This is a genomic window from Nonomuraea longicatena (genome assembly GCF_039525605.1).
GTDB lineage: Bacteria > Actinomycetota > Actinomycetes > Streptosporangiales > Streptosporangiaceae > Nonomuraea > Nonomuraea longicatena.
This window is the reverse complement of sequence record NZ_BAAAHQ010000001.1, coordinates 626,926-683,698: the sequence shown is the minus strand read 5'-3', so window position 1 is coordinate 683,698 and position 56,773 is coordinate 626,926. Positions and strand designations below refer to the sequence as shown.

Here is a 56,773-nt window from a genome sequence, read left to right as displayed (position 1 = left end):
GGAGTCGTGACGGCGGTTCGGCCGGGCGAGAGAAGCGTGCCCCTGGAAGAACTAACCCCGTTTCGGGGCTAGTTTCCGGGGATGACACAGGGCCTTGATCAAGAGGCTGATCTGTGTCCTGAGCTGGGAAAACTCACCTGATCTCACGCTGGCTGGGGCAGCCAGTCTCATCCCGGCAAGCGAGGCATGCATATGGGCCTCCGTCGCCGTGTGACGGAGGCCCATTCATACCCACTGTCTAGGGGTTGCCGAACTCCCCGTCCATAACTCCCCCGATGAAAGCCGACCACTCACCTGGCGTGAAGATGAGAGCAGGGCCACCGGGGTTCTTACTGTCACGAACTGCGACGATGCCGGGAAGGTTGGTTGCGACCTCAACGCACTGCCCGCCGTTGCTGCCACTGCGGGAACTCTTCTTCCATGCGGCGCGGGAGAGATCAGCGATGGTTACGTTTTGTGCATCCATTGGCCTATGGCTTCCTTGATCATCTTGAGCGTTTCGCCCGGACGATACGCTTCTGAGCGCAGTTTGTCATACCGAATCCAGCTCCGCGACACGAGATCTGGGTCCGCCGACACCTCGGCCTTGGCTGCGGAATCAACGGACACGACGGCTGGCCCATCCGGAAGTTCGGCGATGGTGAAGGCGCTCATGAGCCCACCTGTACACGGGCTGTCTACGGGGACAAGTTGGATTGTGACGTTTCGTCGCTCTGCGAACTCTACTAGGTGTTCTAGCTGGTCTGCCATAATCTGATTGCTACCGATTGGGCGGCGAACAACCCATTCGTCGAGAAGGAACCATGCCTCTAGCTCGCCGCGATCAAGGATCATCTTTCGTTGCATTCGGGCCTGCACATGCTCTTCGATCTCTTGGTTCGGCGCGGATAGGTCGCCTTGGAAGATCGCTCGGGCGTATGACTCTGTTTGGAGGAGACCCGGAATCAGCATCGGGTCCCAGCTTCTGAGCACCTTGGCGTTTGGTTCGATCTCGTCAACCCACTGGATATACCACCCTGGGCCTACAGGTGAGTCGATGGCTCGACAGAGGCGTGCGAATCGATCGCCGGAGCCGAAGACGTCGTCGCAACGTGCCGCGAGGTCGGGCTTGGGGTTCCGGTCGCCGATCTCGATGTGACCGACGAGCGAACCCGAGACGCCCAGCTTGGCCGCGAGACGCTTTTGGGAGAGCCCTGCATCGCGACGGACACGGGCAAGCTCTCGGCCGAAGCGCTGTTGTGCAGTAGGGCTGGAACTTCCACCAGTCACGATCCACCTCACACGGCTGTAGCGGTCGATTACAGAAGATGACAAGGCAACTACATCTATGTGAGCCATTGTCATTCGACTGTCGCTCTCTTTGTCTACATGTTGAGCATGATGTAGAGCACTCTAGTTGTCATCAGGCGCAAGGTGGAGGCGCGCGACACAAAGCGACAGTCTTCTATCTGCCGTGGAGTTTCTGTGACAAGAAAGCGGACCCGCCAAGCTCGTTTGGGGCGGCGCTTGGACGGGTCCTCGATCGCACAACTGGAGGTGCGCGACCTGTGGCACAGCATAAAGCCTCGCTCATGCCGTGGCAGCACGGTTCGATCGAGGCGCTTAGGCACAACCCGGACACTCATCGGTTCATTCACCTGCTGCGGCTGGCGTGGGATCTGTGTGATCTGGGCGTCATGGTCACGGTCGAGATGCCCGTTGGCCGTGAGATGTTCATCCGTCTTCCGACTCTGAGCGCGGCCGGGTCAAAGATCGTTCGCGCGATGGTGCATAGCGGAGAGTGGTGGTTTTCGTGGAGCCACTGTCCGGCCGACTGGGTGAAGGCTCTGAACCCACAGGCACCCATGATCGTGCTTGAGGGGCTCGGGCGGTGACGGGGCGGGCGGGGCTGGCGTCGGGGCTGGCGATGGACCTCACGCTGCCGGGCACCGAACTGTCGGTGCGGGTGGTTCGGCAGTGCGCGGGGCTCACCCTTCCGGGTGTGGGCTGTCTCCCGAGCCTGGTCGAGGACGCGGCGGCTGTGCTGGGGGAACTGGCCGGGAACGCGGTTCGTCACACGGCGTCGGGGCGTCCCGGCGGGGTCTTCACGGTGGAGGTCTGGCGAGAGACGACCGACGTGGGGCGGGCGGTGGTGTCCGTGGCCGTGCACGATGCGGGCTCGGCGGCGTACCCCGTGCTGCGGCCGGTGTCTGAGTCGGCCGAGGGCGGGCGGGGGCTACTGCTGGTGGCCGGTCTGGCCAGTCGCTGGGGGGTCATGGAGACGGGCGCGATGGGGGGTGGTCGGGTGGTTTGGGCCGAGTTGGACGCCGGTACAGCGCCGCCGATGCCCGTCTCCCTGGTGGTTCCGCGCCCGCGAAGGAGGCGGCCCGTCCGGGGCTGCCGGGCGTAAGCCTCGTGTGGTCGCTCTGTCCTGGTCGGTCCCGCGCCAACGGGGCCGACCGGGTTCCCTTCCGTCATTTCGATCAACCAACGTTAGGAGTCTCTGATGCTCAAAATCACACGGTTCTCGCAGGATCGGGTGTGGACGGTGATCCGTCTCACGGCGTACTCGCTGTTCGGCGCTGCGCTGGCAGGGATCGGGATATGGGGGCCGTCCGTGGTGCGGGTGCCGGGCATGTGGTTCCTCGGCCTTTGGGCGGTCTACCTGGTTCAGGCCGTGGCCGAGACGATACACACGGCGGGGTCGCGGTCTGGGGTGTCCGGCCGGTGACGGATGGCCGGGGGCCGGACGGCGACACGGCGGGGCGTCGGGGGCGGGCCGTGAAGCCGGGCGACTGGGTGGTGGTCGTGGACGTCGAGGACGGTGACACGGCGGCGACGGCGGGCGAGTGGGCGGCGAACCTGGTCGGCATGCATGGGGTGGTGCTCTTGGTCCGTGGTGACTCGTGGGCTCGGGTGCGCCTGGACGAAGAGGTGGACCGACGCAAGGTCTGGCGGTTCTCGCTCCTGGATCTGGAACGGTGGGAACCGCCGCCGGTGTTCGTCCCGTATGCGGAGGTCCTGTGCTGCGGGGTGGCGGGAGATCGCGGGCGGGTGCTGCACGCGCTCGCGGATGTGCCGCGTGTGGTGGAGCAGCCTCTTCCGACGTTGTGCGGGTTGAAGGCCCGTGCTGCGTGGCGGGGGCGTCATCCCATGCGCTGGTCGGCGGCGCTTCCGCGTACCTGTGTGCAGTGCGCGTGGCTGGCGCCGCTGGCGCGGGCCCGCGGGCCTGATCTGGAGGTGTGATCCGGCCCGTTTGTGAATGTCCGGTGCCATGACGGGGTCGCGGGTGCGACGGCGGGCGGGGTGAGATGGCGGGTCGGCGCTCGCAAGCGCACCGTGGAAGTGATCGAGGATCTCAAGTTCCAGCACATCCACGCGCATCGCGCGCAGATGTACCGGCCCGTGTGGCAGCGTGCCGTACGGCCGCTCTGAGCCGTGACGTCAGCGATCGACGAAGGACTTCTCGACCATCACACGGACGCCGTTGGGCACCACGCGCAGCCGGATCGGGGTGCGCAGGCGCACCTCCCCGTCCACGTCGGCCGCCATCGGCGGCTCGGTCTCCAGCAGCATCTCGCGGCCCATCACGAACGGCCCGCCCGCCAGGCTCCGCCACCGTCCCGTCGTCGCCCGCACCAGCGTCTCGCCCAGCAGGCGCAGCTTCTTGCCCGACCCGAGCTGGTATGCCACGAGCAGCCCGTTGTCGATGCTGATGTCCTTGGCCACCTGCCAGCCGCCGTGGAAGCGCCCGTTGGCGATGTTCAGCTGGTGGGTGAGCAGTTCGTGGCGCTGGCCGTCCACGGTGATGACCGCGCGGAAGGGCCGGTGCCCCGGCAGGATCGTGAGGGCGGTGAGCGGGTAGGCGGGCCGGCCGATGAGCCGCTTGAGCCACGGCTTGACGGTGCCCGCGACCTCGACGGACACCCCGAAGCTGGCCAGGTTGGCGAAGGGCCGGTCGTCGGCCATGCCGAGGTCGATGTCGGCGACCTTGCCGCTGTCGAAGACGCGGATCGCCCCGGCCAGGTCGAGCGGGAGGCCGAGGCTGCGGGCGAAGTTGTTGGTGGTGCCCAGCGGCAGCACGCCCAGCGCGACGTCGCGGTGGGCGATGTGCCGGACGGCGGACGACAGCGTGCCGTCGCCGCCGCCGACGATCAGCAGGTCGGGCTTGGTCGCGAGCGCCCGGTCGAGGCGGTCGCGCAGCCGCTTGGGGTTGACGACGGAGTACTCCGCCAGTGGTTCGAAGCCCTGCGCGTGGATGAGGTCGAGCGCCTCGAAGTAGTGGCGGCGGCCGCGGCGCGAGCGCGTGTTGATCACCACGGCCACCCGGCGGTCGCGCCGGATGGCCTCGGTGTGCTCTGCCTTGGTCCTAACGTCGCTCATGGTCTCTCATCGTAGGGCCGCCGGGGCGGCCCCCACGATCACTTCTTCGGCGGGACGACCTGGACTATCGCTCCCAGGTTAGCCGGAAGGGGTGAGACCAGCTTGAACTGCACGCCCAGCGCCTTGCCCTCGTCGCCGGGGTTGCCGGTGCCGAGCTTGTGGCCGTTGCCCATGTCGGTGCCGTACAGCTCCGGCGCGGGGGTGCCGTCGAAGTTGACGACCCTGGTGCTGTACTGCTGGTCGCCCTTGGCGGGGACGACCACCGAGCTGTCGAAGTCGCGGTAGAACAGCGACCCGTTGTGCAACTCCAGGCCCGGGTACCAGGTCTTGGCGTCGGTGAAGTTCGGCACGCCCTTCAGCGGGGCCACGTCGGTGCAGTACTCGCTGAACGGCTCGTTCGGCGCCTCCAGGCACTCCTTGAACGGGTGGGTCCGGTTGAAGGAGAAGGCGGCGTTGGAGCTCTGCGAGCGGCCCTCCATGTTCTTGTGCCGCGACGGGTCCTTCGCCGCCGCGGCGCCGGAGCGGCGCAGCGGGTCGAAGTGGGAGTCCACGATGAGCAGGCTGCCCTTGGTGCCGATGCTCGGCGGCAGGTTCAGGTTGGGCGCGAGCACGTTGTTGGTGTACGACGAGTCGCGCAGCCACACGAGCAGGCCGGGCGCGTTGTACTTGACCTTCTCCACCTTCCAGGCGCCGTCGCGCGAGTAGGTGGTGTCGTAGGCGTACTGCAGGCCCTTGTCGAAGCCGTCGAAGTTGCGCCACTCGGCCAGGTAGAAGCGCGAGATCTCCCGCTGGCCGTTGTTGATCGTGAAGCCCTGGCCACTGGTGTTGGTGAAGGTGCCGCCCTGGGCGCGCCAGCCGTTCTCGCCGCCCTCGACGTCGTCGCTCCACACGACCGTGCCGCCGGCGGTGAGCCGGAAGTCGTCGGCGTGCCAGCCGCGCGGGGTGGAGGCGGCGTCGGTGTTGTACGCCAGGCGGAGCTTGACCGCCTGTCCCGCGAACGGGGTCAGGTCGACGTAGTCGTGCCGCCAGCCGTTGGTGTCGCCGGTGAGGCCGTACTTCTTGTTGCCGAAGGTCTTGAGGTTCTTGTTGGGGTCCGGGTAGTCGTCGGGGGTGCTGACCTCGGCGCCCGCCTCGTTGAAGACCTTCTGCTGGGCCCAGGTGGTGCCGCCGTCGGTGGAGACCTCGACGAAGCCGTAGTCCCAGTCGGCCTCGATCTCGTAGTTGTTCCACATCCAGAACCGGAGGTCGGTGCCGGACGGCACCTGCACGTCGCGGGTGACCTTGACGTTGGCCCACTCCTGGTCCATGCCGGACCACCACATCTTGGTGCCGCCGTGCGGGGAGATCATCTGCAGCGGCTGGCCGGCCAGGTTGACGCGGATGCCGTCCTCGGTGCCCTTCGGCGTGCGCGAGGCCTGGCCGACGGCGACGAGCTTGCTCGCGTCACCCGGGTTGAGCACCTTGGGGTCGGCCCAGCCGAGCACCCACTTGCCCCACAGGCCCATGTGCGTCGGCATCGACTGGAAGATCGGGCCGGAGTGGCTGCCGCTGGACATCAGGTCCCAGAAGTCCACCGAGGAGTTGGCCTGGCCGCTGGTGTCGTACAGGTCGGGCAGGCCGAGGTCGTGGCCGTACTCGTGGGCGAAGACGCCGACGCCGGAGTCCTCCGGCTGCACGATGTAGTTGGAGATCTTCTTGTCGGTGCCCGGCACCTGGTAGCCGCCGGCGACGGCGCTGGAGTGCGCCCAGATGGCGTAGGTGCCCTCGGCTCCGCCGTCGGCGGACTTGTCCTTGCCGGCGTGGACGAGCACCAGGTGGTCGATCACGCCGTCGGGCTCGGCGAAGTTGCCGTCGCCGTCCGCGTCGGAGGTGTCCTCGATGTCGTAGTCGGCCCAGGGGAAGTTCGGCTGGGTCTTGGCGAGGACGTCGACGGCGTCGATGGCGAGCTGGCCGGCCCCGAGGGGGTTGTCCGGGTGGCCGGACATGTCCTGCGGGGCGCCGCCGCAGGCCGCGGCGCCGTACCAGGCCTCGGAGTGGGGGGCCTTGATCCAGCCGACGGCCGAGCCGTCGACCGAGTAGGCGCCCTTGGACATCTCCTCGTACATCTTCTTCAGCGTGTGGCCGGAGATGTCGATGCCGGGCTTGCCGTCGCGCGGGTCCTTCAGGTCGGTGCGGACGCGCTCGGTGATGCCCGTGTCGGAGTAGAGCATCTTGTTGAAGTGCTCGGGGCTGAAGTCCTTGACCCAGAAGGAGTTGTTGTCCTTCTGGGCGTGCTTGCCCGGGTCCGGGATGCGGTTGTGGAGCGGTCCGTTCAGCTTGGTGCCCGGCGGCTCCACGACGCAGTCGGTGGGCTCGCTGTCGGGGGTGCGCAGACGGTTGAAGCCGGAGAAGTCGTCGTTCGCGTTCTCGTTGAACTCGACGAGCAGCGTCAGCAGCTTGGCGGTCTTGGTCTGCTTCGACTTCTTGAACAGCCATTCGGCGGGGTTGCGCCCGGTCTTGATGGCCTCGTTCTCCCTGGCGGCGAGGACCCGCCCGGCGACCGGGTTGCCGCTGCGGAACTTCTGGTCGAAGCGCTGCGCCGGTGACAGGGTGCGGGCCTGCGGGGAGCCCGGGGCCGGCGGCTCCTCCGGGGTCTTCTCGACCCGGGGAGGCGCGTAGTTGATGTAGTAGTCGGCCGCGCCGGGCTCGTACCTCGCGATCGAGGCGTCGGCAGGGGCTGCGGCGAGTCCGGCGGCGAGGAGGGTGATCGCCGGGACTGTGGCTAAGTAGCGTCTGCTTGGCACAAAGCGGACGGTAAGCCCCCAGTAAAGGGGACGTAAAGCCCTTTGTTGAAACGTGATTTTCCCGACAAGGCGGTAAGGTCCCTCGCGGAAGATCACCTGCTGGGCGGAGGTTTCGATGTTGACGGCGTTGGTCGTGACGGCCGGACTGCTGAGCGGTGCGCCCGGCATCCCCAAGGACTTCTTGCTGCACGAGAAGCAGGCGCGGGCGGCGAGCGCCACCTGGACCGTCCTCGACAACCCCGAGCACGAGGACGTCTGGAACGCCCAGTGCACCAGGGCCGGGCTCAAGGGCTGGTCCGCCCGACGGGACCTGACCTACGACCGCGACATCGGCGGCGGCGAGGAGACCAACGCCATGCGGGGCGAGCAGGTTTTCGTCTTCTCCAAGGCGAGCGGCGCCCGGACCATGATGGCCCGGATGCGGACGCTGATGAAGGGCTGCAAGGACATCACTCCCGCCCGCCCGAAGATCGGCGACGAGGCCGTCGCCGGGATCCTGAGGCTCAAGGGCGAACTGCCGCAGACACAGAAGTTCGTCGCGGTACGGCGCGGCTCGGCGATCGCCCTCTACTGGGACCTCGCCAACCGGGCCAAGCCGCTGCGCACGATGGCCGCCCACCTGAAGGACGCCGAGAAGATGTCCGCCAGGCTCTGCCGGATCGGCGGGTGCTGAACCCCGGCGCCCCCGCGTCTTCTATCCTTCGTATCGACCCGATCGGAGGAGACCACGTGAACGTGCAGCGCGACTACGAAGCCCTGGTCCAGCAGGGGCTCAAGCTCGACCTGACGAGGGGCAAGCCGTCGCCGCGCCAACTCGACCTGTCCGAGGACCTGCTCCGGCTGCCGACCGGCCACACGGCCGCCGACGGCACCGACGGCCGCAACTACGGCAACCTGCAGGGTCTGGCCGAGACGCGTGAGCTGTTCGGCCCGCTGCTCCAGGTGCCCGCCGCGCAGCTCGTGGTCGGCGGCAACTCCAGCCTGACGCTGATGCACGACACGGTGGTGCACGCCCTGCTCACCGAGGTTCCGGGCGCGGCGCGGCGGTGGATCGAGGCGGGCGAGATCACGTTCCTGTGCCCGGTGCCCGGCTACGACCGGCATTTCACGATCTGCGAGCGGTTCGGGATCAAGATGGTGGCCGTCCCGATGACCGCCGACGGCCCCGACATGGACGTGGTCGAGCGCCTCGTGGCCGCCGACGCCGGGGTGAAGGGCATGTGGTGCGTGCCCAAGTACAGCAACCCGTCGGGCATCGTCTACAGCGAGGAGACGGTACGGCGGCTGGCCGCCATGCCCACGGCCGCCCCCGACTTCCGGATCTTCTGGGACAACGCCTACGCGGTCCACCACCTGAGCGAGCGGCCCGCCGAACTGGCCGACATCCTGGCGCTGGCCGAGCAGCACGGCAACCCCGACCGCGTCTTCGTCTACGGCTCCACCTCGAAGGTGACGCTGGCGGGCTCCGGCATCTCCTTCTTCGGGTCCTCACCGGCGAACGTCGCCTGGTTCCTGGCCAACACCGCCAAGCAGTCCATCGGCCCCGACAAGATCAACCAGCTGCGCCACGTGGAGTTCCTGCGCGACGCCGACGGCGTGGCCGCGCACATGCGCAAGCACGCCGAGCTGATCGCGCCCAAGTTCGAGATCGTCGACCGGGTCCTCACCAAGGAGCTCGGCGGCCTGGCGACCTGGACCAGCCCGCACGGCGGCTACTTCATCAGCCTGGAGGTGCCGCGCGCCCGCGAGGTCGTGGCGAAGGCCAAGGCGGCGGGCATCGCGCTCACCCCGGCCGGGGCCACGCACCCCTACGGCACCGACCCCGACGACCGGACGATCCGCATCGCCCCCACCTACCCCGACCTCGCGGAGCTGGAGCAGGCGATCTCGGGCCTGGCGGTGTGCGTGCGCCTGGTGGCCGAGCAGGGCTGAGCCCGCTCAGCGCCGGAAGCCGAAGATGTACTCACGGGTCTCGCTCGGATGGAACGAGACCCCGACCCCCGGCTCGAAGCCGACGTTGTCGCGGGCGCAGTAGTACAGGCCCTCCCACACCTCCAGGGCGCGCTCGCGGGCGGGCGCCTCGGCGGTGTCGCGTTTGCGCCTGCCGTACGCGCCCACGACCAGCAGCCCGCCGAGCACCCAGAACAGCCCGGTCAGGCAGAACGGCGCCAGCAGCACCTCCGCCCAGCCCGAGGTGCGGTTCATGGCGAGCACCAGCGAGACGACCACGTGCACCAGCCCGGCCAGCAGCAGCGCGAGATAGCCCTGGTTGCGGCTCCAGCCGGTGTAGTGACGGCTCGGGAACGACAGCCACAGCGCGAGCTGGGTCCTGCTCATCAGGTGGGTCGAGAGACCGACGCCGGGTTCGGTCGGCAGGTCGGGAACCTGCCGGAGACCCGGCAGCCGCACCCTGCCGATGCGGTAGGCGGTCCCTGCGGCGACCACACCCGGCACCGAGGCGACCCGATCACCCTGCGAACATACCGGGCACTTCACTTCCACGCGGGCAGTCTGGCTGTAAGGCACGTCGGGCGCAAACCGTATCGTTGTCTTGTGAGCCTGATTGATGCCTTGGTAGCCCGCCTCCCTCGCGGTGCCGTCGTGACCGACTCCGACGTGATCGACTCCTACGCCCGTGACCGGACCTTCGTCGAGCCGGGCAAGCCGTTGGGCGCGGTCCTCGCCACCTCGCGCGAGGACGTCGAGACGACGCTGCGGTGGGCCACGGAGAACCGGGTGCCCGTGGTGCCGCGCGGCGCGGGCACCGGCCTCGCCGGCGGCGCCACGGCGGGTGACGGCTCGATCGTGCTGTCGCTGGCGAAGATGACGGCGATCCGCGAGCTGTCGCCCGCCGACGAGATCGCGGTCGTGGAGCCCGGCGTCATCACCGCCGACCTGGACCGGGCGGCGCGCGAGCACGGCCTGATGTACGCACCCGATCCCTCCTCGTACGAGATTTCCACGATCGGCGGCAACCTCGCGACCAACGCGGGCGGGCTGCGGTGCGTGAAGTACGGCGTGACCAGGGACTCCGTGCTCGGACTTGAGGTGGTGCTGGCCGACGGGCGGGTCGTGAACACCGGCCGCCGCACCCTCAAGGGCGTGACCGGCTACGACCTGACCGGCCTGCTCGTCGGCTCCGAGGGCACGCTCGGGGTCATCACCGAGGCCACCGTACGGCTCCGGCGGGCTCCGCAACGGCCGCCCGCGACGTTCGCGGCCGAGTTCGGCTCGCTGCGGGAGGCGGGGGCGGCGGTGTCGGCGATCGTGGCGGCGGGCTGCCAGCCGTCGCTCATGGAGCTGCTGGACCGCGCGACCCTGGAGGCCATCGACGACATGCGCAACATCGGCCTGGAGGCCGAGACGATGGCGATGCTCATCGGGCAGTCCGACGCCTCGGACGGCGAGGCGGCGGTGGCGCGCATGGAGGAGCTGTGCACGGCCAACGGGGCCACGTTCGTGGCGGTGTCGTCGTCGCCGCAGGAGACGGAGCAGCTGATCGGGGTGCGCCGGATGGCCTACGAGGCCAAGGAGCGGCTGGGAGCGTGCCTGGTCGAGGACGTGTGCGTGCCGCGCTCGGCGCTGGCCGACATGATCGGGGCGATCGAGGCGGCGGCGGTCAGGCACGGGGTGCGGATCTGCACGGTGGCGCACGCCGGAGACGGGAACCTGCACCCGGTGTTCGTCTTCGAGCACGGGACCGTGGAGCCGCCGCCCGAGGTGTGGGCGGCGACCGACGAGGTGTTCACGCACGCGCTGTCGCTGGGCGGCACTCTGACGGGTGAGCACGGGGTGGGCGTCCTCAAGCGGCGCTGGCTGGACATGGAGGCGGGGCCGGTGGTGCGCGACCTGCACCATTCGATCAAGGCGGCGTTCGACCCGCTGGGGATCCTCAACCCGGGCAAGGCGATCTGACCTGCGCCGTCGTCGGTGGCCGCCCGGAGTGGTCGTCACGGCCCGGCCCACGGACGCGCCGCCCGCCGTCCGTGGCCGGGCCCTGTCCAGGGGGACGCTTACCGGGCGCGGATCCCGCCCGCCGTTTCGGCGCCCCGACACAGGAGTTCACCAAGACGTGACCTCTCCGGTGAAGCGGGCGGCCACCTGCTCTGATGCGTGAACCTGCAAATCCGTCAGACGGGACGAACATGAACGATCTGCCGTGTTGGCAGACGCATCAAGTGCCGCACTGATAGTTTTTTGCCGCAAATGGCAGAAGACATACGGGGGCAAACGTGAACGAGAACCCGCCTTTGGCGGCGGACGACCCTCGACGGCTGGGCGAATACGATCTCGTCTCCCGGCTCGGTGAAGGCGGTCAAGGCATCGTCTACCTGGGGCGGGGGCCCTCGGGCGAGCAGGTCGCCGTCAAACTGCTGCACCAGGCACTCGTGGCCGACCCGCAGGCCAGGGATCGGTTCCTGCGTGAGGTCGCCGTCGCCCAGCGGGTGGCCAGATTCTGCACCGCGCCCGTGCTCCACGCCGACCTGGAGGGCAGCAGGCCGTACATCGTCAGCGAGTACGTGCCCGGCCCGTCGCTGCGGCAGCTCGTCGACCGTGAGGGGCCGCGCCGGGGGGCCGCCCTGGAGCGCCTGGCCATCAGCACCGCCACCGCGCTCGCCGCCATCCACCGGGCCGGGATCCTGCACCGCGACTTCAAGCCCGCCAACGTGCTCATGGGGCCGGAGGGTCCGGTCGTCATCGACTTCGGCATCGCCCGCGCGCTGGACGCGCCCGGTGCCACCGCGACCGGGATGGCCATGGGGACGCCGTCGTACCTGGCGCCCGAGCAGCTCAGCGGGGCACCGGTGTCCGAGGCGGCGGACGTGTTCGCCTGGGGCGTCACGATGGTGTTCGCGGCATCCGGCAAGCCGGCGTTCGGGGCGGACTCGATCCCCGTCGTCATGAACCGCATCCTCAACGCGGAGCCGGAGATCATCGGCCTGGACGGGGCCATGGCCGAGCTGGTTGCCCGGTGCCTGTCCAAGGATCCGGCCGTACGGCCCAGCGCCAACGAGATCATCGTCTTCCTGACCGGCCAGCCGGTGCCGAAGGCCGCCGTGGAGCCGACGCCCGGCTTCACGGGAGCCGTCCCCGACAGCTCGGGTATGGGTGGGGCTCAGGGCGCCGGTGCGCCCGGGCCCGGCGGATCCACGCCAGGCGCGCCCATGCTGCCGGGTGCCGCCCCCGGTGGCATGCCGTCGCAGGGTGGCGTGCCCGGCGGGTTCCCGCCTCAGCACCTGGCTGCTCAGCCGGGAGCCTCGCAGGGCGGCGCGCCTGGGCACGGCGCACCTCAGCCCGGCGTACCCCAGTCCGGTGTACCCCAGCAGGGTGTGCCGCCCCACGTGGGTCAGCCTCACGGCGGGCCGCAGGGGCCGCACGGCCCCGGTCAGCCGGGACAGTCTGGGCGGGCCGGGCAGCAGGCGCCGTTCGCGGTGCCGGGGATGCCGGGGGCGCCCGGGCAGGGCGGAGTGCCGCCGCAGAGCGGGGCTCCCGGACGGAAGGCTCAGGGAGAGAAGGACCCGGGCTCCAAGGGCAAGCGGACGCTGACGTACGCGCTGTCCGGTGTGGCGGTCGTGTCGCTGCTGGTCGTCGGCGGTGTCGTGATCGCCTCTCAGGGAGGCGAGAAGACTCCGCTCGAACTGGTCAACGCCCAGGGGTCGAGCGAGCAGAACGCCGCGAGGTCCGGTGACGGGTCGAGCGCCGTGGAGCAGCCGCCGCAGTCGGAGGTTCCCGTCGTACCGAGCCAGGAGCCGAGCGCGCTGCCCACGGTCGAGCCCGAGAAGGCGGACGTGGGCGGGGACGGCGGGGACAACCCGACGCTGGAGCCGCTGCCCGAGCCGGACGCGTCCACCCCGGCCAAGGAGCCGGTGGTGGCGAACCCTCGGCAGACGGCATCGCCGGAGCGTACCCGGCAGTCGACCCCGGCCAAGCCCGCCGAACAGGACGAGCCGACGCGGAAGCCGACCGAGAAGGCGACCCCCACGAAGACCCGCACGAAGTCCCCCAACCTGGTGGAGCCGAGCCCGGAGCCGACCGGCGGCGAGCCGGTGACCTCCGAGAACACCTCGGCGCCCGCCCGGCCGTCGAAGCCCGTCACCAAGCCCACCAGCCGCCCGACGGCGAAACCCACGCCGAAGCCGACTCCCAAGCCGACGGCCTCGACGAAGCCGAACCCGTACACGGCGCTGGGGGTGTGCGGATCCGGTTACAAGGTCGTCAACTCGCGCGCGCTGGGTGACAAGGCGACCGTCTACCTGGCCTACAACGCCGCGCAGGGCAAGAACTGCGTGGTGACGCTGTCGCGGCTGCAGTACCCGGGCAAGGTGTCGATGAACGCGACTCTGCAGGTCAAGGGCGGGAGCAGCGGCGCCAACCCGGGCTCGTTCACCGCCTACGCCGGTCCGGTCCGGCTGCCGGCCGTGAAGAAGTGCGTGATGTGGGGCGGCTCCTGGGGCAGCCTGAGCTGGAAGTCCGGCTGGAGCCACTGCGGCTGAGCCCTTCTCACGGGAAACGTCTCCCAGACGACCACGGGCCCGGCCGGCTCGACTCTCGACCGGCTGGGCCCAGCCGTTTCAGCACCCGATTCGGTCATCGCCCGACCGGGCCGAGCGCCGCCCGAGCCGGGTACGGCCGGATCCGGGAGGCGGCGGGGCTGTTCGCGGCGAGGGGACAGGCGTACAGTTCCTGACGTGATCGTCAGGTCGGTGCGGACGGAACGTGGGCGGAAGACGCGGGCGGCGCTGCTCGCAGCCGGGCGGCAGGCGTTCGAGGAGACGCCGTACGACGCCGTCCGCATCGACGACGTGTGCACCCGGGCGGGCGTGTCCCACGGGACCTTCTACACCTACTTCGATTCCAAGGAAGAGCTGTTCGGCGAGGTCGCGGCGGCGGTCGTCGGGGAGATGTTCGCGGCGAGCGTCGTCGGGCCCGGTGTCCCGGGCGATCCGCACGCCAGGATCGAGGCCGCCAACCGGCTCTACCTGCGCGCCTGGTCGGCCAACTCGCGGCTGGTGCGCATGCTGGAGCAGGCCGCGACGGCCGAGCAGAGTTTCGCGGCTCTCCTTCTCGACCTGCGCGAGGTGTTCGTCAGACGCGGCGCCGAAGGGCTACGCAGGCTCCAGGAACAGGGACTGGCCGACCCGTCGCTCGACCCCCGGCTGACCGCGATCATGCTGGGCGGCATGGTGGAGCACTTCGCCCACGTCTGGCTGGATCTCGGGGAACACACCGACGAGCAGACCGCCGTCACGCTGCTGACCAGGCTGTGGGCGGGCGCCATCGGATTGACACCACCGTCAACAACTACCCAGTCAACACCAGCGCCCTCATCGGCGGCGGCCACAGCAGCGGAGGAGGGGCCGTGATCGTGAGCAGGCTGGACGCCCAGGGCGAGGATTACCGGCTGCGCAGGGAGGCGATGCTGGCCAAGCTCGCCGACCTCGACGCCGAGCACGCCAAGGCGGTCGCGGGCGGCGGAGAGAAGTACGTCGAGCGGCATCGGAAACGCGGCAGGCTCCTCGCCCGCGAACGCGTGGAACTGCTGCTCGACCCCGACTCCCCGTTCCTGGAGCTGTCGCCGCTCGCCGCCTGGGGCAGCGACTTCCCCGTGGGCGCCAGCGTGGTCACCGGCCTCGGGGTGATCGAGGGCGTGGAGTGCGTGATCGTCGCCAGCGACCCGACCGTCAGAGGCGGCGCCTCGAACCCGTGGACGATGCGCAAGACCCTGCGCGCCTCCGACATCGCCCTGCGCAACCGGTTGCCGCTGGTCAACCTGGTCGAGTCCGGTGGCGCCGACCTGCCGACGCAGAAGGAGATCTTCATCCCGGGCGGGCAGGTCTTCCGCGACCTGACCCGGTTGAGCGCGGCCGGGATCCCGACCGTGGCACTGGTGTTCGGCAACTCGACGGCGGGCGGCGCCTACGTGCCCGGGATGAGCGACCACGTGGTGATGGTCAAGGAACGCGCCAAGGTCTTCCTGGGCGGCCCGCCGCTGGTCAAGATGGCGACGGGCGAGGAGTCTGACGACGAGTCGCTGGGCGGCGCCGAGATGCACGCGCGTACCAGCGGCCTGGCCGACCACCTGGCCTCGGACGAGTACGACGCGCTGCGCATCGGCCGGGGCATCGTCCGCTCGCTGGGCTGGCGCAAGCTCGGCGCGGCGCCGGGCCCGGTCCGCGAGCCGTTGTACCCTGCCGAGGAGTTGGCGGGGATCGTCCCCGAGGACCTGAAGATCCCGTTCGACCCGCGCGAGGTGATCGCCCGGATCGTGGACGGCAGCGACTTCACGGAGTTCAAGTCACTGTACGGCCCGTCGCTGGTGACCGGCTGGGCCCGGCTGCACGGTCACCCGTTGGGGATCCTCGCGAACGCGCAGGGCGTGTTGTTCAGCCAGGAGTCGCAGAAGGCCACCCAGTTCATCCAGCTCGCGAACCAGACCCGTACCCCGCTGCTGTTCCTGCAGAACACCACCGGCTACATGGTGGGCAAGGAGTACGAACAGGGCGGAATCATCAAGCACGGCGCCATGATGATCAACGCGGTGTCCAACTCGACGGTGCCGCATCTGACGGTCGTCATGGGGGCGTCCTACGGAGCGGGCAACTACGGCATGTGCGGACGGGCCTACGAGCCGCGCTTCCTGTTCACGTGGCCGAGCGCCAAGTCCGCGGTGATGGGCCCGGCCCAGCTCGCCGGGGTGTTGTCGATCGTGGGACGGGCCTCCGCGCAGGCGCGCGGGCTACCGTACGACGAGGAGCAGGACGCGGCGATGCGGGCGCTGGTGGAGGCCCAGATCGAGGCCGAGTCCCTGCCGTTCTTCCTGTCCGGGCGACTCTACGACGACGGTGTCATCGACCCGCGCGACACCCGCACGGTCCTGGGCCTGTGCCTGTCCGCGATCAACAGCGCGCCGGTGCCGGAGGCGCAGGGATTCGGGGTGTTCCGCCCATGACCGTTCCGTCCGAGACCACTCCACCCGAGACCACTCCACCCGAGACCGGGCCACCCATGACCGTTCCTCCCGCCACCCCGATCAGCCGCCTGCTCGTCGCCAACCGGGGCGAGATCGCCCGCCGGGTCTTCCGTACGTGCCGCGAGCTGGGCATCGACACGGTCGCGGTGTTCTCCGACCCCGACGCGGACGCGCCGCACACGGCCGAGGCCGACCTCGCCGTACGGCTGAGCGGCTCCCGCGCGGCCGACACCTATCTGGACGCCGACCGGATCCTCGAAGCGTGCAGGCTGGCCGGGGCGGACGCCGTTCATCCCGGTTACGGCTTCCTCTCGGAGAACGCGGCGTTCGCGCAGGCCGTCCTGGACGCCGGACTCGTCTGGGTCGGCCCCTCCCCCGCGGCCATCGCCGCCATGGGCTCCAAGATCGAGGCCAAGCGGCTGATGCGAGCGGCCGGGGTCCCCACGCTCCCGTCATGGCCGATCGCCGATCATCCCAAGGAGCCCGCAGACCAGCAGGTGGCCCCCGAAACCGGTCAAGCGGAGGGGTCGGCGGAAGGGCCGGTGAAAGGGCCGGTGAAAGGGCCGGCGACCGTACGGTATCCGCTGCTGGTGAAGGCGTCCGCCGGGGGCGGCGGGCGGGGGATGCGGATCGTGCGCGATGCGGCGGAGCTGCCAGGTGAGGCGGCGTCGGCGCGGCGCGAGGCGGAGGCGGCCTTCGGCGACGGCACGGTCTTCGCCGAACCCCTGCTGGAGGCGGCCCGCCACATCGAGGTCCAGATCCTGGCCGACACGCACGGCACCGTCTGGACGCTGGGCGAGCGCGAGTGCAGCATCCAGCGCCGCCATCAGAAGGTCGTCGAAGAGTGCCCCTCCCCCGCCGTCACCCCCGCCCTGCGGCACCGCCTTGAGGAGGCGGCCCGCCGGGCGGCGGAGGCGATCGGCTACGTCGGCGCGGGGACGGTCGAGTTCCTGGTCGAGGGTGACACGGTCGCCTTCCTGGAGATGAACACCCGGTTGCAGGTCGAGCACCCGGTCACCGAGCTGGTGTACGGCCTCGACCTGGTGAGGCTGCAGTTGGAGATCGCCGAGGGCGCCCGGCTGAGCGGCCCGCCGCCCCTGCCGCAGGGGCACGCGGTCGAGGTGCGGTTGTACGCCGAGGACGCCGCCCACGTCCCGCAGTCGGGGGTGCTGCACAGGTTCGACGTGCCGGACGGGGTCCGGGTGGACTCGGGGGTGGAGTCGGGTTCGACGGTCTCGGCCTTCTACGACCCGCTGCTGGCGAAGATCGTCGCGCACGGTCCGAGTCGTGCCGAGGCGGTCAGGAAGCTCGCCGCCGCCCTGCGGCGGGCGCGGGTGCACGGCCTGACCACCAACCGCGACCTGCTCCTGAGCGTCCTGCGCGCGCCGGCGTTCCTGGCCGGTGACACGCACACCGGCTTCCTCGACCGGCACGAGCCCCCGGCCCCGGCCGGGCCGACGGAGCTGGAGGCCCTGGCGGGGGGGGNCTCGGGCCGCCGCGCCGCCGCGAGGGTGCTCGCCTCGCTGCCCTCGGGGTGGCGCAACGTACGCTCGCAGCCCCGGCGGGCCGGGTTCGAGGAGGCCGAGATCGTCTACGACCCGCTTCCGGACGGGGTGCGCGTCGTGACGGCCACGCCCGAGCGGGTCGTCCTGGAAAGGGATGGATTGCGGCAGAGCTTCGCCGTCCACACCTACCCCGGCTGCGTGTACGTCGGAGAGACCCGTCTCACCCCGCTCCCCCTCCTACCGGAACCGATCGGACATCCGGTACCCGGATCGCTGCCGGCCCCGATGCCGGGTAGCGTGCTGCGCGTCGAGATCGAGCCCGGTGACCGCGTGCGCGAGGGACAGGTGGTCGTGGTGCTCGAAGCGATGAAGATGGAGCATCGCATCGCCGCACCGGCCGATGGCGTCGTCACCGACGTACTGACCGAGAAGGGGCATCAGGTCGAGGCCGGGGCGATCCTCGCGGTGATCACCGCGAGTCAGGACGGGCACGAGGGGGACGTGTGAGCAGTCTGGTCCACAAGCAACTCGAAGCGGGCATCGCCACGATCACGCTGGATTCGCCGCCGAACCGCAACGCGCTGTCGGTGCGGCTGCTCGGCGACCTGGAGGCCCGGCTCGACTGGGCGCTCGGCGAGCCGGAGGCGCGGGTGATCGTCCTCACCGGCACCGGGCCGGTGTTCTGCTCGGGCGCCGACCTGAAGGAGCAGCGCGCCGCGCCCGCGGGCGGTGCGGCGGACGCGCCCGTGACGGCCTCGTTCCCCGAGATCCTGTCGTTGATCTGGGAGAGCCCCAAACCGGTCATCTGCCGTCTGAACGGCGCCGCCCGCGCGGGCGGTCTCGGCCTGGTGGCCGCCTGCGACTTCGCCATCGCGCCCGACGACGCCTCCTTCGCCTTCAGCGAGGTACGGCTGGGCGTCGTCCCCGCCATGATCGCCGTCCCGGTGCTGCGCAGGCTGGATCAGCGGGCGGCGGCCGAGTACTTCCTGACCGGCGAGGTCTTCGACGCCGCGCGGGCGGAGCGGATCGGGCTGCTCACCCGGGCGGTCCCCCGCGAGCGGCTGGACGCCGAGGTGGCCAGGTACGCGGCGATGCTGGCCAAGGGCGGGCCGGAGGCGCTGGCGATCACCAAGCAGATGGTGCGCGAGGTGCCCGGCCATTCGTTCGAGGAGGGGATGCGGCTGATGAGCGCGCTGTCGGCGCAGCGTTTCACCTCCGAGGAGGGACAGGAGGGCATCGCCGCCTTCATGGCCAAGCGGTCTCCGTCGTGGGTGCCCGACGCATGATCCGCATCGCCAACTGCAGCGGCTTCTACGGCGACCGGCTGTCGGCGGCCCGCGAGATGGTCGAGGGCGGCCCGATCGACGTCCTGACCGGCGACTGGCTGGCCGAGCTGACGATGTTCATCCTGGCGGGCAACCGGCTGAAGGGCCGCCCCGGCTACGCTCCCACGTTCCTCCGGCAGGTGGAGGAGGTGCTCGGCACCTGTCTGGAGCGCGGCGTCAGGATCGTCTCGAACGCCGGCGGCCTCGACCCGGCCGGATGCGCGCAGGCGGTCGCCGAGCTGGCCGAACGCCTGGGCCTGCGGGCCCGGGTGGCCCACGTCACGGGCGACGACCTCACCGGCCGCGCCGGAGGGGGGCCGCTGAGCGCCGTCGGTGGCGACGGTGCGCCGCCGCTGACGGCGAACGCCTATCTGGGCGGGCGGCCCATCGCCGCCGCCCTCTCGGCGGGTGCCGACGTGGTCGTCACCGGCCGGGTGACCGACGCGGCCCTGGTGACGGGGCCGGGCATCTGGCGGTACGGCTGGCAGCCCGGCGACCTCGACGCGCTGGCCGGTTCCGTGGTCGCCGGGCATGTCATCGAGTGCGGCTGCCAGGCGACCGGCGGCAACTACGCCTTCTTCGACGAGGTGCCCGATCTGGCGCACTGTGGCTTCCCCATCGCCGAACTGCACGCCGACGGCTCCAGCGTCGTCACCAAGCATCCGGGGACGGGCGGACGGGTGTCGGTGGGCACGGTCACCGCGCAGCTCCTGTACGAGATCGCGGGCCCGCGCTATCCGGGCCCCGACGTGGTGGCCCGCTTCGACACCGTCCGGCTGGAGCAGCAGGGCGAGGACCGGGTCCGGATCTCCGGGGTGCGCGGCGAGCCCGCGCCGGACACGCTCAAGGTCGCCGTCACCCACCTGGGCGGCTACCGCAACACGATGACGCTCATGGTCACCGGCCTGGACGCGGCGGACAAGGCCAGAGTGGCGGAGGAGGCGATCTGGGCGCGAGTGCCGCGTGAGGCGTTCGACGAGGTGCACGTCGGGTTCGACCCGCCGTTGCTGCGGATCACCGTGTTCTCGGGCGATCGGCGGGTGGCGGGGCGGGCGTTCTCGTCGGCCGTGGTGGAGACGGGGCTGGCCGGGTATCCGGGCCTGTACGGGCTGACGCCGCCGGGGGACGCCTCGCCGTACGGGGTCTACAGCCCGGCTTACGTTCCTGCGGACACCGTCCGCGCTGAGGTCTTCCTGGACGGCGAACCGGTCGGAACCGACGAACCCGCGCCCGGCACGAAGGCGCTCGAACGCCTGTCCACCGACGACCCGGCGGATCCGGGCGCATCGGCGTTCGCGGAGGACGGAACCGAGGTGGCGGGCGGGCGGGCGTGGCGGGAGTTGCCGGTCGTGAGAGCGCCGATCGGCCGGATCGTGGGCGCGCGCTCGGGCGACAAGGGCGGCGACGCCAACCTCGGGGTGTGGGTGACCGCGCCGGAGCGGTACGCGTGGCTGCGTGACTTCCTGACCGCCGAACGGCTGGCCGACCTGCTGCCCGGCCTCACCGGGCACCGGATCGAGCGGTTCGAGTTGCCCAACCTGCTCGCGCTGAACTTCGTCGTCCACGGGCTGCTGGGACGGGGCGTGGCGGCCAGCCCTCGCCTCGACCCTCAGGCCAAGGCCCTGGGCGAGGAACTGCGCGCCCAGGTGGCCGAGGTGCCGGAGTTCGGCTGAGGCCGTCGTTCCATCCTGCGGACGGGCGTATTAGCGTCGGTCGTGGGGCCGTTTTCGCAGGGGCCCGACCAGGCGACATCGCAGTGAGGGGAAACCGCCATGCGCGTCGAGCTGAACCACACCATCGTGCACGCCCGCGACAAGGCCGCCTCGGCCGAGTTCCTCGCGGACATCCTGGACCTGCCCGTGGGCGAGCAGTGGGGCCCGTTCGTCCCGGTGGTGCTGTCCAACGGGGTCACCCTGGACTTCGCGGACGCCGGCGACTCGCCCATCCAGTCCGCCCACTACGCGTTCCTGATCGACGACGCGGCGTTCGACGCGGCCTTCGCCCGCATCCAGAACGCCGGGATCGCCTATTACGCCGACCCCTTCCACGACAAACCCAACGAGATCAACCGGTTGTACGGCGGGCGGGGCGTGTACTTCGACGACCCGAACGGCCACAACCTGGAGCTGATGACCGTCCCGTACGGCGAGACTCCCGGCGGCTGACCCTCAACGGGCCCGCCAGCCCTGGAGGGCGGCGCCGAGCAGGCCCGCGTCGACGCCCAGCGCGGACACCTCGACCTCCGGCGGCTCCGGCAGGGGCAGGAGGGCGGTCAGACGGGACCGGAGCGGGCCCAGTAGGTCCTCTCCGGCCAGGGACAGCCCGCCGCCGATGACGATCAGCGTGGGGTGCAGCAGCAGCGTGTACGTGGTCAGGGCGAGCGCCAGCGCCTCCACGGCCCGTGCCCAGACCCGCTCGGCCTCGGGGTCGCCCGCGCGCACGCGGGTCACCACGTCCGCCGCCGACTTCTCCCCGCAGGCGGCGGCGATGGCCGAGGCGGAGGCGTACAGGCCCAGGCAGCCGCGCTGACCGCACCCGCACGGCAGGCCGTCCGGGTGGACGGGGATGTGTCCGATCTGGCCCGCCCAGCCGGAGGCGCCGCCGTACAGGGAGCCGGACAGGACCAGCGCGCCCGCGATGCCGGTGCCGACGGGCAGGTACAGGACGTGCTCGGCCGTGCGGGCGGGGCCGTAGGCGAGTTCGGCCGCACCGGCGGCGCGCACGTCGTGGCCGAGCGCGACCGGCAGGTCCGCGCGGGTGAAGGCGCGGGCGGGCACGTCTCGCCAGCCGAAGGCGGCGGAGAAGACCGCGCGCTCGGGTGTGACCAGCCCCGGTACGGCCAGGCCGACCGCGAGCGGCGTGTGCGCGCCGGGCGCGGCCAGGTCGTCCACGAAGTCGGCGACGGCGGCGACGACCCGCTCGGCGCCCTCTCCGCGCGGGGTCGGCCGCCGCTCGTAGCGCAGCACCCGCCCGGACCGGGACACCAGCCCGCCTTTCATCGTCGTTCCGCCCACATCCACCGCGATCACGCATTCCGCCATAGCCACCATCATGGCCGCACGGCGCCGCCCTCCTGACGGCCCGACGCCCGCGCCCGGCTCGCGGCGGCCCGGCGACCGGAGGTTCGGGGCCGGAGGTTCGGAGCCGGAGGTTCGGGGCCGGAGGTTCGGGGCCGGAGGTTCGGGGCCGGAGGGACATCGCGAGGTGTGCGGGCCGGCGTCCGCCGGGCGTTCCTCGGTCACGGCCACCCGCTACGGTGGGATCTCATGACCTCCGTCCTTCAGAAGTCTCTCGCCGTCCTGGTCACCGCGACGCTCACAGGCTGTGCCGGAGCCCAGGGGGCCGCCGGAGGGGGCGCGGGCCCTTCGGCCGGTGCGGGCGCCCGGAGCGGTCCGGCGGCCGGGTCCGGCGGGGTCGCGCAGCCCCCGGCGGGCGAGGCGCCCGGCCCCGACGTACGGATCCCCAAGGACCCCGCCGAGCTGGCCGAGGCGGTCAAGCGGACGACGGCGGCGCTCAACGCCGGGATCGAGGACTGGGACAAGACCCGGGAGCCGCCCCGCGACGTGGCCCTGTACGGCCTGCACCAGCAGCGCGTCTACCGCGCGCTGGCCCGTGACGCGAGTCTGACGAAGGCGGTTCTCGCCCGGCTGCCGAAGCCGCTGGCGGCGGAGGCCCGCGACCACGTCCACGCGATCGCCAGGCTGCTGGCGATGGCGCACCCGATCACGGCCGCCCAGCGTAAAAAGCTGCGTTTCGCCGACCCGCTGCCCGCCGAGCTCCTGAGGGGCCACATGGTGGCGGCCGAGCGCAGGTTCGGCGTCGAATGGGAGGTACTGGCGGCGATCATGCTGGTGGAGACCAGGTTCGGCCGGATCCGCTCGTCCAGTTCCACGGGCGCGCAGGGCCCGATGCAGTTCATGCCGGGCACCTGGCGGCAGTACGGCATGGGCGGCGACGTCCACGACGCCAAGGACGCGATCATGGCGGCGGCCAACTACCTGAAGGCCAGCGGCGCCCCGCGCGACTACCGCAGGGCGGTGTTCGCCTACAACCGCGACGTGAGATACGTCGATGCGGTACTGACACACGCAAAGCAGATCAAACGCGACAAACGCAGCTATTACGCCTATTACAACTGGCAGATCTTCGTCCTGTCGGCGAAGGGCGACGTCCGGATGACCGGCCCCCGCTAGACCGACTTATCCTGATTTTGCGTATTTTTCCGTATTTAGATCACCAAAGTCCCCGACGCTCCTACAATTGCGAGCAATTGCGTTACTGATCGGGGAAGGATCTCCATGCGCCTGCGGTTACTCGGCTCCACCTCGGAAGCCGGGGCCTGTCCCACCCTGTACGAGACCGACCGGGGCACCATCGTGGTCCAGGGCCTCCATCTCACCGACCCGGAGGCGCTCGCGGACCTCCGCGACGTCCTCGACGGCGAGGCGGCGGTCGAGGTGCCGCGCGAGCTGCTCACAGACATCGCCAGACGGGTGCTCTGACGAGCGGATCGCTTGCCCGCGCGGGGCGGGCAAGCGCTTCCCGGGCGGCGTCGGCGAGGGGCCGCCCGAGAGCGGGCGGTACCCGGCGCCACACTCATGTCACGATTGCGTGACTGGGCCTGGCATGATCGGCGAAGGCGGGTCTAGCCTCTCCCGGTGACGTCCTTTCAGCAGGCGCGCATCGACCTCGGCGCACAACTCCGGCAGTTACGCGAAGCGGCCCATCTGTCGGGCAAGGAGCTGGCCGAGTCCCTGGGGTGGCAGCCCTCGAAGGTCTCCCGCCTGGAGAACGCCAGGCAGACCGCCACCGAGGACGACGTGGTCATGTGGGCGCAGGCCGTCCAGGCGCCGCCGCCGGTGACCGACGGGCTCATCGCCCAGTCGCTGGCACTGCTCGAACGGCACGACGGCTGGAAGCAGCGCCACCGCAGCGGACTGGCCGCCATCCAGGAGGACCTGCGCGACCTGGAGGCGCGCACGCGGACGCTGCGGGTGTTCGAGCCGGGTCTCGTGGCCGGGCTGCTGCAGACCACCGAGTACGCCCGCCACGTCTTCCGCAAGGTCCGGCGCCTGTACAGCGCTCCCGACCAGATCGACCACGCCGTCCTGGTGCGGATGCAGCGCCAGGAGGTCCTGTACGACACCAAGCGCACCTTCCGCTTCGTGATGCCGGAGGCGGCGCTGCACCTGATGATGGCGCCCGTGGAGGTCATGCGGGGTCAGCTCGACCGGCTGCTGGCCGTGAGCACGCTGCCGAACGTGGACTTCGGCGTGATCCCCCGCGAGACCGAGCTGCCGTCCTCGCCGATCAACGGCTTCTGGATCTACAACGACGCCATGGTCGGGGTCGCGACGATGACCAAGGACCTGGTCCTGCGCGACCCGGACGACATCGCCTTCTACGCCGCCGCCTTCGACGAGTACGCGAAGGTCGCAGAGTTCGGCGAATCGGGCAGAGCCCTCCTCATCCGGATTCTCTCCGAATACGGGAAACAACCACCACATTAATCTCCGCAATTGCTTGCCGACCACGTGATGATCGTGCAATTCTGTCGCGTGATGTTGCGGAGGTGACGCCTGATGCTGGACACCACGCTCAACCTTGAGCGCTTTGCCTGGTACGCCGGACGCCACGCCGACCTGTCCGTCCAGAGCCTGGCCCTGGCATGCGACCCGGCGTACGTGTCGGTGCGCAACCGGTTCTCCTCGAACCTGACGGAGACCGTGACCTGTTCCGAGGACGGCGCGTTCGTCACCTCCTGGGGCTACCGCCTCGGCAGCACCGACGACGTCGAGGCCGCGGCCGCACGCCTGGCCTTCCTGCTCGCCGCACTCCCGGCATAGCACCACCGTGAACACCTTCCATCACGGCCCGGCCCCCCTCACCGCCACCCGCCGACGCGGGCGGGCGACCTCCAGGGTCACGCTCCTCACCGGCACGACCGACCCGCCGTGACGCCGCCCCGGCACCCATCCAGAGGGACGAACCCGGTCACCCGCGAGGTGGCTGGGCGTGGGGTTCCCCCGTGGACGGGTTCGGGGCGGCGTCACGGCGGGGCGCGGTCAGCGGAGGAGCGTGCCCCTGGAGGCCGCCCGCCCAGGGCGGCGGGTGGCGGTGGGGTGGCTGGGCCGTGACGGGGACTGGGGTGAAAGCCCCGCGCGGGACCGCTCTCAAACCTGGGAGAGGCCCCCGCACGGAACCGCTCTCAAACCTGAGTGAGGCCCCCGCACGGGACCGCACTCAGAACTGGGTGAAAGGCCCGCACGGACCGCTCAGAGCAGGGCTGGAAGCCCCACCTCGCGGGCGGCGGCGGTGCGGGCGTGCTGGAGCAGGGCCTCGCGCGACAGCACCGACGGGTGCAGCGTGTGCCGTATGGCCAGCCCGTCCAGCATCGCGTCGAGCCGCTCGGCGGCCCCCGCCGGGTCGTCGCAGGCGAACTCGCCCGCCGTCACCCCCTCCGCGATCACCCGCTCGATCGCCCGCAACCACGTGCTCTCCAGCTCCCGCACGATCGTGTTGACGGCGGGCTCGCGCACCGCCGTGTTCCACGCGTCCAGCCACAGCAGCCAGCTCTGGTCGGGGTGGGTGTCCGGAATGTAGTACTGCAGGACCGCGTCGAGGCGTTCGGCCGCCCGGCCCGGACCGTGCACCAGCCGGTCCAGCGACGCGCTCTCGATGTCGAGCGTCGCCCGGAGCATCGCCGTGATCAGCTCGTCCTTGGTGGCGAAGTGGTAGTGGATCAGCCCGCCGCTGACGTTGACCGCCTTGGCGATGTCGGCGATCCGGGTGTTGGCCAGGCCCTTCTCCAGGACCACGCGCCGGGTGGCGGCCAGCAACTCGGCCCTGCGCTGATCGGCCTGCTCGGCTCGGGTGGACGCGTTTCGCACCAGGAAAGCGTATCCGCAGCCGGAGGCTCAGACGGGCTGGGTCGGCCCACCCGGTATCCGCATCGTCGCGATGGCGCCGCCGCCCGCCGCGTTCCGCAACGTGACGCTCCCCCCGGCCTTCTCGACCGCCTGCTTGACGATCGCGAGGCCCAGCCCGGAGCCCGGCAGGCCGCGCGCCCCCGGCGAGCGCCAGAAGCGCTCGAACACGTGCGGCAGCTCGTCCTCCTCGATGCCCGGACCGTGGTCGCGCACGGTCAGGACCCCGCCGCGCAGCACCACCTCCACGCCCTCCGGGCTGAACTTGCGGGCGTTGTCGATCAGGTTGAGGACGGCGCGTTCGAGCGAGGTGCCGTCGCCGACCACGTACCAGGGGTCGAGCCTGGTGACGACCTCGGCGCCGCGCAGCGTCGCCCGATCGACCGCCGCCGTGACCAGTTCGTGCAGCGCGAGGGGCACCTGCGGCTCGTGGTCGGTGTCACCGCGCGCCAGTTGCAGCAGGTCTCCGACGAGCGTGGTCAGCTCGGCGAACTGCGCCCTGATGTTGACCAGCAGCCGCTCCTTGGCCTTCGGGTCGATCTGCCTGCCGATCTGCTCGCTGCGCAGCAGCAGGCCGATGTTGGTACGCAGGGTCGTGAGCGGGGTGCGCAGTTCGTGCCCCGCGTCGGCGACGAGCCTGCGCTGCCGGTCGCGCGAGCCCGCCAGCGCGGCCATCATCGCGTTGAAGGAGGCGCTCAGCCGGGCGATCTCGTCGGTGCCGTTGACCGGGATGGTGGTGTCGAGGTCCTGCGTGGTGGCGATGTGCTCGACGGCGGTCGTGAGGCGGCCGACCGGGCGCAGTGCCGTCCTCGCGACGATCAGGCCCGCCCAGGCGGCCAGCAGCACGCCGAGTCCCGCGATGGCGACCAGCAGGATGGCGAAGTTCTGCAGGGAGTCCTGCAGCCGGTTGACCGCGCGGCCGTCCATGACGGCCATGCCGGGCGCGACGTTCTCGACCCAGATCCGCACGGGTGTGCCGTCCACCGCGTGGCCGTCGCAGATACGCGACCCGCCCTCCCTGGCGATGCGCAGATCCTCCGGCTTCACCTTGAGCTGCGAGCCGACCACGCACGGCGGGCGCCCGTCGGCGTACACGACCTGGGTGGAGCTGGGCGTCGTGTACGGCGGGCGGTCCTTCGGGTTGGAGGAGCACTTCTTCAGCAGGTACGAGACGGCGCTGCGCTGCTCCTGGACCGTGCGGTTCGGGTGCGGGACGATCTCCTCGTCCACCTGCCGGTACATCTGCGCGCGCGCCAGCGAGAACGACAGCCCGGCCGAGAGAGCGACCGCCAGCGCGACCGCCACCGTCACCAGCAGCGTCAGCCGGGTTCGCAGACTTTTGCCCACCTTCACGGCGTTTCCCGCAGCACGTAGCCGACACCGCGCACGGTCTGGATGGCGCGCGGCTCCCCTGCGGACTCCGTCTTGCGCCGCAGGTACATGATGTACACGTCGAGCGAGTTCGACGCGGGCTCGACGTCGAAGCCCCACACCTCGCCGAGGATCTGGTCGCGGGTCAGCACCTGGCGCGGATGGTTCAGGAACAGTTCGAGCAGCAGGTACTCGGTCCTGGTCAGGTCGAGGGTGCGGCCCCCTCGGGTGACCTCGCGCGTGGCCGGGTCCATGCGCAGGTCGGCGTAGGCGAGGGCGCCGTCCGCGCGGGGCCCGGACAGCGAACTGCGCCGCAGCAGCGCGCGGACCCGGGCCAGCAGCTCGTCCAGTTCGAACGGTTTGACCAGGTAGTCGTCGGCGCCCGCGTCAAGCCCGGAGACGCGGTCGCCGACCGCGTCGCGGGCGGTCAGCATGAGCACCGGGACGTGGTTGCCCGCCTGACGCAGCCTCCGGCAGGCGGTGAGGCCGTCGAGCCTCGGCATCATCACGTCGAGCAGCACCGCGTCGAACTGCTCCTTGGCCAGCGACTCCAGTGCGTCCTGGCCGTCGGGCGCCGTGGCGACCCGGTATCCCTCGAACTCCAGGCTCGACTGGAGCGCCTCGCGCAGTGCCGGTTCGTCGTCCACCACCAGCAGTCGTGCCGCGTCACTCATGGCGGACACGGTACGTCCCCAACCTGAGAACCCGGTGAGTGGGCGGCTACTCCGTCAGGACCGCCATCGCGGCGTTGTGCCCGGGGATGCCGCTCACGCCGCCGCCACGCCGCGCACCCGCCCCGCACAGCAGCAGGCGGGGGTGCTCGGTCTCCACACCCCAGCCGCCGTCCGGCGCGTACGGCCAGCGCAGGTCACGGTGGAAGATGTGCCCGCCGGGCAGTCCCGCCTCGCGTTCCAGGTCGACGGGGGACTTGGCCTCGACACAGAGGCGGCCGTCCGGGGCACGCAGCAGGCAGTCCTCGATGGGCTCGGCGAGCACGGAGTCGATCGAGGCGAGGGTGGCGCGCAGGGCGCGCTCGCGGGCGCCCTCCGGGTCGGCGCGGAACAGGCGGGCGGGCATGTGCAGGCCGAACAGCGTCATCGTCTCGCCGTCCTCGCCCAGGATCGAGCGGTCGGTGAGCGAGTGGCAGTAGACCTCGGCGGGCGGCAGCTCGGGAATCTCGCCGCGGGCGGCTTGGGCGTGGGCGCGGGCGAGTTGCTCCGCGCTCTCGTTGATGTGGAAGGTGCCGCTGAAGGCCGCGCGCGGGTCCACGTCCGGGTCCTTCAGCCGGGGCAGACGGCTGAGCACCATGTTCACCTTGAGCTGGGCGCCCTCGGGAACCTGCGGGGTACGGCCGAGCAGCCGGTCGAGGACGGCGGGCGGCACGTTGGCCAGCACCCGCTCGCCGGTGACCGTGTGCTCGCCGTCGCCGGTCGTGAACGCGACCTCGCCGGACTCCGGTGAGATCCCGATGACCTCGGCGCCGGTCCTGATGTCGGCCCCGGCCGCGCGGGCCGCCTCGGCCAGGGCGCCGGAGACCGCGCCCATGCCGCCGACGGGGACGTTCCAGTCACCGGTGCCGTCGCCGATCACGTGGTAGAGGAAGCAGCGGTTGGCCAGCAGGTCGCCGTCGGGGTCGGCGAAGGTGCCGATGAGGGCGTCGGTGAGGACGACGCCGCGCACGGTGTCGTCGCGGAAGCGGGCGGCGACGGTCTGGCCGATGGGCTGCTCGAACAGTTCCCGCCACGCCTGCGGGCCGACGAGGGCGGCCACCTGCCGCGCGGTGGGGAGGGGGCCGAGCAGGGTGGGGGCGAGGGCCTGCGCGACCTGCGCCGTCATGGCGTAGAAGTCCTGCCAGGCGCGGTGGTCGGCGCGGGATCCCGTCACGGTCTCGAAGGACGCGGCGGTCCGTTCCCGGTCCTCGTTGTCGACGAGGAGGCCGGTGTCGCCGACGGGGGTGTAGGAGGCGTAGCGGCGGCCGCGCAGCTCGATGCGGAGGCCGAGGTCCTTGACGACCTTGGTGGGCAGGAGGCTGACCAGGTAGGAGTACCGGGACAGGCGGGCGTCGACCCCGGGGAAGGCCCGGCTGGAGATGGCCAGGCCGCCGACGTGGCCGAGCCGTTCGAGGACGAGGACCTTGCGCCCGGCGCGGGCGAGGTAGGCGGCCGCGACCAGGCCGTTGTGCCCGGCGCCCACCACTACGACGTCGTACCGCATGACCCCTCACCCTAGTCGGATATTTCATGTTTGGGGTGGTCAGGACCTCCAGCTTTCGGACGGTCAGGACCTCCGGCTCAGGTGGTCGATCCCCCGCCTTGGGGGTGGCCAGGACCTCCGGGTCAGGGGTGGTCAAGACCTCCGGCCTTTACGGCCCGGCCACCGCCCGGCCGCGCCCCGCCGTCCGCGCTTCCGGCCGCTCCCGCGCCACGCGCCGCACCCCGCTCCCGCCGTCACGCCGCCCCCTTGACCCTCTGGGGCGGAGGTAGGGTAGCGTTCACACACTAAAATTTTTTACTGTTTGGTTGGAGGGTGATATGTCCTTGCGGATGGCGCTGCTCACGCTCATCTCCGGGGCTCCGCGCAGCGGGTACGACATCGGACAGGAGTTCGACGGGGTGCTGAAGTTCGTCTGGCATGCCAAACCCACGCAGGTCTATCCGGAGTTGAAGAGACTGGCCGCCGACGGGCTCATCAGGGAACGGGGCTCGGGGGCGCGGGGGCGGAGACCGTACGAGATCACCGAGGACGGGCTGCGGATGCTGCGGCAGTGGCTCACCGCGACCTCGGCCGACCACTCGCAGCGCAACGAGACCGTCCTGCGCTCGTTCGCGCTGTGGGTCGTGGAGCCCGAACAGGCGCAGGCGTTTCTCCGGGAGGAACTGGAGTATCACCGTGCGCGGCTACGCGGCATGCGGCCGTTGCGCGACGGTCTCGACCTGGCGCGACCCGCCGACCGGGCGGCACTCCTCGGCATCGAGGCCGGAATCCGCAGGCTGGAGGCGGTGATCTCCTGGGCCGAGTGGGCGTTGGAGACCGTCGCAACCTGGCCACCCGCCGCTTCACCCCAACCCATCGCCCCATCCCAACCCACCCCTTCACCTCAGCCCACCGCCTCACCCCGAACCGCCGATTCGCCCCTGTCCTCTGGTTCATCCCTGCCTGTCGCAGAGGCCGACCCGTCCCACACCGCCGTCGCCCGGGAGGGCCGATGATCCTCGACCTGCCCGGCGGACGTCGGCTCGGCTATCACGTGTTCGGTGACCCGGACGGAGTGCCGTGCCTGTTCGTCCACGGATACTCCTCCTCGCGGTGGGCGGCCGGGTGGACGCTCGGAGAGGGCGAGCCGCGTCGCCGGGGCATCCGCGTCGTCTCTGTCGACCGTCCCGGATACGGACTGTCCACACCGCGCCCCGGAGCCGGGTTCACGGACTGGGCGGAGGATGCCGCCCTGCTCGTCGAGCCGTTCGGGCGTGTCGCCGTCGTGGGTGTGTCCATGGGGGCCGGTCCGGCGCTGGCGCTGGCCGCCGCGCGTCCCGATCTGGTGGTCAGCGCCACGATCCTGGGCGGGATGCCGCCGGTCGGGGCGCGGGAGCGGTGGGCGCCGGACAGCCGCGCCGACGCCCTGTACTGGCGGCTGGCCAGGCACGCGCCCGCGCTGCTGCGGGGGCTGTGCGCCATGTCCACCCGATCGATGGCATCCATGGCCCGCGAATCCGACGGCGCGGACCGGCTGGTGGCCGCCGTCTCCCGGACGCTGCCCCCTGCGGACCTGACGGTCTTCCGCGACCTGCTCGCCCGAGAGAAGCCGCAGGCAACCAACCAGCACGTGACCGCCGGTGAGGACGTGAGGGCGGCCTTCGTCGCCGACGTCCGGGAGACCTGCCGTCAGGGCGGTGCCGCCATGGCGGAGGATCTGCTGCGGTACCTGCGACCCTGGGGGTTCGAACCCGAGGACGTGACGGTCCCGGTCCACCTGTGGCACGGGCTGGAGGACCCGAAGGTGCCGGTGGCGCTGGCCCGGCGGCTGGCCGGACGGCTGCCGCAGGTCACGGCGCGGTTCGTCCCCGGTGGCCACTTCGCGGTCTTCGCCCACCGAGCCGAGATCCTCGATCGGATCGCCCACGAGGGGTCCCGCCGCCCATGAAGAGCCCGCCGTCCCAGAGCACGCCGTCCTTGAGGTGGCTGTGTGCGGCGAGGTGGCTGTGTGCGGCCGTTCCGGTTCTGGCGTCGCTGGGGGGGCGCGGGTCAGGTCAGGTCGGCGTCGTGGACGAGGATGGCGGCCTGGACGCGGTTGGCCAGGCCGAGCTTGGCGAGGACGCGGCTGACGTGGGCCTTCACCGTCGGTTCCGTCAGGCGCAGTTCCCTGCCGATGTCGGCGTTCGACAGGCCCCTGGCCACGGCCCTGATCACGTCCTCCTCGCGGGCGGTCAGCAGGGCGAGCCGGTCGCGGGCCCGCTCCGACCGCGACGCCGGGCGCTGCGCGAAGGCACCGATCAGCCGTTTGATCACCGTCGGCGACAGCATCGCCTGCCCGGCCGCGACCGTGCGGACCGCCGCCACCAGGTCCTCCGGCCGCGTGTCCTTCAGCAGGAAGCCGACCGCGCCGAGGCGCAGCGCCTCGTGGACGTACTCGTCCAGGTCGAAGGTGGTCAGCATCACGACCTTCGGGGCGTCCGGGGCGGCCAGCACCCGGGCGGCGGCGGTGAGGCCGTCCATGGCGGGCATCCGGACGTCCATGAGCACGACGCGGGGTCTGAGCCTGGCCGAGGCCCGGACGGCGGCCTCGCCGTCCTGGGCCTCCCCGACGACCACGATGTCGCCCGAGGATTCCAGGATCATCCGCAGCCCCGACCTGACCAGCGCCTCGTCGTCGGCGATGAGTACGCGGATCATGCGGCCGGGGTCCGTGCCGTGACCCGGAACCCGTCAGGGCGGGGACCGGCCTCCAGCGTCCCGCCCATCAGCTCGACCCGCTCGCGCAGGCCGACCAGCCCCCACCCGGAGCCGGGCACCTCGCCCGCGCTCGCCGCCACCGGCCGGTTGTGCACGACGACCTCCAGCCCTGCGGGCAGGTAGCGGACGACCACGTCGGTCTCCGCGTCGCCCGCGTGCTTGTGGACGTTGGTCAGCGCCTCCTGGGCGACGCGGTACACGGTGCGCTCCGCCGCAGGGGCGCTCGGGCTGCCCGACCAGCCGCTGCCGGGCGAGCGCTCGATCGCGATCACCCGCTCCCTGGTCACCGCCTTCTTCGACACCCATCTGAAGGACCGCCGCCGCCCGGTGCTCGACCGCCCGTCGGAGACCTTCCCCGAGGTGAAGACCTGGTGAGGGCCGTGGCAGCGGCCTGACCTCGGGTCGTGTCGGCGGGGTGGGCGGCGCAGCAGGAGCGTGCCCCTGGAGGCCCCCGGCCGAAGTGCGGCGAGTGGCGGTGGGCGGGGGCTGGGCCGTGACCGATCTCCATGGGCGGGCGACGCCCCCTACGGGCGGCTGGCGATGGACAGCAGCGTGGCGGCGGGGGCGGTGAGCGGGCGGCCTCGGCGCCACACGGCGCGCAGGCTGCGGACCAGCGTGAGGCCCGCCAGCGGAACCTCCACCAGCCGCCCGGTCGCGATCTCGGCCTCGACCGCGTGCCCGCTCAGCACGGCGGGCGCCGAGCCCGCCTGCGCGGCGCCCTTGACCGCCGAGTTCGACCCCAGCTCCAGCTTCGGGCTCGCCCGGTGCATCCCTCGGAAGGCCAGGTCCAGGGTCTCGCGCGTGCCTGAGCCCGGCTCGCGCACCACCAGCGGCGTCGCCGCCAGTTCCGCCCCCCTCAGCACGGTACGGCGCCGCGCCCACGGATGGCCGGGCGCCACCACGACCACCAGCCGGTCGGTGGCCACCACCCGGCTGTCCAGCCCGTCGGCGACGCTCGGACCCTCCACGAACCCCAGCTCCACCCGCCGCCCCCCGCCTCTGCGCAGCACCGGGTCGCCCGCGTCGGGGGTTCCGGCCAGCACCAGCGCCGCCACCTCCGAGGAGTTGAGGACGTCCAGACCCACCTGCACCTCGGGCAACCGGCTCTGCAGTTCGCCGAGCCACCTGGGCACCAGGTACTCGGCCACCGTCATCGACGCGGCCACCCTCAGATGGGCCGCCTCGCTGTGCCGGACCGCCTGGGCGCCCCTCATCAGCCCGTCCGCGGCGGACAGGACCTGTGCGGCCCACCCGGCGACCATCCGGCCCTCGGCGGTCAGTGTCGATCCGCGCGGGGTGCGCTCCAGCAGGGGCAGGCCGAGGCGGCGTTCGAGGTGGGCGATGCGCTTGCTCGCGGACGGCTGGGCGATGCCCGAGGCGCGGGCGGCGCGGCCGAGACTGCCGAGTTCGCCCACGTCGACGAGGAGCTTGAGGGAGTCGAGGTCGGGCAACGTGCTCATAGCGCAAGGCTATGACCTGCCAGACAATGCACGCCTACCGGGCGGAACCGGGCGGGCCAATGCTGATGAGGTGATCTCCCTCCCCGCATGGCTCCGCCTCAACCTGCCCGGTCTCGTCGTGGCGTCTGCGGCGGTGGGACTCTCTCTGGCGGCCAGCCGGCTGGCTCCCGCGTTCAGTCCCGCCGTGGTCGCGGTGGCGCTCGGGGTCGCGGCGGCCAACCTGGGCCGGCTGCCCGAGCGGGTGCGTCCGGGACTGCGGTTCGTCGCGCGCCGGGTGCTGCGGACCGCCGTGGTGCTGCTCGGACTGCAGATCGCGCTGCCGGACGTCCTGGCGCTGGGGGTGCCGACGCTGCTGATCGTCGCGCTGGGCACAGGGGTCACGTTCGCGCTCACGCCGGTGATCGGGCGGTGGCTCGGGGTTCCGGACGGCTCGTCGCTGCTGATCGCCACGGGGGTGAGCATCTGCGGCGCCTCCGCCATAGCCGCGATGCATGACTGCACGGATTCCGACGACGACGACGTGGCCGGGGCCGTCGGCGTCGTCACCCTCTACGGGACGGCGGCCATCGCGCTCGTGCCGCCGGCGGCGGGGTGGCTCGGGCTGTCGGAGCGGCAACTGGGCGTGTGGGCGGGGGCGTCCGTGCACGAGGTGGCCCAGGTGGCGGCGATCGGCGCGGTCTCGGGTACGGCGGTGCTCGGCGCGGCCGTGGCGGTCAAGCTGGCCCGCGTCGTCCTGCTCGCCCCCATGGTCGCCCTCACCACGGCCCGTCTGCGCACCCGGTGCCCCTCAGCAGAACCCGAGATGGCGCTGAGCGCCGGTGCGGTGCGTACTGCGGAGGGGTCCGGGGAGCGGCGGGTTCAGATCTCCGGGGTCCCGGCCGGTCGGGCCTCTGCGGCGCGGGGGAAGGCGCCGCTGGTGCCGCTGTTCGTCGTGGGATTCGTGGGGATGGTCGGGGTGCGGAGTCTCGGGTGGGTGCCCGACGGGGTCACGGCCGTCGCGCCGACCGTCACGAGCCTGCTGCTGGCCGGGGCGATGTTCGGGCTGGGCGCGGGGATCGACGCGCGCAGTCTGCTCAAGGGCGGCCGGGCGGTGGCGCTGGGCGGTGTCTCCACGGTCCTGCTGGCGGCGATCACGCTGGCGGGCGTGGTCGCGTTCCTGTGACGCCGTACCCCTGAAGTCGTTCTCTGACGCCGCCTTCACACCGTCCGGGAGGTCCCCGCGCACTCACGTGGGCCCGCGATTCGGTAACGGGGTGTAACGTGCGTATTTTGGAACAAATCAGGAATAACACCGTTCCAATCTGAGCGACGAGGACACATACCCGATCATGCACAGCACCGCCGCCCCCGTACTCCAGCCCTCCGACGAGGTGGCCGCCGCCCTGGCCGACGGCACCCCGATCGTGGCGCTGGAGTCCACGATCATCTCCCACGGCCTCCCCCAGCCGCGCAACCTGGAGGTCGCCAAGGAGCTTGAGGAGGTCGTCAGGACGGCGGGCGCCGTCCCCGCGACGATCGCGGTGCTGGACGGCGTCGCCAGGATCGGCCTGAACGAGGCGGAACTGGTGCGCATCGCCACCGAGCCCGGCCTGCGCAAGCTCGGCCAGCGCGACCTGCCCATGGCCTCGGCGCTGAAGGCCAGCGGCGCGACGACGGTCTCCGCGACCTCGTTCCTGGCCGCCCGCGCCGGGATCCGTGTCTTCGCCACCGGCGGACTCGGCGGCGTGCACCGGGGCTGGACGGTCGAGCAGGACGAGTCCGCCGACCTCGACACGCTGGCCCGCACCCGCATCACGATCGTTTGCGCCGGGGTCAAGTCCATCCTGGACGTCCCCGCGACGCTGCAGCGCCTGGAGACGCGCGGGGTGAGCATCGCGGGATACCGTACCGACACCTTCCCCGGCTTCTACCTGAACACCTCGGGCGAGTCGATCGACTGGCGCATCGAGACGCCGGAGGACGCGGCGGCGATCATGCGCGGTCAGGACGCGTTCGGCGGGCCGGAGACGGCGCTGATCGTGGCCAACCCGGTGCCCGTCGACCGGCAGCTCGACCCCGGACTGCACGACCGCGTGCTCGGCGAGGCCCTGGCCGCCGCCGACCGTGAGGGTGTCACGGGTCAGGCGATCACGCCGTTCCTGCTGGACTACCTGGTACGCGGGACCGACGGCGCGTCGCTGGAGGCCAACCTGGCCGCCGTGCGCGGCAACGTGGCGCTGGCCGCCGAGATCGCGCTGGCCTGGGCAGGCTGATGGCCCCCGGCCTGCTCGTGATCGGCGACGTCGTCACGGACGTCGTGGCCGTCCACAGCGCACCCGTCGCCTCGGGGACCGACACCGAGGCGGAGATCGTCCTGCGGCCGGGCGGTTCGGGCGCCAACACGGCCGCCTGGGCCGCCCACCTGGGTGCCGACGTGACGCTGCTGGCCCGGGTGGGCTTCGACAGCGGCGAGTGGCACACAAGTGAGCTGGTCAAGTCCGGCGTGCGCCCGCTGCTGCGGGTCGATCAGGAGCGCCCGACCGCCGTGGTCATCGCGATGGTGGACCCGACCGGCGAGCGCTCGATGCTCACGAACCGGGGCGCGGGCGGCCGGATCTCCCCCGACGACTGGTCACCCGACCTGCTGGACGGCATCGGGCGGCTGCACCTGTCGGCGTACACGATGTTCGCCGAGCCGGGGCTGCGCCTGGTACGGCGGGCGATGGCGGACGCGGTCGCGCGCGGCGTCGCCGTCAGCGTGGACCCGGCCTCGACCGGGCCGCTGCGGAGCTTCGGCGTCGAGCGCTTCCTCGCCGAGACCGCCCCCGCCGACCTGGTGATTCCCAACCTGGACGAGGCGCTGGTGCTCACCGGCGCGCCCACCCCGGAGCAGGCCGCGGAACTGCTCAGCGAGCGGTACGGCACCGCGGTGGTCAAGCTGGGCGGCGGCGGCGCGCTGGCGGCCGTGGGCGGCGCGGTGACGGCGCGGGCGCAGGCGGTGCCCACGCGGGCGGTGGACTCGACGGGGGCCGGTGACGCCTTCGCCGCCGGGTTCCTCTCGGCCCGGCTGTCCGGGGCCGGCGACCGGGCCGCGTTGGAGGCGGGGTGTCGCGCAGGTGCCGAATGTGTGGCCCTAGTGGGCGGCCGTCCGCGATACGGTTTGGAGTTGAACCGCCTTTACCCTATTCACACCGATTGATAGCTTTCCGCGTAGGCTGCAACTCCAGTCACATGCGTCACTCCGGGGAGGATAAGGTCCGCCGATGGACGTCGAGTCATCGATCTGCCTGAGCGACCTGGTCCCTGCTCTGCGATGGAGCCGTCCCCAGCAAGTCGCGGAGCTCCTCGCCGACCCGCGCCTGCCGGGCGCCTGGTGGGCCTCCGTCGCGCTACCGCGCGCGCTCGGCACGACCGGACTCGACTGGCTGTGCGAACGCCTCGCCAGGCTGGCCTCCGTCCGCTGGGACCACCTTCCGCTGGGCGACATGCTTCCGGCGCTGACGGTCCACCACATCGACCCGACGCTGTCCGGATGGCCGGAACCGACCCGGTCGGCGATCACCGGCCTCGGCGGGTGGCACCGGCTGCGGCGACTGTGTCCGAGCGACCTGGCCGTCCCCTCCGTTCCGGCGGAGGCGGTGATCGGGTCGCTCTTCCGTGAGATCCTCTCCCAGGTGCCGGTCCGCCCGGACGGCCCGCTGACCATCGTCCCCCCGCAGCCGCGAGCTGCGGGCGCCGCAGGACGGCCGCAGCAGGGCCTGCCCACCAGACCTCAGCAAGGCGCCCCGGGATCCCCGGGCCCCTCCCGGCCTGGCGCCCAGCAAGGCCCGAACGCACCGCAGCCCGGCCAGCATCCCGGCCAGCATCCCGGGCAGCAGGGTCAACCCGGCCAGAGCGGCCAGCCCGCCCCGCACCAGGGACAGCCCGTCCTTCCTGGCCAATCCGCTCTTCCCGGCCGGCCCGGCTCGGCCCAGCCCGACGCGGCCCAGCCCTATCCCGGAGCACCCGGCGGCGGCCCGGCCACCGGCGCGCAACCCGCCGTCACCGGGACGCAGTCCGCCCCCGCAGGCGCGCAGCCCTCGGTCACAGGCGCCCACCCTGCCGGTTCGGGTACGCAGCCCACCGCTCCTGGCTCCCCCGCCACTGGCCCGGGCTCGCATCCTGGCGCCTCGGGCTCGCATCCCGGCGCTTCGGGCGCCCATCCGGCAGCCGCCGACGCCGATCCGGCCGCTTCTGCCACGGGACAGCACCCCGCTGTCGCCGGACAGCACCCGACCGGCGCCCACCCGGCTGCTCCAGGTGCCCACCCCGGCGCCCACCCAGCGGACTCAGGCGCCGATCCGGCCGCCACCGGCCACGGTCAGGCCGCCGGGCCGGGCCAGCCTTCCGCCGGCCCTGGTCAGGCGGTACCCGGTCAGACCGTACCCGGTGCGCCCGGTTCCGTTCCGGGCGCAGGTTCCCCCACCGGCTCCGGTCCGGCCTCCGGCATGGGCTCGGTTTCGGGAGCGCCGGGTGTACCGGGCGCGCCCGGCACCCCTGGCATCCCCGGCACCCCTGGTGCTCCCGGCGCGTCCGGCGTCCCTGGTGCTCCCGGCGTGCCTGGTTCGGCCGGCGTCAATCCGGCAGGCCCCGGCGGCGGTCCGGTCACCGGGCAGCAGCCCTCGGTCGGTGGCCAGCACCAGACGGGCGCCTACCCCGCCGCCACGGGCCAGCCTCCGGCCGGCGCCCACCCGGGCGCCGCTCAGCATCCCGCTGGAGCCCACCCCGGCGCGGGCTCGGCGACCGGCCAGCACCCCGCCACCGGCCAGCATCCCGCCGTCGCCGGCTCGAACCCTGCGGCCACCGGACAGCACCCGGCGGTCCCTGGCGCTCCCGCCGCCCCGGGCTCCGGCGCTCCGTCCACCGGACAGCACCCCGCCGTCACCGGCGCCCGCCCGGCCGTCTCCGGTACGCCGCAGGGCGCCGCACCCGAGCCGCCCTCGGAGACCGACCACGCGATGGTCCGCGTGGTCGACGGCCTCTTCCGCAGCATGGAGCGGCTGGAACTGGCCGTCGCCGTCCACCGCCTGTTCGCCGAGGACCCGGTCAGCCTGCGCACCCTCGCCCACAAGATGCTGGTCGAGCGCGACATGCTCTCCCAGGCGCAGCGGCTGGCGGAGGAGCGGGTGTTGCACTGGCTGCGCTCGTCGGAGTCCGCGCCGGTCACCGGGCACATGTTCCGCCTGACCGAGTGGCTCGGCACCGCCGCCACCCAGCACCAGCTCATCGGCGCCGACCCGGCTCACCCGGTGATGGTCCCCTCGCTGCGGACGCCGCTGTGGCGGGTCCTCGTGACGCTGATGCCGGATCGCCGCCTCCAGGACGGCTGGCTGGTCGTCGGCGACATCCACGGCCTGCAGGGCCGGACGCGCCAGCTGCTCGCCACCGCCCCCTCCGACAGCGACCGCCACGAACTGCTCGAACAACTCGGCATCCGCCGCCACTCCGCCCAGGCGTGGCTGGACGCGCTGCCGCCGGAGGAGCCGCGCAGCGCTCCCGCCGCGCCGTCCGCGCCGCAGCAGCCGCTGCCCCGCCGTACCCCCGGGGCGAACGGCCACCACCATCGGGGCGGCACGCCGATCCCGGCCGCGCCCGCCGGGAACATCGACCCGACGGCGGCGCTCGCGACCCTGTCCGCGCTGTCGGGCGGACGTTCGCCGATGCTGGCGGGCACCCCCTCGACCCCGCCGCCGCCTCCGCCGAGCCCGTCGTCCGACCCGCGCCGCTGGCAGCGGATCGAGGTCACGCCCGAGCATCTGCGGGGCGGGCCGGTCCCGGTGCCCGAGGGATACGCGGCGCAGCTCGGCATGCGTCCGGGAACGCTGCTGTCGGTCACGGGGCCGGGTGACAACGCGATCGTCCTGGTCTGGCAGGGCAACCAGCCGGTCTTCGACTCGCTGCAGCCGGTCCTCATGCGCCTGAACGCCCGCCCCGGCGACCAGGTGTACATCACGGTGGACGGCTACCGCCTGGAAGCCCAGCTCACGAGCTGACCGCCTGCGGTATCAGGGCCCCACGCCACCGTGGCCGAAACCATTGCGCGGCGGTGACCCGCGCCCCCGCCCGATCACGCCCGAGCCACCGAACGACTGTGACAGGAACCCCCGCACAGCCGTGCCCGAAACCACCACCCGACCGTGACCCGCGCCCCGCGCACCGAACGCCCGTGGCCAGGGCGGCCGTGATCGGGACAGATCAGGGGGCGGTGGTGTCGAAGAGGGACAGGCGGTGGGCCGTGGCGGCGGCCTCGCCACGCGAGGAGACGCCGAGTTTGCCGAGGATGTTGGAGACGTGCACGCTGACCGTCTTGGCGGAGATGTAGAGCTGCGCCCCGATCTCGCGGTTGCTGCGCCCGGCCGTGATCAGCTGAAGGACCTCCAGTTCCCTGGCGGTCAACCCCAGCACGGGCCGCTGCGCGGCGGGCCCGTCGGCGACCGCGAGCCGCGCCCGGCGCGCGAAGTCGTCGATCGCGGCCACGAGCGGCGCCGCGCCCAGCCGTTCGGCCAGCTCGCGCGCCCGCCCCGCCCGCTCGGCCGCCACCGTGCGCTCCCCCGCCGCCAGCGCCGCCCGCGCGGCGTCGGACAACGCCCGAGCCTCAGAGTACGGTTGCCGCAACCCCGCCCACGCCGCGACGGCGGAGTCCCACGCCGCCAGATCGTCGTCGGGGCCGGTCAGCGCCGCGAAGGTGAGACTCTGGGCCCGCTGGAGATCGCCGTCGACGCCGACCCGCTCGACGACCGCCCGTGCCCGGGGCAGCAGCGCCCCGCTGAGGCGGGCGCAGATGAGCAACAGCGGCCAGCTGTAGCGCGGCCTCGCGGTCAGGTCGTACTCGCGCAGCGCCCGCTCGGCCTGCGCGGCGGCTTCGGCCGTCCGCCCCTCGGCGATCAGCAGCTCCAGGGCGCGGGACAGGTGGGGAAGGGTGTACTGGTCGCGGTAGACGCCGTTTTCGAGCACACCGTCCTCGACGTCGAACATCTTCCGCGCCCGCGCCAGGTCGCCGCGCGCGAGCGCGATGTCGGCGGAGAAGCCGGACAGGTTGGACTCGTGGAGGCGGGGCGGCACCAGATCGAGGGCGTGTTCGATCACCTCGGCGGCCTCGTCCCATCGGCCCAGGGAAACCAGTGGCTCGGCCAGGTTGATGGCGAGGAAGGTGCCCGCCGTGCGGGCGACGCCGTACTGGGCGGCGTCGGCGATGCCGCGCCTGGCGACCTTGGCGGCCTCCTCGTGCCTGCCCGCGCCTTCGAGGTGGTCGGACTCGGAGATCGCGACCCGCATCAGCGCGGAGTACTCGCCGTCGCGCAGCGCGATCTCGCGGGCGGCGGCGTAGTCGGCGACGGCCTCGTCGGCCAGGTCGTAGGACCAGCGGCCCCAGGCGCGCGAGACCAGCGCGTGCGCCTCGGTGGCGGGGTCGCAGACCGCGCGGGCGATGCGGACGGCCTCGTCGGCGTGGGTGAGGCGTTCGACCTGGTCGGCTTGGGTGTTGCACATGCGGGCGAGGCTCTCGACCACCTGGCCGCGCAGCGCGGTCGGCGGGTCGGCGGGCACCAGGGCGACCGCCTCGCGGAGGTCTTCGTCGAAGCCGGGACGGCTGAGGTCGGACCTGATCAGGCCGCGCAGGCGCAGCAGCCGGGCCGCGCGCGGCGGGTCGGCCGCCGCATCGACCCCGTCGAGAGCGGCGTTGGCCAGGGAGAGCGCCCGTTCGTAGTCTCCGGCGAACCAGGCGGCCTGGGCTGCCAGGTGGAAGACGCGCACACGGTCGGCGCCGATGCGCTCCTCGGCGTCGGGGACCTTCTCCCACAGTTCGAGGACGCGGGACAGCATCCGCGACTGCTCTTCGAAGGCGACCGAGCGCTGGGCCGCGGCCGAGGCGTGCCAGGCACTGACGAGCGCCCAGAGCGGGTCGTGGGCGGCGTGCCAGTGGTGGGCCAGTTCGATCGCGCCGCGCGGCTCCGGCAGGATCGACAGGTCGCGTTCGAGGGCTTCGGCGTAGCGGGTGTGGAGCCTGGTGTGCTCGCCGGGCAGCAGGTCGTCGTGCAGGGCCTCGCGGATGAGGGCGTGGCGGAAGGCGTAGGCCTCGCCGTCGACGACGAGGACGTTGCCCGCGACGGCGGGGCGCAGCGCGCCGGCCAGCGCCGTGTCGTCGAGGCCGGTGACGGCGGCGAGCAGGTCGTGCTCGAGTTGCTGGCCGCCTGCGCTGGCGATGCGCACGACCTCCTGGGTCTCCTCAGGAAGGCGCTCGACACCGGCGAGCAGCAGGTCGCGCAGCGTCTCCGGCAGGGCGTCAGTGCCGGGAGAGCCGCTGAGCAGGGCCTCGACGAACAGGGGGTTGCCCTCGCTGCGGGTGTAGACGCGGTCGAGGGCCGTGGGCGACAGTTCGCGGCTGAGGATGCCCGCCGCCTGCGCGACGACCTCGCGGCGGGTGAGCCGGCCGACTTCCATGCGGCTGACCCAGGCGAAGCGGCTGAGCTCGGCGAGCAGCGGGCGCAGCGGATGCCTGCGGTGCAGTTCGTCGGAGCGGTAGCTGACCAGCAAGAGCACCCGCAGGTCGGAACGCTGGTAGCGGACGAGGAAGGACAGCAGGTCGCGGGTGGAGCGGTCGGCCCAGTGGGCGTCCTCGACCACGAGGACCAGCGGCTGCCGTTCGGCCAGGTTCTCCACGACGCCCAGGACCTGCTCGAACAGGCGGGCGCGGGCCTCCTCGCCGTCCCGGTCGGGCTGCCCGAAGTCGGGCAGCAGCCGGGCCAGGCCCCGGGTGTCGCCGCCGGGGACGAGCGCGGCGACGCCGTCGTGGCCGAGGTCGCGGACCAGGCGGCGCAGGATCGCGGTGAAGGGCGCGAACGGCAGGCCGTCCGTGCCGAGTTCGAGGCAGCCGCCGACGAGGACCCGCGCGTCGCCCGCGCGCTGAAGGAACTCCTTGATCAGGCGGGTCTTGCCGACGCCCGCCTCACCGCCGATGAGCACCGTGGCCGACAGCCCGGAGCGGGCTTCGGCCAGGGCCCGCCTCAGCGCGCCGAGTTCGCGCAGACGTCCGACGAAGCTCGGGCTGACGGTGTGCGTGCTCACCCGTCCAAGGATGCCATCCGGGTACGACAGGATGTCACCGCAGGACCTTGCGGTAGAACGTCGCGGACTGCTCGTAACCGAGCGCGTGGTAGAAGCCGGGCGCCCTGCGGGTCGCCATGGCCACGTAACCGGCCTTGTGCTCGCGCGCCCAGCGTTCGAACTCGACCAGCAGGGCCCGGCCGATGCCCTGGCGGCGCGAGCCGCTTTGGACCATGGCCTCCTCGACCCAGGCGACCGGGCCGTTGGCGAACAGGGTCAGCTGCACGAACCCCAGCAGGTAACCGTGGACCCTGCCGTCGACGACGGCGGCGATGAGCATCGCGCGGTCGTCGCGCAGCAACTGCGGCAGGGACCGGTCGAACGCCTCACGCTCGGGCCGGAAGGTCACCCCGAAGTCGCGGGCCAGGGCGAAGATCTCGTCCGCGTCACTCTTCTCCGCCCTCCTGATCACAAGATCTTCAGTTGTCACCCTCTGGACCTTACTCGACGGGCTTCGGAGCGCCGCCACTGCCACCGTGCGTCGCTTGTCACGGTTGCGCGACGGTTCACTCACGTACTGTCGCCAAAGACGGAAATTTGGCGAAATCCGCTACAGGTCGGCCAGGCCGAGTTCGCGGGCGATGAGCATGCGCTGCACCTCGCTGGTGCCCTCGCCGATCTCCAGGATCTTGGCGTCGCGGTAGAAGCGCCCGACGGGGAACTCGTTCATGAACCCGTACCCGCCGAACACCTGGGTGGCCTCGCGGGAGTTGTCCATGGCGGCGTCGGAGGCGACGAGCTTGGCGATGGCGGCCTCCTTCTTGAACGTCTCGCCGCGCAGCATCTTCTCCGCCGCGTGGTAGTACGCCAGGCGGGCGACGTGCGTCCTGGCCTCCATGTCGGCGAGCTTGAACTGGACGGCCTGGTAGTGGCCGATCGGGTGCCCGAACGCCCGCCGCTCCCGCACGTACCGCAGGCACTCGTCGACGCACCCCTGCGCCAGGCCGACGCCGAGCGCGGCGATGGCGATCCGGCCCTCGTCCAGCGTCTGCAGGAACTGGGCGTAGCCCCTGCCCCGCTCGCCGAGCAGGTTCGCCGCAGGGACCCGGCAGTCAGAGAAGGACAGCTCGCGGGTGTCGGAGGCGTTCCAGCCGACCTTCGAGTACTTCTTGGAGACGGTGAACCCGGGCGTACCGGATGGGACGATGATCGTCGAGATCTCCGGCCGGCCGTCCTCTCTGCGGCCCGTGAGGGCGGCGACGGCGACGAACCCGGTGATGTCGGTGCCGGAGTTCGTGATGAACGCCTTGGTGCCGTCGATCACCCAGGAGTCGCCGTCGAGTCTCGCGGTGGTCCGCATGCCGCCGGACACGTCGGAGCCGCCCTCCGGCTCGGTCAGGCCGAAGGCGCCGAGCCGCTCGCCCGTGGCCAGCTTCGGCAGCCAGGCGGCCTTCTGCTCGGCCGTGCCGAAGCGGTGCAGCGGCATCGCGCCGAGGGAGACGGCCGCCTCCAGCGTGATGGCGACGCTGGAGTCCACCCGCGCCAGCTCCTCCAGCGCCAGGCAGAGCGCGAAGTAGTCGCCGCCCATGCCGCCGTACTCCTCGGGCAGCGGCAGGCCGAACAGTCCCATGGCGCCCATCTGGCGCACGATGTCGTAGGGGAACTCCTCGCGCTCGTAGAAGCCGCCGATCACCGGTGCCACGACGTCGCGGGAGAACCCCTCGACGGTCTTGCGCAGCTCTTCGTACTCATCACTCAACATGGCTCAGTCCTTCGGGGTGAGGGCTTGGACGACTCGGGACGGGCTGGGCCGCCCCAGCCGCTCGGCGAGCCAGACGCTTGTGGCGACCAGCTTGTCCAGGTCGAGGCCCGTTTCGATGCCGAGTCCCCGCAGCATCCAGACCAGGTCCTCGGTGGCGAGGTTGCCGGTCGCCGATTCGGCGTACGGGCAGCCGCCGATGCCTCCCGTGGAGGCGTCGATCGTGCTCACCCCGGCCCGCAGGGCGGCCAGGGTGTTGGCCAGGGCCTGGCCGTAGGTGTCGTGGAAGTGCACGGCCAGGCGCTCCGGGGTGCCGAACGCCTCGATGAGCGCCGTGGCGTGGCCGGGGGTGCCGACGCCGATGGTGTCGCCGAGCGACAGTTCGTGGCAGCCGAGGTCGAGGAGCCTGCGTCCGACGGCCACGACCTGGCCGACCGGGGTGGGGCCCTCCCATGGGTCGCCGAAGACCATCGAGACGTACGCTCGCACGCGCAGACCGTGCTCCAGGGCGCGGGCGACGACCGGCTCGAACATCTCGAACTGCGAGTCGAGGCCGCGGTTGAGGTTGCGGTTGGCGAAGGACTCCGTGGCGCTGGCGAACACGGCGATCTCCTCGACGCCGCTGTCCAGCGCGCGGTCGAGGCCCCGGAGGTTGGGGACCAGGACGGGGTAGCGGACCCCCGGCCTCCGCTCCAGCCTGGCCAGCAGGTCGGCGGAGTCGGCGAGCTGCGGCACCCACGTCGGGTGCACGAAGCTGGTGGCCTCGATCACCCGGTGGCCCGCGTCGGCGAGACGGTCGATGAACTCGGCCTTGACCTCGACCGGGACGACCGCCTTCTCGTTCTGCAGGCCGTCACGCGGGCCGACCTCGTAGACCGTGACCCGGTCCGGGAGTCCGTCGAGCCGGTGCATCACGCCTCCACCACGGCCAGTACGGCGTCCATGTCGACCGGCTGGCCGGCCCGCACGGGGAGCTCGCGCAGGGTGCCCGCGACGGGGGCGGTGACCGTGTGCTCCATCTTCATCGCCTCCACGACGACGAGCGGCTGTCCTTCCGCGACCCGGTCCCCCGGTGCGGCCTTCACGAGGAGCACGGTCCCCGGCATCGGGCTGCGCACCACGCCGTCGCCGCCTGCCGCGGCGCCGGGACGGTCACCGGGGTCGCCGAGGCGGTGGCGGGTCAGCGCCCATGCCCGGCCGTCGCGGCCGAGCCAGAGCGTGTCACCGTCGCGGGCGGTGACGAGCGTGGACGTCCGGCCGCCGAGAGTGAGCGTGAGCCGTCCGCCCTCGCCATGGCCGATGCGCGCGGCCGAGTGCTCACCTGGTCGCGCAGCCACCGACGATTGAGCGACATTTCCCGAAATTTCACCCTCAGCGCCCGCGCCCGGCGCAACGGCCGCAACCGACCGGACCGGCCCCGCACCCTCCCCTGCCAGGGCGGTCTCGGCGCTCGCCACCGCGCGAAGGGACCCCGTGCCCTCTCCGGACAGGTCCCGCACGATCACCTCTGCGCCGGTGGAGGGCAGCCCTCGGACGGCCACCTCGTGGACGCCGCCCCGTGACTCCAGCCGCCACGTGGTCCAGGCGGGCTCGCCCACCCGCCAGCCGTCGGCGACGTCCCAGGGGTCGCGGGCGGGCGGGCGCTCGTGGAAGACCAGCGCCGCCGCCACCAGCACATCGTCCGGCGGTGCGCTTCCCGTGACAGCGTCCCCCACACCAGGGCCCGCTGCCTCAAGGGCGGGCAGGACCCTCTCCACCAGACCGGTGTCCAGCGCGCCCGCGACCACGGCGGGTTCGCGCAGGAGGGCCCGCAGGAACGGGATGTTGGTCACCACGCCCAGCACGACCGTCTCACCCAGAGCGCGGTCCAGGCGGCGCAGCGCCTCCTCACGGGTCGGCGCGACCGCCACGACCTTGGACAGCATCGGGTCGAACAGGCTCCCGACCACCACCCCCTCGGCCAGCGAGGAGTCGACCCGCGCCGACGTGGGCTCGCGCAGTGCCAGGACCCGCCCGCCCGTGGGCAGGAAGCCGCGCGAGGGGTCCTCCGCGTACACGCGGGCCTCGACGGCGTGGCCGCTCAGCCGTACGTCCTGCTGGGTGAACGGCAGCGCCTCGCCCGCCGCCACCCGGATCTGGAGCTCCACCAGGTCGACCCCGGTGACCAGTTCGGTGACCGGATGCTCGACCTGCAGCCGGGTGTTCATCTCCATGAAGTGGTAGGCGCCGGTGGTGCCGTCGACGATGAACTCGACCGTGCCCGCGCCGGTGTAGCCGACCGAGCGGGCCGCCTCGACGGCGGCGGCGCCCATCGCGGCTCGGGTCTGCGGGGTGAGGAACGGCGAGGGCGCCTCCTCGACGATCTTCTGGTGCCTGCGCTGGAGGCTGCACTCGCGCTCCCCCAGGTGGACGGTGGCGCCGTGGGCGTCGGCCAGCACCTGGATCTCGATGTGGCGCGGACTCTCGACGTACTTCTCGATGAGCAGGGTGCCGTCGCCGAAGGCGCCGAGGGCGGTGCGCCGGGCCGACTCCAGCGCCTCCGGCAGGTCGCGCGCGGAGCGTACGAGCACCATGCCCTTGCCACCGCCTCCGGCGGACGGCTTGATCAACGCGGGGAAGTCGCGCCACGCGGCCAGGTCGTCGGCGGGTTCGGCGCCGCCGGGGACGACCGGGACCCCGGCGGCGGCGACCGTCGCCTTGGCGCGGATCTTGTCGCCCATGGCCTCGATCGCGCCGGCGGGCGGCCCGACGAAGACCAGCCCCTCCTGCTCACAGCGCCTGGCGAAGGCGGCGTTCTCGGCGAGGAACCCGTATCCGGGGTGGACGGCTTGGGCACCCGAAGCACGCGCCGCACCGATCAACGCCTCAATATCCAGATAAGTCGGGATCTGGTGGGCTTGGTGGGCTTCGCGGAGGTGGAGGGCACCCGCGTCCTGCTCCGTGTACACGGCAACGGCCGTGATGCCCATCGTGCGCAGGGTCCGGATGATCCGGACGGCGATCTCGCCTCGGTTGGCGATCAGAACGGTGTCGAACATGGTCACATCCGGAAGACGCCGTAGCCGATGGGTTCGAGCGGCGCGTTCGCCGCCGCCGACAGCGCCAGCCCGAGCACGGTGCGCGTGTCGACGGGGTCGATCACGCCGTCGTCCCAGAGCCGGGCGGTCGAGTAGTAGGGGTTGCCCTGGTCCTCGTACTGCGCGCGGATCGCGTCGGGGTCGGCGTCGCCCACGGTCGAGAGCACGTTCGCCGCCTGCTCGCCGCCCATGACCGAGATGCGGGCGTTCGGCCACATCCACAGGAACCTGGGCGAGTACGCCCGCCCGGCCATCGCGTAGTTGCCCGCGCCGAACGAGCCGCCGACGATCACCGTCAGCTTCGGCACCCGCGCGCACGAGACCGCCGTGACCATCTTGGCGCCGTGCTTGGCGATCCCGCCCGCCTCGTACGCCTTGCCGACCATGAACCCGCTGATGTTCTGCAGGAACACCAGCGGCACCTGCCGCCGGTCGCACAGTTCGACGAAGTGGGCGCCCTTGAGCGCGGACTCGGCGAACAGGATGCCGTTGTTGGCGACGATCCCGACCGGGTGCCCGTGGATGCGGGCGAACCCGGTGACCAGGGTGTGGCCGTACTCCGCCTTGAACTCCTGAAAGCGCGAGCCGTCCACCAGGCGGGCGACGACCTCTCTCACGTCGTACGGCCTGCGGGTGTCCTCCGGCACGATGCCGTACAGGTCGCGCGGGTCGAACAGGGGCTCCTCCGGCTCGGCGCGCGCCCAGGGGCACGCCGGGCGGGGGGCGAGCGTGGAGACGATGTCCCTGACGATGGCGAGGGCGTGGGCGTCGTCCTCCGCCAGGTGGTCGGTGACGCCGCTGACCCGCGCGTGCAGGTCGCCGCCGCCGAGTTCCTCCGCCGTGACCTCCTCGCCGGTCGCTGCCTTCACCAGCGGCGGGCCGCCCAGGAAGATCGTGCCCTGGTTGCGCACGATGACGGCCTCGTCGCTCATGGCGGGCACGTAGGCGCCGCCCGCCGTGCACGATCCGAGCACCGCGGCGATCTGCGGGATGCCGCGCGCCGACATGGTGGCCTGGTTGTAGAAGATGCGGCCGAAGTGCTCGCGGTCTGGGAAGACCTCGTCCTGCCTGGGCAGGAAGGCGCCGCCCGAGTCGACGAGGTACACGCACGGGAGGTTGTTGTGCAGCGCCACCTCCTGGGCGCGCAGGTGCTTCTTGACCGTGAGGGGGTAGTAGGTGCCGCCCTTGACGGTGGCGTCGTTGGCGACGACCACGCACTCGCGGCCGGAGACCCGGCCGACGCCGGTGATGATGCCCGCCGCGGGCGCCTGGTCGCCGTAGAGACCGCCGGCGGCCAGAGGCGACAGTTCGAGGAAGCGGGAGCCGGGGTCGAGCAGGCCGTCGACGCGATCGCGGGGCAGCAGTTTGCCGCGCGCGACGTGACGCTGCCGCGAGCGCTCGGGGCCGCCGAGCGCGGCGGCCGCCAGCCGTTCGCGCAGTTCGGCCGCGAGCCGTTCGTTGCGCGCCGCGTTGGCCTTGAAGGTCTCGCCTCCGAGGTCGGCGGCGGTCTTCAGGACCGGCCACTCGTTCATGCAAACGATGTTAGTCATCATTAACTTTGCTGTCTAGAATGTGGATATGGGCACTCCTACCCGCAGCCGGGGCGCACGCCGGGCCGAGATCCTGGACGCCGCCGCCCGGCTGTTCGCCGAGCGCGGCTTCCACGGCGTCTCCATCGAGGACCTGGGTGCCGCCGTCGGCGTCTCCGGCCCGGCGATCTACCGGCACTTCAGCGGCAAGGAGGCATTGCTGGCCGAGATGCTGCTCGACGTCAGCTCGCGGCTGCACGCCGGGGCGGCGGACCTCGTGACGGTCGCGGCGACCCCACTGGAGGCACTGGAGGCGCTGGTAGGAGCCCATATCGCGTTCTCGCTCGGCGAGCCGCACCTGATCACCGTCCACGACAGGGAACTCGGCAACGTCCCCGAGCCCCAGCGGCGGCAGATCAGGCGCCTGCAGCGGCTGTACGTCGAGGAGTGGGTGACCGTCCTGACCGAGGTGCGGCCCGGGGTGCCGGCGCCGAGGCTGCGCGCGGCGACGCACGCGGTGTTCGGCCTGCTCAACTCGACGCCGCACAGCGCGGGCGAGCTGAGCGGCGAGGACGCCGCGGCGCTCCTCTACACGCTGGCCCACACGGTGCTTGTTAGCGTTCGTTAACATAGCCCGGAGGCGGCCAGCGCCCTGCGGTAGGCGCCGGCGCTCGCCGTGAGGTCGCCCGCCTCGGCCGACGCCTCGGCGCTGGCCGTCCAGGCCCGGGAGGCCCGGCCCGGCGCGGGCATGCGTTCCAGGAGCTCACCCGCCCGGCGCAGCGCGCAGGCGGCGGCGGCCGGTCGGCCGAGCCGTTCGTGGGCGCGAGCCTGGAGCGTGAACGCGTCCGCGACCAGGTTGCCCGCGTCCGGGTACCGGTCGATCAGCGCCGCCACCTGCCGCAGCGCCGCGTGCGCCTGCCCGGCCAGCAGCGTCGTGCGGGCCAGCGAGAGCTGGCAGTACGCCTGGTCCACCCGGCCGGCCGCGCCGGCGACCAGGTCGGCGTGCGCCTGCATGAGCAGCGCCCTGGCCCGCACGAACTCCTCCGGCCTGGCCATCAGCAGGTTCGTGGCCAGGCGGGCGCGCAGCCTGCCGGTCGCCCGGCGGTCGCCGACGAGCGACAACGCCGCCCCCGCCTGCCTGCCGAGCCGCCCGGCGCGCTCGAAGGAGCCGGTCATCGTGGCGAGGGTGGAGGCGTTCCACGAGGCGGCGGCGACCGCGCGCGGGGTGCCGAGTTCGCCCGCCGCCTGAAGGAGTTCCGAGGACAGGGCACCGGCGCGGGTCAACTCGTCGCGTTCGAGGTAGGCGCTGAGCAGGGTGGAGCCGAGTTCGACCAGGCGATCACTCCAGCCGCCGGGCAGTTCGCGATCGAGCGCGCGCTCGCCGACCTCCACCGCCCGGCCGAGGTCGCCCGCCTCGCGCAGCAGACGGCACAGGGTGACCGACAGGCCGATGCGCGCGTCCACCTCGCGGGCCTGCCGGAAGTCGGCGCCGACCAGCGGGGTGTCGAGCGGCGACGTCACGGCGAGGAGGTAGGCCAGGCGCTCGGCCGCGGGACGTAACCTGCCCGCCGCCTCCTGGCTGAGGGCGAGGCCGGTCTCCGCCTGGGACCACAGGTCGATGCGACTGCCGAGCGCGGGGTTGTCCACCAGCGCCTGGTATCTGCGGTGGGCCTCGCCCAGGCGCCCCTCGGCGAGGGCGCGGGCGGCCAGGTCGAGCGTGCCGCGTACCCGGGAGGCCACGTCGGGGTGCAGCCCCCTGGTGAGGACGTCACGGCGGCAGGCGAGGCGTCCGGCGAGGTGGCTGAGGACCTCGGGGCTGGGGCCGGCGACCCCGGCCTCGATGAGCGAGAGCTGCCCGAGGGTGAGGCAGGGACCGGTGAGCTCGGCCTGCGGCATCCTGCGCTGGAGACGCAGTCCACGGATGATCTGGCCGGGATGGGTGTCCGTCAGCATGAGCCGCCTTGACCTAGCCGTAAGGTTCGATCCCCAGTTGTGAATATTAATCCCGCATTGGGGTGGATAGCCATACTTGTGACCTGTTACGCCTGTGCGACACAAGATGCCTCGTGTACGGTTTGCCGCATTCGAACCCTACGCGGGAGGCCTCAATGCGCAACGGGCGTGGACGTCGACTCATCCTCATCGCTTTACGCGCACTCAGCGCGGCACTGGCCGCACCGGGCAGCACGTCGGCGCAGGCGAAGGTGCGACCGGACAGCGGGAACCACTGCTGCTGAGCCGGGCACGGGCCTGCTGCCGCCGCACCGGCAGCAGGCCCGAATAGCCGTGCAGTCAGAACTTCTTGACGCAGAGTCACGTCGAATAACAATGTGTGCCGGAGAAAATGGGCATACGCCTAAACAATCTGGTTCAACGGCGCTCGATATGAGTGGGGAAAAGGTAGGTTTGCAGCAGAACTAGATCATCCGGCGCGGAAGGGGGCGCCCCGTTGGGTGACGCGTCCGCAGTGTCGGCGCGCGTGGCGGACACCCCACAGCAGCGGGTACGCCGGGAGCGCCTGACCCAGGCTCAAGAACAGACGTTGGTCGACGCCGTCCTCGCAGGTCCGTCCGCCACTCTCGGACACCCTGCCCCAGCACCACGCGGTTCTTCCCGGAACACCCCGCATGGTTCGCCGCACAGCCCCCCGGTCAGGGCCGCGACCGACGCCGCCGGCCGGACGCCCGCTCCGGCCTCCTCCGCCGGGGCGCCCGCCTCCGCGCCGCCCGGGTCGGCGGACGCGGTCGCCGATCCGCAGGCCCTCGTGTCCTCCGGCACCTGGCACTCCGGGGCGTCGATGGCGATGTGGACGTGGGAGACGCTGGCGTCCTACGTGGCGCAGGCGTACGGGATCGCGCTCTCGGCCCAGAAGCTGCGGCGGACCCTCGTCCGGCTGGGCCTGTGGCCGGGGCGGGGGATCGCCAGCCGCCGTACGCTGCGGCGTCGCGCGCCCGGATGGTGGGACCACGATCTCGAGACCGCCCGCAAGCAGGCGGAGTCCTGCGGGGCCACACTGCTGGTGACCCGGCTGCTCCCACTGCCGCGCCAGCGCAGGCTGCTGGTCGCCCACGCCTCGGGGCCGATCGGCACGACCTGGTTCACGATCCTGGATCCGGCCAGGACCTCAGAGGATGATCTGTCCCAGGTCATCACCACCCTGGAGGAACCGGAGGGCGACACCGCCGACGGGCTTCGCCGTACGCCGGACGCGAAGTCCGTGAGAGCACCGGGCGAAGGCCCGGCGGCGACCGACACGGTGGCGGAGACGCCGGGCGGGAACCCGTCGAAGACCCCGGGCGACACGAAGGCGCCGGTGAGGGCGCCCGGCGACAGGGCGGGCGGGTGGTACTCACCGATCGAGGCGCTGCTGGTGGCGGAGTTCGGGACACCGCTGGTCCTGGTGACCGAGCCGGGATCGGCGGCGGGCTCGCGGGTGTTCCGTGCCGTGGGCGGGCAGATCAGCCTGTTCCCGATGCCGGACGACCCCCGGTCGCAGCTCAGGGCGGCCGCGCTGACGCTGAGCCAGGCTCGGGCGTGGCTGTCGCGGCGGCAGGACGAGCACAAGGCGGCCACGACGGCGAGCGCCGCGGACCGCGAGCACGAACAGGCGGTACGCCGGTCGCTGTGCGAGCGGGTGGCCATGGCGCGGCTGGCGGGCGCGGACGTCGGCCACATCGCCTCGGCCGCCGGGCTGACCCGCAACGACGTCCACAACATCTGCAAGCGCACCCCGGCGGCGGACACCGGGATCCCGCAGAGCGTGCTCCTGGCCGAGTTGGAGGACCTCGCGGCAGGGTGGCGGCGGGCGGGCGAGCGCACCCGCAAGGGACGGGAGACCCGCGACCGGGCGGCGGACGGCTACCGGTCCGCCCGGCGGTGGGCGCAGACCGCCCGCGAGGCGCGCGACGAGATGATCGTGCTCTGTCATGCCTCGGAGCGGCTGTCGCTGGAGGAGATCGCGCGACTGGCCGGCGTCTCGATCACACTGGTCCATCTCGTGGTGACGGCCGAGGGCGCGGGGCCCGGGAGCGTACCAGCCAGCAAGCGCTTGGCACGTGACAACGGCACACCACCTGCCCGAAGGCCCGCACGCGACCCGGCCTCGGGCCGAGGAGAGACGAAGGCGCCGGACGCTTCCCCTCGGACACCCGAACGGCCATGGCCCCCCACCGGGAACCGGGGAGAGAGCCGCCCTGCGCGAGGACGGCGCGAGGACGGCCCAGCGAGCGGGCCGGCGGGCGGGACCGCGGCTGGAACTGTGGGCGGAACCGCGGACGGCGACGTGCTGGCGGCCCTCGACCGGGCCGTCATGACCTGGCGGCGGGAGCAGAACAGGCTGGACGCGCTCAGGGCCGAACGGGACCGGCGGGCCGACGTGTGCCGCGAGATCCGGCGGCGGGAGAGCCAGGTGCGGCGGGAGCGGGACGAGGCGATCCGCGACTGCCACCTGGCCGGAGTCCCGGGCGTGCGGATCGCGCACGAGGTCGGGCTGGAACTCGCCGGTACGCTCTCACGGCTGCGCGGCGGGGTGGCACCCGCCGACGCCGTCCTGGACGAGGACGGTCACCTCGCCCGGCTGCGCGAGGTCGGCGCGCGCTGGCGCGCGGTCAGGGGCGAACTCGAACGCGGCACCACGGTGCTGGCCCACGTCGAGGAGGGGCGGCGGCTGAGCGGGGCCGCCCTCGCGCGGCTGCGGCGGGAGCGGGACAAGGCGCTGCGGGCGTGCCGTGGTGCGGGCGTGACGCTGGCCGCGTTGTCGGCGCGCACCGGCCTCGACTCCCGCACGATCCGCGAAGCCACGTCCTGATGGCGGCCACCGGGACCGCTGTCCGGGCGAACTCGGTGGCCGGCAGCGCGCCGGTGAGCGAACACCGGATCCGACCCCCTCCAGACGGCGGTCCGGCATCGGGCGGAACCCCGCCGCTGTCAGCGATCCCCTTGCCGTCCGGGGCCGCCCGGGGCCGTCCGCGACGCCCTTGTTGTCCGAACATATCTAGATATATCGTGAAATATCTTTATGGAGGGCTGATATGGCGGCGGTGACGGTAACCGACCTGAGGAAGACCTACGGGAAGGTCGAGGCGGTGAAGGGCGTCTCGTTCGAGGTCGCGGCGGGCGAGGTGTTCGGCTTCCTCGGTCCCAACGGGGCCGGGAAAACCACCACGATCAGCATGTTGTGCACACTGGCCGACCCCACGGGCGGCAGCGCGGCGGTCGCGGGGTACGACGTGGTCAAGGAACGCGACCGCGTCCGCCGCAACATCGGCCTGGTCTTCCAGGACCCGACGCTCGACGGCTACCTGAGCGCCGAGCAGAACCTGCGCTTCCACGCCGAACTGTACGGCGTGCCGAAGAGCGTGCTCCCCGAGCGGCTGCGGCAGGTGATGGAGATGGTCGCCCTGTGGGACCGCAAGGACGCGAAGGTGATGACGTTCTCCGGCGGGATGAAACGCCGCCTGGAGATCGCCCGGGGCCTGCTGCACTCACCGCGCGTGCTGTTCCTCGACGAGCCGACCGTCGGCCTGGACCCGCAGACGCGCGCGGCGATCTGGGGCTATATCAACCGGCTGCGCCTGACCGAGGACATCACGATCTTCATGACCACCCATTACATGGACGAGGCGGAGTACTGCGACCGCATCGCCATCATCGACCACGGCGAACTGGTCGTCGTCGACTCCCCCGAGGCGCTGAAGGCCGGGGTGGGCAAGGACCGGGTGCAGATCCACACCGCCGACGACGAGCAGGCCATCGCCGCGCTCAGGGACCGGTTCGGGCTGGAGGCGGCGGTGCGCGAGGGCGCGGTGACGTTCGCGGTGGCCTCCGGCGAGGAGTTCGTGCCGAGGCTGTTCGCCGAACTCGGCCTGCCGATCAGGTCGGTGAGCGTGTCACGGCCGTCGCTGGACGACGTGTTCATGGCTCACACGGGCACGACGATCAGGGACGCGGAGGCCGACGACGGCAACGCGTGGGTGAAGGCGATGGTGCGGCGATGACGGCGATCTCGGTCTCGGTGCCCGAACGGAGCGTGCGCCACGACGCGCGGGCGGTCAAGGTGGTGCTCCACCGCGAGATGCTGCGCTTCGTCAACGACCGCACCCGCATGCTGTCGATGCTGCTGCAGCCGGTGCTGTGGCTGTTCGTCATGGGAACGGGCCTCGGCTCGCTGGTGCAGGGCTCCATCCCGGGAGTGGACTTCCGCACGTTCATGTACCCGGGCATGATCTCGATGACGGTCATCATGACGGGGATGTTCTCCGCCGGTTCGATCGTCTGGGACCGCGAGTTCGGCTTCCTGCGGGAGATGCTGGTGGCGCCGATCTCGCGTGGGGCGATCGTGGTCGGCAAGTGCCTGGGCGGCGCGATCGTGGCCAGCGGGCAGGGCGTGGTGATCCTCGCCATGGCGGGCCTGGTGGGAGTGCCGTACTCTCCAGGGCTGATGCTGACGCTCCTGGTGGAGATGTTCGTGGCGGCGTTCGCGGTGACGGCCTTCGGGGTGATGCTGGCGGCGCGGATGAAGAACATGCAGAGCTTCTTCGGGCTGATGCAGATGGCGATCATGCCGATGATGTTCCTGTCGGGTGCGATGTTCCCGCTGGCCAACCTGCCGTCGTGGCTGCACGTGCTGACGGTGGTCAACCCGATGACGTACGCCGTGGACCCGATGCGGCAGGCGGTGTTCTCCGCGATCGACGCGCCCGCGCAGGTGAACGCGATGCTGAACCCGGGGGTGCGCTGGTTCGACTGGCAGGTGCCCGTACCCGTGGAGCTCGGCATGGTCGCGCTGATGGGGCTGGTGCTGCTGGGTCTGGGAATCGTGCAGTTCCGGCGTACGGACTAGCGGACCCGTCACGCGGCCTCGGCCGGGTCACCGGTTCGGCTTCGGTGGGTTGAGTGGCGGCGTGGCCGGTTCGGCGTCTTTCTCAGGCGCGGACGGGCTCATGCCGACAACCCGGTTCGCAACCAACGGTCACAGACCGGCAACTTCTGGTGATTCCAGCGCATGTGAGCGCGCGCCTAGCGTGTCGTGCACCGGGCCGACCACCGTGTTCGCCCGAGCCACGCACAAGGAGGAAGCCGATGAGGTCGCCGTTCCACCGGACACGGCTGCTTGCCCTGATGACCGGCGGTTGTCTGATCTTCGCCACCGGCGCCGCACAGGCCGCCGAACCGCCCCCGGCGGGAGGATCCCCGAGCGCGAGCCCGAAGCGGTCGTCGATCGTCCAGCTCGATTCCGGCCGGATCCGGGGTGTGGACAACGGCAAGGTCAGAACCTACAAGGGAATCCGTTTCGCGCAGCCGCCGGTGGGCGATCTGCGGTGGAAGCACCCGAAGCGGGTCACATCCTGGAAGGGCGTGGCCGACGCCACCAGGCCCGCACAACCGTGCATGCAGATGGAGGCGGGCAAGGCGGTCGGTTCGGAAGACTGCCTGTTCCTGAACGTCACCGCTCCGGCCAAGCGTTCGGGCAAGGCGCTGCCCGTGATGGTGTGGTTGTACGGAGGCGGCTACCTCACCGGCTTGGGGAGCGCCTACGACGCACAGCGTCTGGCCGACCAGGGCGACGTCATCGTCGTGACCCCCAACTACCGGCTGGGGGCGTTCGGATACTTCGGCCTGCCGGGCCTGAAGGGCTCCGGCACCTTCGGGCTGGCCGACCAGCTGGAAGCGCTGAGGTGGACCAAGCGCAACGCC

Annotated in this window: 51 protein-coding genes (1 of these 51 cut by a window edge); 31 read left to right on the top strand and 20 right to left on the bottom strand. The window is 71.8% G+C overall.

Annotated features, from left to right (window positions below; genetic code table 11):
• Nucleotides 1-10, top strand: the 3' portion of a protein-coding gene (locus ABD120_RS03055) for an SWIM zinc finger family protein (RefSeq protein WP_343948099.1). It extends 773 nt beyond the left edge of the window; 10 of the gene's 783 nt are visible here — the last part of the coding sequence; the start codon falls outside the window, past its left edge; its stop codon occupies nt 8-10.
• A 228-nt stretch (nt 11-238) separates the two neighbouring features.
• Here the strand turns inward: ABD120_RS03055 and ABD120_RS03050 are convergent, their stop codons facing one another.
• The gene (locus ABD120_RS03050) at nt 239-466 is read right to left on the bottom strand and encodes a DUF397 domain-containing protein (RefSeq protein ID WP_343948098.1); all 228 of its coding nucleotides are present in this window, start codon (nt 464-466) and stop codon (nt 239-241) included.
• On the bottom strand, nt 448-1,269 hold the full coding sequence (locus tag ABD120_RS03045) for a helix-turn-helix domain-containing protein (RefSeq protein WP_343948097.1): 822 nt from the start codon (nt 1,267-1,269) through the stop codon (nt 448-450). Before ABD120_RS03045 ends, ABD120_RS03050 begins: the two co-directional genes overlap by 19 nt.
• A gap of 278 nt (nt 1,270-1,547) precedes the next feature.
• On the opposite strand from ABD120_RS03045, the gene ABD120_RS03040 reads away from it, so the two are divergent.
• The 4 genes from ABD120_RS03040 to ABD120_RS03025 all read left to right on the top strand — a co-directional run bounded on the left by ABD120_RS03040 (nt 1,548) and on the right by ABD120_RS03025 (nt 3,225).
• Nucleotides 1,548-1,874, top strand: a complete 327-nt coding sequence (locus ABD120_RS03040) for a hypothetical protein (protein ID WP_343948096.1) — start codon at nt 1,548-1,550, stop codon at nt 1,872-1,874.
• Nucleotides 1,871-2,389: an ATP-binding protein gene (locus ABD120_RS03035; RefSeq protein ID WP_343948095.1), complete on the top strand. Its 519-nt coding sequence runs from the start codon at nt 1,871-1,873 to the stop codon at nt 2,387-2,389. The genes ABD120_RS03040 and ABD120_RS03035 overlap by 4 nt, the downstream gene beginning before the upstream one ends.
• A gap of 96 nt (nt 2,390-2,485) precedes the next feature.
• Nucleotides 2,486-2,710 carry a hypothetical protein gene (locus ABD120_RS03030; protein WP_343948094.1) on the top strand — a complete coding sequence of 75 codons (225 nt, stop codon included), beginning with the start codon at nt 2,486-2,488 and terminating at the stop codon, nt 2,708-2,710.
• On the top strand, nt 2,707-3,225 hold the full coding sequence (locus ABD120_RS03025; protein WP_343948093.1) for a hypothetical protein: 519 nt from the start codon (nt 2,707-2,709) through the stop codon (nt 3,223-3,225). Before ABD120_RS03030 ends, ABD120_RS03025 begins: the two co-directional genes overlap by 4 nt.
• 198 nt (nt 3,226-3,423) lie before the next feature.
• Here the strand turns inward: ABD120_RS03025 and ABD120_RS03020 are convergent, their stop codons facing one another.
• Nucleotides 3,424-4,362: a diacylglycerol/lipid kinase family protein gene (locus ABD120_RS03020; RefSeq protein WP_343948092.1), complete on the bottom strand. Its 939-nt coding sequence runs from the start codon at nt 4,360-4,362 to the stop codon at nt 3,424-3,426.
• 38 nt (nt 4,363-4,400) lie between these two features.
• Entirely contained in the window at nt 4,401-7,145 is a 2,745-nt protein-coding gene (locus ABD120_RS03015; protein WP_343948091.1) for an immune inhibitor A domain-containing protein, read from the bottom strand.
• Between the two features lie 115 nt (nt 7,146-7,260).
• Here ABD120_RS03015 and ABD120_RS03010 point away from each other — a divergent pair, with 115 nt between their 5' ends.
• Entirely contained in the window at nt 7,261-7,818 is a 558-nt protein-coding gene (locus tag ABD120_RS03010) for a hypothetical protein (RefSeq protein WP_343948090.1), read from the top strand.
• A gap of 56 nt (nt 7,819-7,874) precedes the next feature.
• Nucleotides 7,875-9,077 (top strand): aspartate aminotransferase type Ic, encoded by a 1,203-nt coding sequence (locus tag ABD120_RS03005; protein WP_343948089.1) that lies wholly within the window; start codon nt 7,875-7,877, stop codon nt 9,075-9,077.
• A gap of 6 nt (nt 9,078-9,083) precedes the next feature.
• Here ABD120_RS03005 and ABD120_RS03000 read toward each other — a convergent pair whose 3' ends face one another.
• On the bottom strand, nt 9,084-9,647 hold the full coding sequence (locus ABD120_RS03000; protein WP_343948088.1) for a hypothetical protein: 564 nt from the start codon (nt 9,645-9,647) through the stop codon (nt 9,084-9,086).
• Between the two features lie 99 nt (nt 9,648-9,746).
• Here ABD120_RS03000 and ABD120_RS02995 point away from each other — a divergent pair, with 99 nt between their 5' ends.
• The 8 genes from ABD120_RS02995 to ABD120_RS02960 all read left to right on the top strand — a co-directional run bounded on the left by ABD120_RS02995 (nt 9,747) and on the right by ABD120_RS02960 (nt 21,111).
• Nucleotides 9,747-11,060 carry an FAD-binding oxidoreductase gene (locus ABD120_RS02995; RefSeq protein ID WP_343948087.1) on the top strand — a complete coding sequence of 438 codons (1,314 nt, stop codon included), beginning with the start codon at nt 9,747-9,749 and terminating at the stop codon, nt 11,058-11,060.
• Nucleotides 11,061-11,377: 317 nt separating this feature from the next.
• The gene (locus tag ABD120_RS02990) at nt 11,378-13,639 is read left to right on the top strand and encodes a serine/threonine-protein kinase (protein ID WP_343948086.1); all 2,262 of its coding nucleotides are present in this window, start codon (nt 11,378-11,380) and stop codon (nt 13,637-13,639) included.
• Nucleotides 13,640-13,834: 195 nt separating this feature from the next.
• Nucleotides 13,835-14,509, top strand: a complete 675-nt coding sequence (locus ABD120_RS02985; RefSeq protein WP_343948085.1) for a TetR/AcrR family transcriptional regulator — start codon at nt 13,835-13,837, stop codon at nt 14,507-14,509.
• A gap of 53 nt (nt 14,510-14,562) precedes the next feature.
• Nucleotides 14,563-16,095, top strand: a complete 1,533-nt coding sequence (locus ABD120_RS02980) for an acyl-CoA carboxylase subunit beta (RefSeq protein ID WP_343948250.1) — start codon at nt 14,563-14,565, stop codon at nt 16,093-16,095.
• Nucleotides 16,092-18,128: an acetyl/propionyl/methylcrotonyl-CoA carboxylase subunit alpha gene (locus ABD120_RS02975; protein ID WP_425563915.1), complete on the top strand. Its 2,037-nt coding sequence runs from the start codon at nt 16,092-16,094 to the stop codon at nt 18,126-18,128. Before ABD120_RS02980 ends, ABD120_RS02975 begins: the two co-directional genes overlap by 4 nt.
• Nucleotides 18,125-18,907 (top strand): enoyl-CoA hydratase-related protein, encoded by a 783-nt coding sequence (locus ABD120_RS02970; RefSeq protein ID WP_343948084.1) that lies wholly within the window; start codon nt 18,125-18,127, stop codon nt 18,905-18,907. The genes ABD120_RS02975 and ABD120_RS02970 overlap by 4 nt, the downstream gene beginning before the upstream one ends.
• Entirely contained in the window at nt 18,904-20,619 is a 1,716-nt protein-coding gene (locus tag ABD120_RS02965; RefSeq protein ID WP_343948083.1) for an acyclic terpene utilization AtuA family protein, read from the top strand. Before ABD120_RS02970 ends, ABD120_RS02965 begins: the two co-directional genes overlap by 4 nt.
• Before the next feature lie 99 nt (nt 20,620-20,718).
• Nucleotides 20,719-21,111 (top strand): VOC family protein, encoded by a 393-nt coding sequence (locus ABD120_RS02960; RefSeq protein ID WP_343948082.1) that lies wholly within the window; start codon nt 20,719-20,721, stop codon nt 21,109-21,111.
• Between the two features lie 3 nt (nt 21,112-21,114).
• Here ABD120_RS02960 and ABD120_RS02955 read toward each other — a convergent pair whose 3' ends face one another.
• Nucleotides 21,115-21,987 (bottom strand): ROK family protein, encoded by an 873-nt coding sequence (locus ABD120_RS02955; protein ID WP_343948081.1) that lies wholly within the window; start codon nt 21,985-21,987, stop codon nt 21,115-21,117.
• Nucleotides 21,988-22,212: 225 nt separating this feature from the next.
• Between ABD120_RS02955 and ABD120_RS02950 the strand changes: the two genes are divergently transcribed.
• The 4 genes from ABD120_RS02950 (at nt 22,213) to ABD120_RS02935 (ending at nt 24,792) form a co-directional block, all read left to right on the top strand.
• On the top strand, nt 22,213-23,139 hold the full coding sequence (locus tag ABD120_RS02950) for a lytic transglycosylase domain-containing protein (RefSeq protein WP_343948080.1): 927 nt from the start codon (nt 22,213-22,215) through the stop codon (nt 23,137-23,139).
• A 105-nt stretch (nt 23,140-23,244) separates the two neighbouring features.
• Nucleotides 23,245-23,448 (top strand): hypothetical protein, encoded by a 204-nt coding sequence (locus tag ABD120_RS02945; protein WP_343948079.1) that lies wholly within the window; start codon nt 23,245-23,247, stop codon nt 23,446-23,448.
• A 156-nt stretch (nt 23,449-23,604) separates the two neighbouring features.
• On the top strand, nt 23,605-24,456 hold the full coding sequence (locus ABD120_RS02940; protein WP_343948078.1) for a helix-turn-helix domain-containing protein: 852 nt from the start codon (nt 23,605-23,607) through the stop codon (nt 24,454-24,456).
• A gap of 72 nt (nt 24,457-24,528) precedes the next feature.
• Entirely contained in the window at nt 24,529-24,792 is a 264-nt protein-coding gene (locus ABD120_RS02935) for a hypothetical protein (protein ID WP_343948077.1), read from the top strand.
• 429 nt (nt 24,793-25,221) lie between these two features.
• Here the strand turns inward: ABD120_RS02935 and ABD120_RS02930 are convergent, their stop codons facing one another.
• Genes ABD120_RS02930 through ABD120_RS02915 form a run of 4 tightly spaced genes read right to left on the bottom strand, consistent with a single transcriptional unit; the run spans nt 25,222 to nt 29,457 of the window.
• A complete protein-coding gene (locus ABD120_RS02930; protein ID WP_343948076.1) occupies nt 25,222-25,836 on the bottom strand; it encodes a TetR/AcrR family transcriptional regulator in 615 nt (204 codons plus the stop codon).
• Between the two features lie 27 nt (nt 25,837-25,863).
• Nucleotides 25,864-27,225 carry a sensor histidine kinase gene (locus ABD120_RS02925; protein ID WP_343948075.1) on the bottom strand — a complete coding sequence of 454 codons (1,362 nt, stop codon included), beginning with the start codon at nt 27,223-27,225 and terminating at the stop codon, nt 25,864-25,866.
• Entirely contained in the window at nt 27,222-27,917 is a 696-nt protein-coding gene (locus ABD120_RS02920) for a response regulator transcription factor (protein ID WP_343948074.1), read from the bottom strand. The genes ABD120_RS02925 and ABD120_RS02920 overlap by 4 nt, the downstream gene beginning before the upstream one ends.
• Before the next feature lie 46 nt (nt 27,918-27,963).
• Nucleotides 27,964-29,457: a phytoene desaturase family protein gene (locus ABD120_RS02915; protein ID WP_343948073.1), complete on the bottom strand. Its 1,494-nt coding sequence runs from the start codon at nt 29,455-29,457 to the stop codon at nt 27,964-27,966.
• Nucleotides 29,458-29,774: 317 nt separating this feature from the next.
• Between ABD120_RS02915 and ABD120_RS02910 the strand changes: the two genes are divergently transcribed.
• The gene (locus ABD120_RS02910) at nt 29,775-30,452 is read left to right on the top strand and encodes a PadR family transcriptional regulator (protein WP_343948072.1); all 678 of its coding nucleotides are present in this window, start codon (nt 29,775-29,777) and stop codon (nt 30,450-30,452) included.
• Complete coding sequence (locus ABD120_RS02905) at nt 30,449-31,384, top strand: alpha/beta fold hydrolase (protein ID WP_343948071.1); 936 nt, start codon at nt 30,449-30,451, stop codon at nt 31,382-31,384. The genes ABD120_RS02910 and ABD120_RS02905 overlap by 4 nt, the downstream gene beginning before the upstream one ends.
• Before the next feature lie 101 nt (nt 31,385-31,485).
• Here the strand turns inward: ABD120_RS02905 and ABD120_RS02900 are convergent, their stop codons facing one another.
• Nucleotides 31,486-32,133: a response regulator gene (locus tag ABD120_RS02900; RefSeq protein ID WP_343948070.1), complete on the bottom strand. Its 648-nt coding sequence runs from the start codon at nt 32,131-32,133 to the stop codon at nt 31,486-31,488.
• Entirely contained in the window at nt 32,130-32,393 is a 264-nt protein-coding gene (locus ABD120_RS02895) for an ATP-binding protein (protein ID WP_343948069.1), read from the bottom strand. The genes ABD120_RS02900 and ABD120_RS02895 overlap by 4 nt, the downstream gene beginning before the upstream one ends.
• 1 nt (nt 32,394) lies before the next feature.
• Here ABD120_RS02895 and ABD120_RS02890 point away from each other — a divergent pair, with 1 nt between their 5' ends.
• Nucleotides 32,395-32,568 carry a hypothetical protein gene (locus ABD120_RS02890; RefSeq protein ID WP_343948068.1) on the top strand — a complete coding sequence of 58 codons (174 nt, stop codon included), beginning with the start codon at nt 32,395-32,397 and terminating at the stop codon, nt 32,566-32,568.
• Between the two features lie 149 nt (nt 32,569-32,717).
• Here the strand turns inward: ABD120_RS02890 and ABD120_RS02885 are convergent, their stop codons facing one another.
• Nucleotides 32,718-33,653 carry a LysR family transcriptional regulator gene (locus ABD120_RS02885; protein WP_343948067.1) on the bottom strand — a complete coding sequence of 312 codons (936 nt, stop codon included), beginning with the start codon at nt 33,651-33,653 and terminating at the stop codon, nt 32,718-32,720.
• A gap of 70 nt (nt 33,654-33,723) precedes the next feature.
• Here ABD120_RS02885 and ABD120_RS02880 point away from each other — a divergent pair, with 70 nt between their 5' ends.
• From ABD120_RS02880 to ABD120_RS02865, 4 genes are all read left to right on the top strand, one after another.
• On the top strand, nt 33,724-34,815 hold the full coding sequence (locus ABD120_RS02880; RefSeq protein ID WP_343948066.1) for a YeiH family protein: 1,092 nt from the start codon (nt 33,724-33,726) through the stop codon (nt 34,813-34,815).
• Nucleotides 34,816-34,981: 166 nt separating this feature from the next.
• Complete coding sequence (locus tag ABD120_RS02875; protein WP_343948065.1) at nt 34,982-35,905, top strand: pseudouridine-5'-phosphate glycosidase; 924 nt, start codon at nt 34,982-34,984, stop codon at nt 35,903-35,905.
• Entirely contained in the window at nt 35,905-36,831 is a 927-nt protein-coding gene (locus tag ABD120_RS02870; protein WP_343948064.1) for a carbohydrate kinase family protein, read from the top strand. The genes ABD120_RS02875 and ABD120_RS02870 overlap by 1 nt, the downstream gene beginning before the upstream one ends.
• A gap of 64 nt (nt 36,832-36,895) precedes the next feature.
• Nucleotides 36,896-39,664 carry a hypothetical protein gene (locus ABD120_RS02865; protein ID WP_343948063.1) on the top strand — a complete coding sequence of 923 codons (2,769 nt, stop codon included), beginning with the start codon at nt 36,896-36,898 and terminating at the stop codon, nt 39,662-39,664.
• Nucleotides 39,665-39,866: 202 nt separating this feature from the next.
• On the opposite strand, the gene ABD120_RS02860 is transcribed toward ABD120_RS02865, so the two are convergent.
• The 6 genes from ABD120_RS02860 to ABD120_RS02835 form a co-directional block, all read right to left on the bottom strand.
• On the bottom strand, nt 39,867-42,734 hold the full coding sequence (locus ABD120_RS02860; RefSeq protein ID WP_343948062.1) for a helix-turn-helix transcriptional regulator: 2,868 nt from the start codon (nt 42,732-42,734) through the stop codon (nt 39,867-39,869).
• A 34-nt stretch (nt 42,735-42,768) separates the two neighbouring features.
• Entirely contained in the window at nt 42,769-43,203 is a 435-nt protein-coding gene (locus ABD120_RS02855; protein WP_343948061.1) for a GNAT family N-acetyltransferase, read from the bottom strand.
• Between the two features lie 120 nt (nt 43,204-43,323).
• Entirely contained in the window at nt 43,324-44,475 is a 1,152-nt protein-coding gene (locus tag ABD120_RS02850; protein WP_343948060.1) for an acyl-CoA dehydrogenase family protein, read from the bottom strand.
• 3 nt (nt 44,476-44,478) lie between these two features.
• Nucleotides 44,479-45,384 (bottom strand): hydroxymethylglutaryl-CoA lyase, encoded by a 906-nt coding sequence (locus ABD120_RS02845; protein WP_343948059.1) that lies wholly within the window; start codon nt 45,382-45,384, stop codon nt 44,479-44,481.
• Nucleotides 45,384-47,510 (bottom strand): ATP-binding protein, encoded by a 2,127-nt coding sequence (locus ABD120_RS02840; RefSeq protein WP_343948058.1) that lies wholly within the window; start codon nt 47,508-47,510, stop codon nt 45,384-45,386. Before ABD120_RS02840 ends, ABD120_RS02845 begins: the two co-directional genes overlap by 1 nt.
• Before the next feature lie 2 nt (nt 47,511-47,512).
• On the bottom strand, nt 47,513-49,081 hold the full coding sequence (locus ABD120_RS02835; protein ID WP_343948057.1) for a carboxyl transferase domain-containing protein: 1,569 nt from the start codon (nt 49,079-49,081) through the stop codon (nt 47,513-47,515).
• Between the two features lie 46 nt (nt 49,082-49,127).
• Between ABD120_RS02835 and ABD120_RS02830 the strand changes: the two genes are divergently transcribed.
• Complete coding sequence (locus ABD120_RS02830) at nt 49,128-49,706, top strand: SACE_7040 family transcriptional regulator (protein WP_343948056.1); 579 nt, start codon at nt 49,128-49,130, stop codon at nt 49,704-49,706.
• On the opposite strand, the gene ABD120_RS02825 is transcribed toward ABD120_RS02830, so the two are convergent.
• Complete coding sequence (locus ABD120_RS02825; RefSeq protein WP_343948055.1) at nt 49,703-51,031, bottom strand: hypothetical protein; 1,329 nt, start codon at nt 51,029-51,031, stop codon at nt 49,703-49,705. The two genes, ABD120_RS02830 and ABD120_RS02825, sit on opposite strands and share 4 nt — an antisense overlap.
• A gap of 526 nt (nt 51,032-51,557) precedes the next feature.
• On the opposite strand from ABD120_RS02825, the gene ABD120_RS02820 reads away from it, so the two are divergent.
• The 4 genes from ABD120_RS02820 to ABD120_RS02805 form a co-directional block, all read left to right on the top strand.
• Nucleotides 51,558-53,885, top strand: coding sequence for a hypothetical protein (locus tag ABD120_RS02820; protein WP_343948054.1), 2,328 nt, complete (start codon nt 51,558-51,560; stop codon nt 53,883-53,885).
• A 223-nt stretch (nt 53,886-54,108) separates the two neighbouring features.
• Nucleotides 54,109-55,074: an ATP-binding cassette domain-containing protein gene (locus ABD120_RS02815; protein ID WP_343948053.1), complete on the top strand. Its 966-nt coding sequence runs from the start codon at nt 54,109-54,111 to the stop codon at nt 55,072-55,074.
• The gene (locus ABD120_RS02810) at nt 55,071-55,919 is read left to right on the top strand and encodes an ABC transporter permease (RefSeq protein ID WP_343948052.1); all 849 of its coding nucleotides are present in this window, start codon (nt 55,071-55,073) and stop codon (nt 55,917-55,919) included. The genes ABD120_RS02815 and ABD120_RS02810 overlap by 4 nt, the downstream gene beginning before the upstream one ends.
• Before the next feature lie 239 nt (nt 55,920-56,158).
• Nucleotides 56,159-56,773, top strand: a 615-nt coding sequence (locus ABD120_RS02805; RefSeq protein WP_343948051.1) for a carboxylesterase family protein, incomplete at its 3' end; no start/stop codon positions are given.

Excerpts from the sequence above, each read along its gene's own strand:
- ABD120_RS03050 (WP_343948098.1), bottom strand. The coding sequence starts at position 466 with ATGGATGCACAAAACGTAACCATCGCTGATCTCTCCCGCGCCGCATGG.
- ABD120_RS03030 (WP_343948094.1), top strand. The coding sequence starts at position 2,486 with ATGCTCAAAATCACACGGTTCTCGCAGGATCGGGTGTGGACGGTGATC.
- ABD120_RS03020 (WP_343948092.1), bottom strand. The coding sequence starts at position 4,362 with ATGAGCGACGTTAGGACCAAGGCAGAGCACACCGAGGCCATCCGGCGC.
- ABD120_RS03010 (WP_343948090.1), top strand. The coding sequence starts at position 7,261 with ATGTTGACGGCGTTGGTCGTGACGGCCGGACTGCTGAGCGGTGCGCCC.
- ABD120_RS02980 (WP_343948250.1), top strand. The coding sequence starts at position 14,563 with ATGCTGGCCAAGCTCGCCGACCTCGACGCCGAGCACGCCAAGGCGGTC.
- ABD120_RS02965 (WP_343948083.1), top strand. The coding sequence starts at position 18,904 with ATGATCCGCATCGCCAACTGCAGCGGCTTCTACGGCGACCGGCTGTCG.
- ABD120_RS02960 (WP_343948082.1), top strand. The coding sequence starts at position 20,719 with ATGCGCGTCGAGCTGAACCACACCATCGTGCACGCCCGCGACAAGGCC.
- ABD120_RS02955 (WP_343948081.1), bottom strand. The coding sequence starts at position 21,987 with ATGGCGGAATGCGTGATCGCGGTGGATGTGGGCGGAACGACGATGAAA.
- ABD120_RS02950 (WP_343948080.1), top strand. The coding sequence starts at position 22,213 with ATGACCTCCGTCCTTCAGAAGTCTCTCGCCGTCCTGGTCACCGCGACG.
- ABD120_RS02945 (WP_343948079.1), top strand. The coding sequence starts at position 23,245 with ATGCGCCTGCGGTTACTCGGCTCCACCTCGGAAGCCGGGGCCTGTCCC.
- ABD120_RS02935 (WP_343948077.1), top strand. The coding sequence starts at position 24,529 with ATGCTGGACACCACGCTCAACCTTGAGCGCTTTGCCTGGTACGCCGGA.
- ABD120_RS02920 (WP_343948074.1), bottom strand. The coding sequence starts at position 27,917 with ATGAGTGACGCGGCACGACTGCTGGTGGTGGACGACGAACCGGCACTG.
- ABD120_RS02915 (WP_343948073.1), bottom strand. The coding sequence starts at position 29,457 with ATGCGGTACGACGTCGTAGTGGTGGGCGCCGGGCACAACGGCCTGGTC.
- ABD120_RS02910 (WP_343948072.1), top strand. The coding sequence starts at position 29,775 with ATGTCCTTGCGGATGGCGCTGCTCACGCTCATCTCCGGGGCTCCGCGC.
- ABD120_RS02905 (WP_343948071.1), top strand. The coding sequence starts at position 30,449 with ATGATCCTCGACCTGCCCGGCGGACGTCGGCTCGGCTATCACGTGTTC.
- ABD120_RS02900 (WP_343948070.1), bottom strand. The coding sequence starts at position 32,133 with ATGATCCGCGTACTCATCGCCGACGACGAGGCGCTGGTCAGGTCGGGG.
- ABD120_RS02885 (WP_343948067.1), bottom strand. The coding sequence starts at position 33,653 with ATGAGCACGTTGCCCGACCTCGACTCCCTCAAGCTCCTCGTCGACGTG.
- ABD120_RS02875 (WP_343948065.1), top strand. The coding sequence starts at position 34,982 with ATGCACAGCACCGCCGCCCCCGTACTCCAGCCCTCCGACGAGGTGGCC.
- ABD120_RS02870 (WP_343948064.1), top strand. The coding sequence starts at position 35,905 with ATGGCCCCCGGCCTGCTCGTGATCGGCGACGTCGTCACGGACGTCGTG.
- ABD120_RS02865 (WP_343948063.1), top strand. The coding sequence starts at position 36,896 with ATGGACGTCGAGTCATCGATCTGCCTGAGCGACCTGGTCCCTGCTCTG.
- ABD120_RS02850 (WP_343948060.1), bottom strand. The coding sequence starts at position 44,475 with ATGTTGAGTGATGAGTACGAAGAGCTGCGCAAGACCGTCGAGGGGTTC.
- ABD120_RS02845 (WP_343948059.1), bottom strand. The coding sequence starts at position 45,384 with ATGCACCGGCTCGACGGACTCCCGGACCGGGTCACGGTCTACGAGGTC.
- ABD120_RS02840 (WP_343948058.1), bottom strand. The coding sequence starts at position 47,510 with ATGTTCGACACCGTTCTGATCGCCAACCGAGGCGAGATCGCCGTCCGG.
- ABD120_RS02835 (WP_343948057.1), bottom strand. The coding sequence starts at position 49,081 with ATGAACGAGTGGCCGGTCCTGAAGACCGCCGCCGACCTCGGAGGCGAG.
- ABD120_RS02830 (WP_343948056.1), top strand. The coding sequence starts at position 49,128 with ATGGGCACTCCTACCCGCAGCCGGGGCGCACGCCGGGCCGAGATCCTG.
- ABD120_RS02825 (WP_343948055.1), bottom strand. The coding sequence starts at position 51,031 with ATGCTGACGGACACCCATCCCGGCCAGATCATCCGTGGACTGCGTCTC.
- ABD120_RS02815 (WP_343948053.1), top strand. The coding sequence starts at position 54,109 with ATGGCGGCGGTGACGGTAACCGACCTGAGGAAGACCTACGGGAAGGTC.
- ABD120_RS02810 (WP_343948052.1), top strand. The coding sequence starts at position 55,071 with ATGACGGCGATCTCGGTCTCGGTGCCCGAACGGAGCGTGCGCCACGAC.